The organism is Pseudoalteromonas sp. B62 (assembly GCF_037162565.1).
In the GTDB taxonomy this organism is placed as follows: Bacteria; Pseudomonadota; Gammaproteobacteria; order Enterobacterales; family Alteromonadaceae; genus Pseudoalteromonas; species Pseudoalteromonas fuliginea.
The window spans coordinates 3,632,088-3,689,758 of the sequence record NZ_JARLVB010000002.1 but is presented as its reverse complement, the minus strand read 5'-3'; the positions used below and the strand labels follow the sequence as shown (position 1 = coordinate 3,689,758).

General features: G+C 39.6%; 48 protein-coding genes, 5 tRNA genes and 6 pseudogenes (1 of these 59 only partly in view). 30 read left to right on the top strand and 29 right to left on the bottom strand.

Features of this window, described 5'->3' with window-relative positions:
• The 13 genes and pseudogenes from P4S71_RS21235 to P4S71_RS21175 all read left to right on the top strand — a co-directional run.
• Positions 1 to 818, top strand: the 3' end of a protein-coding gene (locus P4S71_RS21235; protein WP_337151464.1) for a hypothetical protein. The gene continues 1,147 nt to the left of window position 1, outside the view; 818 of the gene's 1,965 nt are visible here — the last part of the coding sequence; its start codon lies beyond the left edge, outside the window; its stop codon occupies positions 816 to 818.
• Between the two features lie 318 nt (positions 819 to 1,136).
• Positions 1,137 to 1,679, top strand: coding sequence for a phytanoyl-CoA dioxygenase family protein (locus P4S71_RS21230; RefSeq protein WP_337120097.1), 543 nt, complete (start codon positions 1,137 to 1,139; stop codon positions 1,677 to 1,679).
• Positions 1,679 to 1,966: a hypothetical protein gene (locus tag P4S71_RS21225; protein ID WP_337120098.1), complete on the top strand. Its 288-nt coding sequence runs from the start codon at positions 1,679 to 1,681 to the stop codon at positions 1,964 to 1,966. The genes P4S71_RS21230 and P4S71_RS21225 overlap by 1 nt, the downstream gene beginning before the upstream one ends.
• A gap of 1 nt (position 1,967) precedes the next feature.
• Complete coding sequence (locus P4S71_RS21220; protein ID WP_337151463.1) at positions 1,968 to 9,968, top strand: RHS repeat domain-containing protein; 8,001 nt, start codon at positions 1,968 to 1,970, stop codon at positions 9,966 to 9,968.
• 150 nt (positions 9,969 to 10,118) lie between these two features.
• Positions 10,119 to 10,553, top strand: a pseudogene (locus tag P4S71_RS21215) (TIGR02466 family protein); the annotation flags it as partial.
• 31 nt (positions 10,554 to 10,584) lie between these two features.
• Positions 10,585 to 10,722 carry a hypothetical protein gene (locus tag P4S71_RS21210; RefSeq protein ID WP_337151462.1) on the top strand — a complete coding sequence of 46 codons (138 nt, stop codon included), beginning with the start codon at positions 10,585 to 10,587 and terminating at the stop codon, positions 10,720 to 10,722.
• The gene (locus tag P4S71_RS21205; RefSeq protein WP_337151461.1) at positions 10,722 to 11,108 is read left to right on the top strand and encodes an isopentenyl-diphosphate Delta-isomerase; all 387 of its coding nucleotides are present in this window, start codon (positions 10,722 to 10,724) and stop codon (positions 11,106 to 11,108) included. Before P4S71_RS21210 ends, P4S71_RS21205 begins: the two co-directional genes overlap by 1 nt.
• Before the next feature lie 146 nt (positions 11,109 to 11,254).
• Positions 11,255 to 11,800, top strand: coding sequence for a hypothetical protein (locus P4S71_RS21200; protein ID WP_337151460.1), 546 nt, complete (start codon positions 11,255 to 11,257; stop codon positions 11,798 to 11,800).
• A 99-nt stretch (positions 11,801 to 11,899) separates the two neighbouring features.
• Positions 11,900 to 12,283: a transposase gene (locus P4S71_RS21195; protein WP_337151459.1), complete on the top strand. Its 384-nt coding sequence runs from the start codon at positions 11,900 to 11,902 to the stop codon at positions 12,281 to 12,283.
• 818 nt (positions 12,284 to 13,101) lie between these two features.
• Positions 13,102 to 13,314 carry an EF-hand domain-containing protein gene (locus tag P4S71_RS21190; protein ID WP_002958507.1) on the top strand — a complete coding sequence of 71 codons (213 nt, stop codon included), beginning with the start codon at positions 13,102 to 13,104 and terminating at the stop codon, positions 13,312 to 13,314.
• A gap of 169 nt (positions 13,315 to 13,483) precedes the next feature.
• Complete coding sequence (locus tag P4S71_RS21185) at positions 13,484 to 13,690, top strand: calmodulin (RefSeq protein ID WP_337151458.1); 207 nt, start codon at positions 13,484 to 13,486, stop codon at positions 13,688 to 13,690.
• A gap of 382 nt (positions 13,691 to 14,072) precedes the next feature.
• A pseudogene (locus P4S71_RS21180) lies at positions 14,073 to 14,267 on the top strand (EF-hand domain-containing protein); the annotation flags it as partial.
• A 232-nt stretch (positions 14,268 to 14,499) separates the two neighbouring features.
• Positions 14,500 to 15,447 (top strand): PDC sensor domain-containing protein, encoded by a 948-nt coding sequence (locus tag P4S71_RS21175; protein WP_033015247.1) that lies wholly within the window; start codon positions 14,500 to 14,502, stop codon positions 15,445 to 15,447.
• A gap of 38 nt (positions 15,448 to 15,485) precedes the next feature.
• On the opposite strand, the pseudogene P4S71_RS21170 reads toward P4S71_RS21175, so the two are convergent.
• Together P4S71_RS21170 and P4S71_RS21165 are read right to left on the bottom strand one after the other, a co-directional pair.
• Positions 15,486 to 17,104, bottom strand: a pseudogene (locus P4S71_RS21170) (M28 family metallopeptidase).
• 163 nt (positions 17,105 to 17,267) lie between these two features.
• Positions 17,268 to 17,507: an RNA recognition motif domain-containing protein gene (locus P4S71_RS21165; RefSeq protein WP_096792739.1), complete on the bottom strand. Its 240-nt coding sequence runs from the start codon at positions 17,505 to 17,507 to the stop codon at positions 17,268 to 17,270.
• A gap of 255 nt (positions 17,508 to 17,762) precedes the next feature.
• On the opposite strand from P4S71_RS21165, the pseudogene P4S71_RS21160 reads away from it, so the two are divergent.
• Positions 17,763 to 19,047 (top strand): annotated as a pseudogene (locus P4S71_RS21160) (VCBS domain-containing protein).
• An 81-nt stretch (positions 19,048 to 19,128) separates the two neighbouring features.
• Here P4S71_RS21160 and lipA read toward each other — a convergent pair.
• The 14 genes and pseudogenes from lipA to leuS form a co-directional block, all read right to left on the bottom strand.
• Entirely contained in the window at positions 19,129 to 20,094 is a 966-nt protein-coding gene (lipA, locus tag P4S71_RS21155; RefSeq protein ID WP_077538444.1) for a lipoyl synthase, read from the bottom strand.
• Positions 20,091 to 20,744: a lipoyl(octanoyl) transferase LipB gene (gene lipB / locus P4S71_RS21150; protein WP_077538442.1), complete on the bottom strand. Its 654-nt coding sequence runs from the start codon at positions 20,742 to 20,744 to the stop codon at positions 20,091 to 20,093. The genes lipA and lipB overlap by 4 nt, the downstream gene beginning before the upstream one ends.
• A gap of 19 nt (positions 20,745 to 20,763) precedes the next feature.
• On the bottom strand, positions 20,764 to 21,042 hold the full coding sequence (gene ybeD / locus P4S71_RS21145) for a DUF493 family protein YbeD (protein WP_002958517.1): 279 nt from the start codon (positions 21,040 to 21,042) through the stop codon (positions 20,764 to 20,766).
• A gap of 388 nt (positions 21,043 to 21,430) precedes the next feature.
• A complete protein-coding gene (locus tag P4S71_RS21140; RefSeq protein WP_007378250.1) occupies positions 21,431 to 22,591 on the bottom strand; it encodes a serine hydrolase in 1,161 nt (386 codons plus the stop codon).
• 198 nt (positions 22,592 to 22,789) lie between these two features.
• Positions 22,790 to 23,968 carry an IS4 family transposase gene (locus tag P4S71_RS21135; RefSeq protein ID WP_050484169.1) on the bottom strand — a complete coding sequence of 393 codons (1,179 nt, stop codon included), beginning with the start codon at positions 23,966 to 23,968 and terminating at the stop codon, positions 22,790 to 22,792.
• Positions 23,969 to 24,190: 222 nt separating this feature from the next.
• Positions 24,191 to 24,952: a septal ring lytic transglycosylase RlpA family protein gene (locus P4S71_RS21130; RefSeq protein ID WP_306725159.1), complete on the bottom strand. Its 762-nt coding sequence runs from the start codon at positions 24,950 to 24,952 to the stop codon at positions 24,191 to 24,193.
• Entirely contained in the window at positions 24,952 to 26,058 is a 1,107-nt protein-coding gene (rodA, locus tag P4S71_RS21125) for a rod shape-determining protein RodA (protein ID WP_033015254.1), read from the bottom strand. Before rodA ends, P4S71_RS21130 begins: the two co-directional genes overlap by 1 nt.
• Positions 26,058 to 27,934, bottom strand: a pseudogene (gene mrdA, locus P4S71_RS21120) (penicillin-binding protein 2). The gene rodA and the pseudogene mrdA overlap by 1 nt, the downstream one beginning before the upstream one ends.
• A gap of 9 nt (positions 27,935 to 27,943) precedes the next feature.
• The gene (rlmH, locus tag P4S71_RS21115; protein WP_002958522.1) at positions 27,944 to 28,414 is read right to left on the bottom strand and encodes a 23S rRNA (pseudouridine(1915)-N(3))-methyltransferase RlmH; all 471 of its coding nucleotides are present in this window, start codon (positions 28,412 to 28,414) and stop codon (positions 27,944 to 27,946) included.
• 37 nt (positions 28,415 to 28,451) lie between these two features.
• On the bottom strand, positions 28,452 to 28,769 hold the full coding sequence (rsfS, locus tag P4S71_RS21110; protein WP_007378254.1) for a ribosome silencing factor: 318 nt from the start codon (positions 28,767 to 28,769) through the stop codon (positions 28,452 to 28,454).
• Between the two features lie 55 nt (positions 28,770 to 28,824).
• Positions 28,825 to 29,460, bottom strand: a complete 636-nt coding sequence (gene nadD, locus P4S71_RS21105) for a nicotinate-nucleotide adenylyltransferase (RefSeq protein WP_096792744.1) — start codon at positions 29,458 to 29,460, stop codon at positions 28,825 to 28,827.
• A gap of 21 nt (positions 29,461 to 29,481) precedes the next feature.
• Positions 29,482 to 30,519 (bottom strand): DNA polymerase III subunit delta, encoded by a 1,038-nt coding sequence (gene holA, locus P4S71_RS21100; protein WP_007378256.1) that lies wholly within the window; start codon positions 30,517 to 30,519, stop codon positions 29,482 to 29,484.
• A complete protein-coding gene (locus tag P4S71_RS21095) occupies positions 30,519 to 31,010 on the bottom strand; it encodes an LPS-assembly lipoprotein LptE (protein WP_033028517.1) in 492 nt (163 codons plus the stop codon). The genes holA and P4S71_RS21095 overlap by 1 nt, the downstream gene beginning before the upstream one ends.
• A 1-nt stretch (position 31,011) precedes the next feature.
• Complete coding sequence (gene leuS, locus P4S71_RS21090) at positions 31,012 to 33,600, bottom strand: leucine--tRNA ligase (protein WP_033028516.1); 2,589 nt, start codon at positions 33,598 to 33,600, stop codon at positions 31,012 to 31,014.
• A gap of 196 nt (positions 33,601 to 33,796) precedes the next feature.
• Here leuS and P4S71_RS21085 point away from each other — a divergent pair, with 196 nt between their 5' ends.
• From P4S71_RS21085 to P4S71_RS21070, 4 genes and pseudogenes are all read left to right on the top strand, one after another.
• The gene (locus P4S71_RS21085; RefSeq protein WP_337151457.1) at positions 33,797 to 34,255 is read left to right on the top strand and encodes a zinc ribbon-containing protein; all 459 of its coding nucleotides are present in this window, start codon (positions 33,797 to 33,799) and stop codon (positions 34,253 to 34,255) included.
• Positions 34,256 to 34,332: 77 nt separating this feature from the next.
• A pseudogene (locus tag P4S71_RS21080) lies at positions 34,333 to 36,755 on the top strand (Lon protease family protein).
• 2 nt (positions 36,756 to 36,757) lie between these two features.
• On the top strand, positions 36,758 to 37,231 hold the full coding sequence (locus P4S71_RS21075) for an FKBP-type peptidyl-prolyl cis-trans isomerase (protein ID WP_096792746.1): 474 nt from the start codon (positions 36,758 to 36,760) through the stop codon (positions 37,229 to 37,231).
• Between the two features lie 144 nt (positions 37,232 to 37,375).
• Positions 37,376 to 37,903: a hypothetical protein gene (locus P4S71_RS21070; protein ID WP_096792747.1), complete on the top strand. Its 528-nt coding sequence runs from the start codon at positions 37,376 to 37,378 to the stop codon at positions 37,901 to 37,903.
• 21 nt (positions 37,904 to 37,924) lie between these two features.
• On the opposite strand, the gene P4S71_RS21065 is transcribed toward P4S71_RS21070, so the two are convergent.
• Complete coding sequence (locus tag P4S71_RS21065) at positions 37,925 to 38,449, bottom strand: CIA30 family protein (RefSeq protein ID WP_337151456.1); 525 nt, start codon at positions 38,447 to 38,449, stop codon at positions 37,925 to 37,927.
• 193 nt (positions 38,450 to 38,642) lie between these two features.
• On the opposite strand from P4S71_RS21065, the gene P4S71_RS21060 reads away from it, so the two are divergent.
• Positions 38,643 to 39,230 (top strand): LysE family translocator, encoded by a 588-nt coding sequence (locus P4S71_RS21060; RefSeq protein ID WP_138584833.1) that lies wholly within the window; start codon positions 38,643 to 38,645, stop codon positions 39,228 to 39,230.
• A gap of 12 nt (positions 39,231 to 39,242) precedes the next feature.
• Here P4S71_RS21060 and P4S71_RS21055 read toward each other — a convergent pair whose 3' ends face one another.
• The gene (locus tag P4S71_RS21055) at positions 39,243 to 40,070 is read right to left on the bottom strand and encodes an AraC family transcriptional regulator (RefSeq protein ID WP_306725153.1); all 828 of its coding nucleotides are present in this window, start codon (positions 40,068 to 40,070) and stop codon (positions 39,243 to 39,245) included.
• 154 nt (positions 40,071 to 40,224) lie between these two features.
• Here P4S71_RS21055 and P4S71_RS21050 point away from each other — a divergent pair, with 154 nt between their 5' ends.
• Positions 40,225 to 41,598: an MATE family efflux transporter gene (locus P4S71_RS21050; RefSeq protein ID WP_337151455.1), complete on the top strand. Its 1,374-nt coding sequence runs from the start codon at positions 40,225 to 40,227 to the stop codon at positions 41,596 to 41,598.
• 61 nt (positions 41,599 to 41,659) lie between these two features.
• Here the strand turns inward: P4S71_RS21050 and P4S71_RS21045 are convergent, their stop codons facing one another.
• Positions 41,660 to 41,971, bottom strand: coding sequence for a hypothetical protein (locus tag P4S71_RS21045; protein ID WP_337151454.1), 312 nt, complete (start codon positions 41,969 to 41,971; stop codon positions 41,660 to 41,662).
• Positions 41,972 to 42,270: 299 nt separating this feature from the next.
• Here P4S71_RS21045 and P4S71_RS21040 point away from each other — a divergent pair, with 299 nt between their 5' ends.
• The 8 genes from P4S71_RS21040 (at position 42,271) to P4S71_RS21005 (ending at position 48,267) form a co-directional block, all read left to right on the top strand.
• On the top strand, positions 42,271 to 43,281 hold the full coding sequence (locus P4S71_RS21040) for an RDD family protein (RefSeq protein ID WP_337151453.1): 1,011 nt from the start codon (positions 42,271 to 42,273) through the stop codon (positions 43,279 to 43,281).
• Positions 43,282 to 43,369: 88 nt separating this feature from the next.
• Complete coding sequence (locus tag P4S71_RS21035) at positions 43,370 to 43,621, top strand: type II toxin-antitoxin system Phd/YefM family antitoxin (RefSeq protein ID WP_033029102.1); 252 nt, start codon at positions 43,370 to 43,372, stop codon at positions 43,619 to 43,621.
• The gene (locus P4S71_RS21030) at positions 43,611 to 43,901 is read left to right on the top strand and encodes a type II toxin-antitoxin system RelE family toxin (RefSeq protein WP_337151452.1); all 291 of its coding nucleotides are present in this window, start codon (positions 43,611 to 43,613) and stop codon (positions 43,899 to 43,901) included. The genes P4S71_RS21035 and P4S71_RS21030 overlap by 11 nt, the downstream gene beginning before the upstream one ends.
• 89 nt (positions 43,902 to 43,990) lie before the next feature.
• Positions 43,991 to 44,842: an alpha/beta hydrolase gene (locus tag P4S71_RS21025; RefSeq protein WP_337151451.1), complete on the top strand. Its 852-nt coding sequence runs from the start codon at positions 43,991 to 43,993 to the stop codon at positions 44,840 to 44,842.
• An 89-nt stretch (positions 44,843 to 44,931) separates the two neighbouring features.
• Entirely contained in the window at positions 44,932 to 45,381 is a 450-nt protein-coding gene (locus P4S71_RS21020; protein WP_337151449.1) for an ATPase, read from the top strand.
• Positions 45,382 to 45,421: 40 nt separating this feature from the next.
• Positions 45,422 to 45,766 (top strand): 2OG-Fe(II) oxygenase, encoded by a 345-nt coding sequence (locus tag P4S71_RS21015; RefSeq protein WP_337151447.1) that lies wholly within the window; start codon positions 45,422 to 45,424, stop codon positions 45,764 to 45,766.
• Positions 45,767 to 45,925: 159 nt separating this feature from the next.
• Positions 45,926 to 46,213, top strand: coding sequence for a hypothetical protein (locus P4S71_RS21010; RefSeq protein ID WP_337151446.1), 288 nt, complete (start codon positions 45,926 to 45,928; stop codon positions 46,211 to 46,213).
• A complete protein-coding gene (locus tag P4S71_RS21005; RefSeq protein WP_337151444.1) occupies positions 46,201 to 48,267 on the top strand; it encodes a P-loop NTPase fold protein in 2,067 nt (688 codons plus the stop codon). The genes P4S71_RS21010 and P4S71_RS21005 overlap by 13 nt, the downstream gene beginning before the upstream one ends.
• A gap of 70 nt (positions 48,268 to 48,337) precedes the next feature.
• On the opposite strand, the gene lnt is transcribed toward P4S71_RS21005, so the two are convergent.
• Genes lnt through miaB form a run of 5 tightly spaced genes read right to left on the bottom strand, consistent with a single transcriptional unit; the run spans position 48,338 to position 53,808 of the window.
• Positions 48,338 to 49,900, bottom strand: a complete 1,563-nt coding sequence (gene lnt, locus P4S71_RS21000; protein ID WP_337151442.1) for an apolipoprotein N-acyltransferase — start codon at positions 49,898 to 49,900, stop codon at positions 48,338 to 48,340.
• Complete coding sequence (corC, locus tag P4S71_RS20995) at positions 49,881 to 50,765, bottom strand: CNNM family magnesium/cobalt transport protein CorC (protein ID WP_002958541.1); 885 nt, start codon at positions 50,763 to 50,765, stop codon at positions 49,881 to 49,883. Before corC ends, lnt begins: the two co-directional genes overlap by 20 nt.
• Positions 50,766 to 50,787: 22 nt before the next feature.
• Positions 50,788 to 51,246 carry an rRNA maturation RNase YbeY gene (ybeY, locus tag P4S71_RS20990; protein ID WP_008138284.1) on the bottom strand — a complete coding sequence of 153 codons (459 nt, stop codon included), beginning with the start codon at positions 51,244 to 51,246 and terminating at the stop codon, positions 50,788 to 50,790.
• 4 nt (positions 51,247 to 51,250) lie between these two features.
• Positions 51,251 to 52,309 (bottom strand): PhoH family protein, encoded by a 1,059-nt coding sequence (locus tag P4S71_RS20985; protein WP_337151441.1) that lies wholly within the window; start codon positions 52,307 to 52,309, stop codon positions 51,251 to 51,253.
• 50 nt (positions 52,310 to 52,359) lie between these two features.
• Positions 52,360 to 53,808: a tRNA (N6-isopentenyl adenosine(37)-C2)-methylthiotransferase MiaB gene (gene miaB / locus P4S71_RS20980; protein WP_337120114.1), complete on the bottom strand. Its 1,449-nt coding sequence runs from the start codon at positions 53,806 to 53,808 to the stop codon at positions 52,360 to 52,362.
• Positions 53,809 to 53,977: 169 nt separating this feature from the next.
• On the opposite strand from miaB, the gene P4S71_RS20975 reads away from it, so the two are divergent.
• Positions 53,978 to 55,234, top strand: coding sequence for an FAD-dependent monooxygenase (locus P4S71_RS20975; RefSeq protein ID WP_337151440.1), 1,257 nt, complete (start codon positions 53,978 to 53,980; stop codon positions 55,232 to 55,234).
• A gap of 193 nt (positions 55,235 to 55,427) precedes the next feature.
• The gene (locus tag P4S71_RS20970) at positions 55,428 to 57,017 is read left to right on the top strand and encodes a putative bifunctional diguanylate cyclase/phosphodiesterase (RefSeq protein WP_337151439.1); all 1,590 of its coding nucleotides are present in this window, start codon (positions 55,428 to 55,430) and stop codon (positions 57,015 to 57,017) included.
• Between the two features lie 5 nt (positions 57,018 to 57,022).
• Here the strand turns inward: P4S71_RS20970 and P4S71_RS20965 are convergent.
• From P4S71_RS20965 to P4S71_RS20945, 5 genes are all read right to left on the bottom strand, one after another.
• Positions 57,023 to 57,097 (bottom strand) — tRNA-Gln (locus P4S71_RS20965).
• A 39-nt stretch (positions 57,098 to 57,136) separates the two neighbouring features.
• Positions 57,137 to 57,221: transfer RNA gene (locus P4S71_RS20960), tRNA-Leu, on the bottom strand.
• A 71-nt stretch (positions 57,222 to 57,292) separates the two neighbouring features.
• Positions 57,293 to 57,367, bottom strand: a tRNA-Gln gene (locus P4S71_RS20955).
• 40 nt (positions 57,368 to 57,407) lie between these two features.
• Positions 57,408 to 57,492 (bottom strand) — tRNA-Leu (locus tag P4S71_RS20950).
• Between the two features lie 71 nt (positions 57,493 to 57,563).
• Positions 57,564 to 57,638: transfer RNA gene (locus tag P4S71_RS20945), tRNA-Gln, on the bottom strand.
• Positions 57,639 to 57,671 lie beyond the last annotated feature (33 nt).

The window sequence follows — 57,671 nt, the reverse complement described above, 5'->3', positions numbered from 1 at the left end:
CGGGTTATGTTGGTCTGGCATTAGCTCGAGCGGGCAATCAGCTAAATCATTCCAAAGCGCTAAAAGCGGCGATAAATGCTGCGCAGTGGCTGATAAAAAAGCGCGCATATCACGCAGGCTGGGGATATAACCATACAACAGGTGCCGATGCAGATTCCAGCGCAATGGCAATGGCGTTACTGCGTGAACTGAAACTGCCAATCGATAAGCAAGATCATGATTTTATAGTTGACCATTGGGACCATGAGCTGGGCTTAGCAACATACAAAGAGGCAAATGCATGGGGAGACGCTCATTGGGATGTTACCCCAGTTGGTTACCTGATACTGCCTGAAAAAGAGCAACTTTCCTTCAAACCAGCTTTTATGCAAGGTTTAAAACATAATCATACGGCGCAAGGGTTTTATCGAAGCTATTGGTGGCGAACGCCGTTTTACAGCACCTTTCAAACACTTGAGGTGCTAGAACAATTAAATTTATTGCACTTAGACACACCGATAACAGAGCAACCAAGCATGGCTGTTGACAACGCATTTGATCTTGCATGTGCACTCGGAATTCATTATTTTCGCTCACAACGTAAAAGCCACAATGCGCAAGCACTGCGTACCTTATTAAATTGGCAACAAGCCACTGGTGTGTGGCAGGGCTGCGCAAATTTACGAGTTACTGAAAACACTTGTTATGAGCCTTGGGATCACCCTGAAGGTAAATATTATACTGATTTGAACGGAACGATAACGACCGCGACGATTATTCGGGTGCTTACTCAATTGTTATCAATATTACCGCCATTAAAAGGAAGTATAGATGGATAATTTTTATGCTAAGGGTGTGCCTCGCTATAAATTGCGCTACTGCCACCAATGTCCCCCTTGCCGGCGGTTGTCCGCCATCGTTGTGTTGTTATCTTTGGGTTGTATTCAGCGATACGCAATTGACTCAAAACAAGCACACCGGTTACCCATTAATATCCCTGATTGGAAAGGTCAGTTAGTACTGATCTCACATGAGAAGTATTGGCTTGCTAATGACGTATTTCGCGCAGTGCCGCGTGCAATTATTACTATCTATTGGCACTACATTAAACGAATACTCAAACCCTTGACCAAAATACGCTTTGTAAGGCCTATACGATGACACATACAATATTTAAAAATAACACAGATAATGATTTATTCAGTAAACAAGGTTTTATTATTAAAAAGTTGTTGTCTGATGAAGATGTTTTGCAGTTAAAAGCACTCTATGACAATGTTGCTGATCATCATGCGTTTCCCTTTACCGCAACGGTACTTATCCAAAATACGCCCTTGAGGGAGTATGTTCACCGAGAGATACGCAGTGTGTTTTCGAGTCGAATTCGACCAATTTTGGAAAACTATCGACTAGTAGTAGGAAGCTTTGCGTCAAAAAAAGCGAACTCAGAGCACAGTAAAGTAGCATTGCACCAAGACATCACCTTTATCGAAAACGAAGGCAAGTATGTCGGCTTAAGCATTTGGTGCCCGCTAGTAAGTGTAAATGCGAATAATGGCTGGTTAGGCGTTGTTCCCGGCAGCCATCATTTCAATACTGATTATCGCGATGCGAGTGTATTTGCATACCCAAACCTCGTTGAAACAATAGAAAATGAGTATATGACATACCTCTCGATGCAGCCGGGGAAGTTCTGCTAATGGACAATAGAATTATTCATGGCTCACCTTCCAACAAGTCGCATCATGATAGAGTGGTTACAGCGGGTGTGGCTGTACCTGTTGAGTCCAATTTAATTTATTGCCACAGAGATTATCAAAATGCGCCTGAGAAAATTGAAATATATGATGTTGAAGAGGATTTTTATATTTCTCACCAATTAGGTTGCAGGCCAAACCATTTAAAACCTAAGTTTATTTTGCCCGTTACAACGCCAACATCCCAGGAAACCCATCATAATTTATTATCCCTTACGGAGAAGGTTTAAAATGAATACACAATCTGTCGCAAATAATCCAGCAGCACAACAACAATCGCAAACCCCTGAAATTCGTTCATTCGAGCTTGATGATAAGGCGATTGGTAACATCAAATCAGGGGTTAATTACTTTCGTGGCAACATTCAACTTCCTATCGATTTTCTGACCTTAACCGGTTATAAGGGCTTAGATATCAAGGTCTCGGCTATGTACGGGAGTAACATTAAAAATAACCTAGATACGTGGAATATCGAAGCGCCGACAGGCGTTCTAGGGCTTGGTTGGGATATGTCGTTTGAGTTTATCTCGGTATACAAAGCAAACAGTCAAAACTCGGGTTCTGATTTATTTTATTTGGTCTCAGGGGGCAGTGCTAACCCGCTTGTAAAAGTGGGCGAACAAGGCGGTATTTGGTTGTTTGAAACGAGAAATTATCAGTTTTGGAAAATTAGTTACGACCCAATAGATGAAAGTTGGCTCATTATAAAAGAAGATGGCACTCAATATCGCTACGGTGGAAACCAAAACGCATGTCAATATGGAGTGCGTTGGGGGAACTGGATTGGTAGCAGTGTTAATGCATCTGAACAAAAACAATATTGCAGCGCATGGAACCTCATTTCAATCGAATCTGCTTGGGGACATAAGGTGCAATATGATTATGAAAACGTAATGCATCGAGTAGGACAAACGGGTCTTGAATTTACACAGGCCTCTTACCTAAAAACGGTGACCGATAGCTTTGGCCGCAAAGTTGAATTTAATTACCAAGAAAAATATGGTGCATTGAATCAAAGTGCGCAAGGGATTGCTGAATATCAAGCCGAAAACGCGCAATCGCCCGAACCAAACGCGTTTCAGAATAAATACGAAACACGTTATCTAGATAGCCTTGATGTAATCAATGCCGATAGCGAACACCTTTACACTATGAAGTATACGTATGACTTCATCAATAACGCATCACCAAGCGACATTGACTATGAACTGCGTTGGAAGCGTGTGCTTAAATCTGTTTTTCAATTTACGCCTGACGGCACATCATTACCTGGCCTGCACTTTGACTATAACGACGGCCAAGCAATATCACCTGGGACACTTAAATCGGTAACCTACCCCACAGGCGGCGTTGCACGGATTACATATAAAGAACTTCAAATTAATTCACCAAAACGCATTGCCATAGATAACCCACTGCCAGGCAGTACTCCCGGAGTTTGGCACGGTGATGATTACGTGGTCTTCACTTTTTGTAATAAAAACAGTGCTGGGTTTAAGGTATTTGTACAGTCATGGCAAGGGCGTTGGGTCGAAGCCGAACTAACATCTTCTGATATGGCTGCTATTACAGCCGATCCACAAAGCGTCCAGGTCGAGGCTCACTCTAGTTACATTTTACTAAGCGTAAGAAATCAGGCCCGTTCATGCGATCAAATCTATGTGTTTATGCGTGACGATAAAAAATTTGGTGAGTGGAATCTTTCTAATGATCAACCATACTTATTTTATGTGCAGGGTGATGCTGGCCCTTCTCTGATCACGTCTGGTAGTGAGTTCTTTGTTGCCCACAACAAAGGTTATACTCAACAGACGTATCAAGTACGCTCATTTCATTGGCAAACAGGCCAGTGGCAAACACCTAATACACTGCCAATTACAGGTGGGGATACGGGCTATGTTGCTGCGCTGCAAAATTACTATGTTAATTGTAATTACACTCATTCAACTCAGTCGCTTAGTTTTGAAATTGTATTTCGAGATTTAGAAGGGAATTGGCAACCAAAACAACAATGGAAAACCAGTGGTATCGAAGTGGTTGAGAATGCAGGGAAGTACCTGTTTTCACTCATCGCTACTCCAACAGGCGTTGCGTTAACCTATATATCAAAAGTCGACGATGCAACAATTTCTTATACCGTCACGTTATACGATTGGGATGAGCACTTTCAAATTCTGAACCCTGCTGGTTCTGTGAGCCAAGATTTAGTTACTCCAGTTGAAAATGGAAAAGCACTGTACGATATTTTTCAAACCATCACTGATGGTACTTTTGTTAACAATAATATTGTTAACCTTCGTAAAGTCGGCACAGGGGCCAATAGTACTTGGTTGTCGAAGCAATTTCTGAATCCAAACAATACAACCGAATTTTCTGTGGCGGCAGCACAAGACACATTTGTTATGTCTTCATCAGACGGTACAATTAACACCAATCAACTACTGACATTCAACCCTAACATCCCTGATAACTCGGCTTGGGAAAAGAAAGATATAACACAAGCTGGAACCTTGCCAACGGTGCAAGCTAATGTTCTCACTATGGGAGCAAGGGTTTACATGCGCGATGTAAATGGTCAATGGCAATCCCAAGCTAACGAAATTATGACCACTGCAGAATCGACCATTCAAAATCGCGCACCTAATTTTATTGCTTATCAAAACAACCTTAATGCCGACGCCAATAGTTACTTAATCACGACCAATAATGGTCAGATAAGTAACCCTGTTGAAATGCCTGGTGGCTCACAAAAAATTACGGTGCCAGAGCACAATGGTGTCTCCTTGGTTGGAAGCAACCTCGTGGGGCCTCGTTTTATCGTGAGTTATACCAGTGCTGAGTTTGACGCAGCTGACCAACTTTTCTTGCTCAATGTCGATGACAAAAGTTTAAGCGATAATATAGTTATACACCCCGTAGCCTATATTGAAATTGAAGACGCACACGATAATGAGGCATCTTTCTACCAGTCTTATTTTTACGCTAATTCAAATGAGTCTCAAATCAGCTACAATAGTGAAATTGGGCTCGCACAATTCCCAATAGTCATTGAGGTAGCAGGCGTTAAATCGACCAATAACACACCACCAGAAACACCTGAAGGGCGAACTGAACGTTATTTCTCCAATGGTCTTTCTGGTCACGCGGGGTTATATCCACAAGCAACATGGGCTTATAACTACGCTAATATTCTCAATGGAATGTTGTTAGCCAAAAAAGAGTTTGACTCGGCTAATCGACTGGTTAGAAGTAAGCTTAATTACTGGGAAATCATCAACAATAGCGATGGAAAGCGGCTGTACGGTGCGTATGTGCGATTAAGACAAACAAATAGTGTGTTAGATGGCGTAAGAACCAACAATTATGTCACCTATGATGACACAACAGGCCTGCCGGTTAACCACGAACAAGAATATTACGCTAATGATGGCACACGTAAATTAATGCGTACTCATACAAAGTATGCGTGGCAAGAGCCTATGTACCAATCGTTATTTCTATCCGCCCACATCCTTAATACCGTTATTGAAGAAACTACCAGTGTCGTCAACAGCGAAGCAAGTACCAGGAACTTCACCAAAAGTACGATAACAACCTATAAAAATTGGTCTGACAATCCAAATGAAATCAAACTTGCCGCACACCAAAAATATGTTTGGACTGCCCCTGGTGCGAGCGCGCCTATTTTCGATTATTCATCAGGGAAAGAAAATGAAAATTGGTTGCTGCTGTCAGAAGTGACAAAGCGCGGTCAGATAGGTGGCGCTATTCACGAACAGCTTAATGTAGACGGTATACCAACGTCTTTTATTTATGATGAAAATGAGCGCTATAACATTGCTAAATTCCCAGGAGCCGCTATTTCACAGCAAGAAGCGAGCTACTATGGATTTGAATCATATGAAAAAAGTGGTATATGGCAGCTAGGCAGCAATAGCACTATTATTCCTAGCGCAGGTAATACCGTGATTGATGCCCATACTGGGGTAAATAGCCTCCAATTAGCACCTAATACGCAAGATAACTCCGGAATAACGGCAACATTTACCCCGCAACTAACGGATCTTAAGTTTATTTTTTCTGCATGGGTCAAAAAGCCAGCCGACTTCAAAAATAACCAAGGTGACGCGGTTTGGTGTATCGAGCTTTCTAGTGGTGACAACCTTCAGCTGGATTTTCCTGAAACGACAGGTGAATGGTTCTATATTCATCAAACATTTGATGTCACCAATGCAAATACGTCAATTTCCATTACCTGTAAAAATAAAAATACCCAAGCACCAGTTTATATTGATAATCTTCGCTTTTCGCCACTTGATAGTACTTATACCGCAAGTGTATATAACAGTAAAAACTGGACTGTAATCGCAGAGTTAGCCGCAAATGGCGAAACGCAGCAATCTACCTACAATGAGCTTGAGCAAGGATCGCTAAGCACCAATGCTGGTGATGTAATGACCGCGGTTAAAAGTCGTTACTATTCATCTCAAGGCAATCAAGGGCAATACTCTACTCAGTCGCCAAATCATGATTTGGCCATTCAAGCTGCCGAGGGTGGAACCCTTTGTAATTTTAAACGCGGTGCACAGTGGCAGAATAGTTGGCAACCAAGTCCCGACGTTTGGCAAGTCGAAGCAGGCAGATTAAGTCAAAAAGCACATAATCAACCGGGTACACTGACCTTATTAAACGCTCCCAATAATAATCGTTATGCGTTAGCTGTGAGGTTTGAAACTGGAGAAGCACTAGATGGTACGCTTGGCATTCAGCTTGATGACAACACTAAAATTCAGTGGAACCCGAGTCTTTTTAATTGGCAACTCATTCAATCAGACTCAACAGAACTTGCAAGCGACCAGTCAATATTTAGTGTACCGAGCATGCCTTATGTAAATGAGCTTAATCAAGGTGAAATCAGTAACAATCTGCTCAATGAGTTTGCTAAATCAGATTACCCGTTAAGCCAAGACGCAAGCGTGGTCACTGGCCCCGTTGACCAAATTAGTTGGACTTTGAACAGTGAGAATACGCGGTACTTATATCAGTTAAACCAAAATGGTGACTCGATTGAGGTTTATCGTCCACAAACAAATTGGGATCTGATTATTGATGACAAAACCCTGTTGTTTTGGGCAAATGGTCAGTTAATATTTAGTTGTCAGTTAGCACATGTGCTAAATAGTGCACCACAATTGTTCTTCAATAACAAAGTTATTATTTCTGAAATTGCTCACCTGATTAGTCCGCAAGCTCAAGTTAAATATAAAGATTCTAGAGGTGTGTTAATTCAAGAGCAAAGCTTGGACGATAAACAAGTTGTGGCACATCAAAAAGTGACCGATAACCTAGGCCGCGCGGCGGTTACATCTAAAAGTGTTTTTGTAAAAAATAGTGAAAACCCACTATTTAAATACGGTTCTAATTTGGCAAGCCTTAATTGGCATACAGGGAAAATGACTGGGCTTGTTGATACTGCCAATCCAGCAGACGGGGGTTACAGCTATACCCGTGAAGTATATGAAACATCGCCACTGGCACGAGTAAATAAAATTGGTAACCCTGGGGCTAAATTTCAGGTAGACGCACATCCGAGTGTTTACCAATATACTAACGTAGACAATAAGTTTTACAAACTTGTCTCTACCGATCCAAACCAAAATGTTTACTATGAAATTAAAAATCAGCGCGATCAGCTTTTAAGTAAAGTGTCGATTAATGGGGAAGGGCAAAACAAAAGTACCACCTTATTTGATGATGCCGGAAACGCAATTAAAATTCAGTCGCCAAACTATTTTTCTCCACCTACAGGCTCCGTTCCTGAAGATTGGGTGATAACTCAAGCGTTTGATTTTAATGGTAATATGATATCGAGCACTCAGCATCAGCAAACAACGAACTATGTTTACGATAAAAGTGGTCGAATTCGCTTCGTACAAGACCAACAGGGGCAACAAAGTGGTAACTACAATTACGTAAAATATAACCGTGTGGGGCGGGATATTGAAAAAGGTTATGTCGTCGGTAGTTGGGATCACACTGCGTTGCAAGCGCATAGCGATGTAAGCCCTAATTGGCCTGCAACGCCTAACACTTGGCGACAAAAACTATGTTACGACGACGCATCTGTCAATGCGATAGGGCGAGCTTATAAAACTGAGTCCAATAATGGTATCGCAGGGCAAACGGACGTTAATGAAACTTTCTCATTTGATGTGTTCGGAAATACAACTTTGCGTACGCTGTCGGTCGCCGATTTTGATGGCAATCAACAACAAAGCGTGCAGTACACGTTTGATAATTTAGGTAATACAGCGAAAACTATCTACCCAGACGGCACTGCAGACGGATACGCTATTTACTTCAATACAAATAGGCAAAACCTCGTTAGCGCGATATCTGACTCCCCGAGTTTTGACAGTCAAATAGCTGGTTTTAGTTATCTGGCAAACGGACAAGTGTATCGAGAGCAAGTGATAACTGAGGCGGGGTTGCAGATAATTCGCGAGTTGAACTACAACTCACCAGAATGGTTAAAAGAAATAAACCAAACTTTGGCTGGTGCAAACAAACCTTTGTTTGAACAAACACTTTCTTATTCTGAGGGCGGATATGAGGGGGCTGAATATTTTGACGGCACCATTGCCTCATCAACCACGGCTATTAACGACAAGCCCACAAGCCAATTTAAATACGCAGTTGATGATGTTGGCGGTATTACCGACGCGAATAGCGAATTAAGCCCAGAGCACACTTTAAAAATAAATGGCAGCCGTGGCTATGACAACAACGGCAATATTAAAAACGTCACCTTTGGCAGTAGTGACTACGTTTATAAATATATTTCTGGCACGCAGCAAGTACAATCCATTACAAACAGCACCAGCAATAATACCGTGTTAGCAGATTATGCGTATGACCTCAATGGCAATGCGACGACAGCGAAATTTAATACTCATTTGTCTTTGCAACCACATGAACTTGGATTGGACTACGATCCCGGTTCCAAAATGACAACACAAATTACCGACACGGGAGGCCCTGAAAGCAATACGTTGCACTTTGCGTATGGGAGAGGTAATCAACGAGTATTAAAAACGGTTCAAGGTGCAAGTGGCGAGTACCAACAAAAATTATATGTCAGGGACTTAAATGGTAAGCCGTTAACCGAGTTCACTAAAATTTCGAGCCAGCAGCACGATGTGGCGACTTCATCTATGATCTACTTTTACGGCCCAACTGGACTAATTGCGTTCAGAAAAGGCAATAAAAATTACAGTGTAGGTAAAGACCATTTAGGCTCGGTACGTACAGTATTTGATGAAAATGCCCAGATAATAGCGCAATACGATTACCTAACATTTGGTGCACTTAGCAAAGCCATAGAGCCTGAACCAGGATTTCTGCCTTATTTGTTCACTGGCCAGGAATTTGATCGCGAAATTGGCATGTACAACTTTGGAGCTCGTTTCTATCATGCGGAATTAGGGCGCTTTATTGCAACCGATCCTGACAAACAGTACTTTAGTCCATACATTTATGCGTCCAATAATCCTGTACTTTACATCGATCCAACAGGTCGTTTTTCAATCTCTAGCCTGTTTAGTGCAATCGCAGGCGCAATTATAGGTGCTGTTGAAATACTGGTCGGAGTAGTCATCGATGTTGTCGCTGGAGTGTTAGAAGTTATCACCGGAGGCCTGTCCACCCCAGCGTCAGCAGCATTAGCCGCAGCTGCAGGGGCTTTTTACGGTGCGGGTGTCTCTGCGATAACTTATTCAGTGTTTAACGCGACCGATTTTAACTGGAAAGAGTACGGTGTTGATATGGGTATTGGTGCGGCCGCTGGCTTTATCACTGGGGGCTTGTCCGTTTTTGCTGGTGAAGCTGCGGGTAGCATTGCGGCGTCGGCTTCTAAAGGCGTAAAAGCATCTACCAGTGAGCTATCCAATGCAGGTAAAGTGCTTAATGGGGCAAAAAAAGGCGTTGTTTGGCTTGGAGAAACCGTTGCCGATACACGTGCTGCTCCGGGTATAAAAGGCTATCTTACCGACGCGACAAAAGCTATTGCTAAAAGTGAAGCAATAGGCATTACCAAAAATACCGCAATGAATCTAGCATCAGGCAATGATTGGGATAGCGGGTTAGGGCAGACTGTGTTTAGTGCAGCACTTTCTGGGGCTGTTTCAGGTGGCAAAGTGAAAAGCCGCGTATCTGGTAATTATTCAGAGTAAATTAGAGATATTTATGCCTTTTGAGTTCTTTTTTCCTAAAACATTTTACTATGAGGATCAGGTATTGTCTGACGAGCAGAATAATCTGCTCGCTCGGGCAGTCATCGCGCTAAAAAAGAATTACCGCACTCCACGCGCGATAACCTTTATACAACTTACCAAACAATTAACAATATTTTGCAACAAGCGCCTTTTGACTTATTACAAGCGCGTTTAAGTGAAAATATAGGTGCCTATTTGGCTCAAATAGAAACCCGTGAAACGGCAAACCCTATTATCACTAATTCGTGGGTAAGCATTTCATCTAAAGGGAATTATGAACGTATGCACTCGCATCCGGGATCATACATTAGTGGGGTATATTACATAAAAGCACCAGATAACAGTGGCGATATTTATTTTGAGAACCTAGAAGACAATATGTGGTTGTCGCAGAGAACCAAACGTGAAAACTTTAACACTGTTAGTTATCCAGCAATTGAGCGTAGGCTTATCTTATTTAACAGCCAAGTACCGCACCATGTTAGCCAAAACGAATCCGAACATGACCGCATCGCATTAAGCTTTAACGTCGCGTTTAGTTAATTAACCAGAGCAACGAGCGTGGAAACCTTATATGTCAGAATTTGAAAACGTTGTTTTAGTGGATGAGCAAGGAAACGAGACAGGACTTATGCCTAAATTAGAAGCGCATCAAAAAGGGTGCTACATCGCGCATTTTCTATCTTTATTTTTAACGCAAATAACCAGTTAATGATCCATCAAAGAAGCGCTAATAAATATCACTCAGCAGGGTTATGGACTAATACATGTTGTAGTCACCCACGTAAAGGTGAGTCTGTTGTTGACGCAGGTCAGCGGCGATTAATGGAAGAGATGGGTTTTACTACCCAGCTTACAGAATTAATTCACTTCACTTATATTTGTAAAATGGAAAACGGGCTATTCGAACATGAGTTTGATCATGTTTTAGTGGGCTATTACGACGGTAGTCCAAAAGTTAATCTTGAAGAAGTATCCGATTGGCGCTGGGAAAACCTAGATGATATTCAATCACAATTAGCGACTAACCCCGAGCATTATACTCGTTGGCTACCCATTGCCCTGCAAAAACTACAGCCATTTCTTGTTGGATATTAGCCTTTTAGGATTGAAATTTATTCAATCTATATCCAAACCTGACGAATTCCCACGAAATGAATTAAAAAAAGATGAGTAAAGGGGATCGACCTTCATGACTAATTGTGATCAAATTACTTCGCTAAAAACAACTTAAAACAATAGCCATGAAGATCACAAATATAATACAGAATGATATCGCTGCTGCCTACCCTGAAATTCACTCTACTCGATTAAACACGTTATTTACCTTCATTGACTCTGGCATGTATGATCAACGTGTGTCTGTAACATATTTAGGTAGAGGCTTGAAAAGCCTATCAAAAACAACAAATAAAAATGATATTAAACGCGCTGACCGCTTAATCGGTAACACGCTCTTACACAGCGAGCGCCTTTTCTTCTATGGCTATATGTCAGCGCAGTTAATTGGAAATAAAAAGTCCCCCATCATATTAGTCGATTGGTTACCTATTAATGGACAAGGGATGTTTCAAGTATTGCGCGCCAGTATTCCAATGAATGGGAGAAGCTTAACGCTCTATGAAAAAATTCATCCTGAGAGCGAACTGAATACCAATAAAGCACATCAAGCATTTTTAGACACGCTCGAACAAATATTACCTGAAGGATGCATGCCAATCATTGTGTCAGATGCTATCTATCATGCCCCATGGTTTAAAATAGTTGAAGAAAAAATTGGTATTGGATAGGGAGAGTAAGAGGGTGAGTATCTCTCTCCCAAGATAAGCAAGAATGGAAAATCAGTTATCAATGGTTTGCCGATGCGCGTATTGGTAAGGCTGATAACCTTGGCTCAATTTACTATGGTAAAACGGCAAAGTTCCCGTGCAATGCAGCAATTTATAAGCGAACGCCAAAAGGCCGACAAGCGAAGAAAAAACGAGGCGGGACGTCACAAAGAACAACAGATAAAGTTCATCAAAAAGATGCGAAAGAGCCGTGGTTACTGGTGTTTAACTTGCTTGAAAGTTTATGAAGAGTGCAAAACAGCAGTGAACCTTTATAGCCAACGTATGCAAATAGAAGAAAATTTTAGAGATACAAAAAATAATAAATTAGGGATAGGCTTGGAGTGCGCTAACTCCCGAAGTGTTAACCGATTTGATAATTTACTGCTTATAGCGGCGCTTATTTTATATTTATTATGGTGTATAGGTGTGCCGCAGTCATGAAAAAGCTCCACTATTCATTGCAAGCGAATACACAAAAAGCGCGAATGGTATTATCAATAATAACGATTGCGCGTGAAATCATTGATGACGATAGGTATTTCATACCATTAGAAGAGTACATTTATGTATTGTCCGAACTCTCAAATTTAACAGTCAATATTGAGGGATTACATGAATAAATATTCGTGGGGATCCCTCAGGTTTAAATCTATATAATTTACCTCCCTCCAATATCGGCACTTTTGCAGATAGCTGGCACACGATGTAGGTTTGCTTAACTCAAGCGAACCTATATTTTACAACGCATTAAATTATGAGTTGAATGCTACAACTTAGCTTTCACATTGCAACTTTCCTAGATAAATTCGCCATTTGGCAACAAAACAGTTAATTTCAAAATATCCTTCCAAAATTTTTATAATAAATCTCAAAAAATAATGTAACTTACTGATTAAAAATAAATTAATTATTTAGTAGCCGAAAATAAATCCTATGTCATTTCCATGTTCATATTCAGTTTATTTTGAAGGCTAACCTAAACGCCCCCTTTATTGGCTTTTTAGCCAAAGTGTGTCTTTTTAATTAAGCTTAACCAATTGATTTATAATGGTTTATTCTTTTTAGTTAAATGGCTGTTGCTAAATAGCAACAATAACACCTCCCCAAATTAAGCTTTCCTCGCTTTATATCATTTAACTCATTGTTTTTAAATAATAAATAAAAAGTGGCACCGAAGTTGTAATACCAAGAGTGTATTAAGCAAAACGTGATGAAAGCCAAAGGCCTTAATCGCAATAACCCAATGAAGGAATACTATTATGAAAACATTTCAATCAACATTAGTACTAATGGCGCTAGCTTCTTCATCAGCGGCTTTTGCAGCAACAGATTTTGATACGCTAGACGTAGATGGTAATGGCGCAATCAGCCAAGCCGAAGCTTCAGTAGATGCTGAGCTTTTAAGCAAGTTTAATGAACTCGATACAAACCAAGATGGTGAGCTATCTGAAGATGAGTTTTCTAAGGCCTAAAATTAAAGCCTTAAACAGTTAATGCTCTGTAATGTTATCTAAATTCTGAGTTGCCAAAGACAACCTAAGTAGGCAAGGGAGCCTACTAAAAAGAATAACCAGGAAGTGACTAGAGAGCACTATAGAGCAAGTTTATTTAGGACACCGCATACTTTTGAAGGATTAAATTATGAAAAAGCTACAATCAACATTTGTACTTATGGCTATTGTTTCTTCGTCAGTAGTATTTGCAAACACAGACTTTGAAACACGCGATGCAGACGACAACGCTTCAATTAGTCGCTCTGAAGAATCGGCGCAAGTGATAGAGCAATTTGACGAGCTGAATGTTCAAAGTAGCGGTGGCCCGACAGGAAATGATTTTTTTGAATATTAATTTATAGACACTTCACTCCTAAAGGATCTTGGAAAAGGACTTCTTACCCCTAATCAGGTCACCCCTAATCAGGCCCAAAGCCTAAGGAAACGATTATGAAAACATTACACAAAACTTTAGGGCGTATTGATCTTTGTGGATTGAAATTTGTTCAATCTAGGGGAGATTAAATCGCGGCGCGAGGTTTGTAACCTAGTGGGCTAAGTAAAAACCGAGCAACAAAGAGTTAATCGTCCCTAGAAAGAACCCAAAGGGCAGCGCATGTTTGGTATTTATGCTGCGTTATCGCCTATTTATGGGGAATAACCACACTACATAGGCTCTGCCTTGCCTAAAAACCAAACATACTGCTGCAAATTCACCCACCAAAGATCAACACGCCCTACCACTTGTAGCCCTAGCTTCTTCTTCAGCGGCGTTTGCTGCGGTAGATTTTGATTCTTTTGATACAGATGGCGACGGCGTAATTAGTAAAACAGAAGCCCAAGTAAACTCGCAACTAGTACAGCTTTTTGATCAATTAGATGCAGATGGAAATGGCGAGTTATCTAAAGAAGAGTTTTCGAAGGTTCAGTAGCAGGCTCTATATTTAAGTTAGCCGCAAAGCCTTACCAGTCATACTCATAAAGCAGCTAAGTAATTAATACTTAGCTGCTTTTTTGTGCATTTAATTTAATATATTACTTTTTAGTCACCAAAGTGGTGCAAAACTTGAGTTGAATATAATCAAGTTACTGATTATTAAGTTATTTTATTGTTGGTTTTAAACTTGCAAATCAATTGATAACTTAGGTTAATGAGTATTTAAAATGGCGCGAATGAGTTATATCAGTAGTGTTGAGCGCTACCACGAATATGAGCATGTAATACACAGTTTACTTGAATCTATTTTAATGAGTATTGAGGACGGATTAACCAAAGAGCGTGATACCCGCTACCTGATTAAGCAGTACCCATTTTTAGAATTACAATATTGTTTAAATGCAGAAGGTTTGCAGCAGGGTAATAATGTCTGCTTTAAACGGGCATATAGCAAAAAACTAGGTGAAAGTGGTAATCAACAAGATTTAAGCGAGCGACCCTATTTTTTGAACGCTAAAGCAAGTGATAAAGTGTGCTTTACTGATCCCTACATTTCTATAGCGACTAACCATTTATGTATATCGGCGATTAAAGAGCTAAAAAAACCAATTAATAATCAGCATTACTTGGTCGTTGATGTGAGCTTAACGCAGCTTATTGAGTTTGTAATGGGTGATACTGCGCGCGCTAATATGTCGCCTTACTTCAAAGCGGGTTACGGTATTATTGTGGTGTGCTTATTTTGCTTAGTATTATTTTTACTAAATATCGTCTTTAGTGATATATACGCGCTATTAACTCATGTAGATACCTCATCAGACCCACTTGAGCCCTTTAGTATCATTATTTACATCACTTTGGCATTAGCAGTGTTTGATTTAGGTAAAACAATACTCGAAGAAGAAATCCTTATGCATAAGGATATTTTTAGGCACTCGTCTACGCGGCGCACTATTACACGGTTTATCTCTACTGTGTTGATTGCTATATCAATTGAGGCGCTGTTAACTATGTTTAAAGCGGCGTTGGGGCAATCGGAATATTTAATGCCTGCCATAGCGATGATGCTGGCAGTGGTAGGGCTTTTAATTGCACTGGCTATTTATGTTTATTTAGGGGCAAAGGCCGAAACGCTATTAATGCGCGCTCGTTTAAAACAAAAATCCTCCAAGTAGGAGGATTTTTATATTACATAACTCTATTTAATAGCTATTTATTGCTTATCTTGCGCGCGCTTGGCTTTAAAGTCAGACTCGCTCGTCCACTTTGGCCAATCGCCATTATTTGCAAGCTGTGTGGCTATATCAACAATAAGATCTATATCTTGCTTAACACCACCTAACGACCAATCAGCTGAGTAGTCGTCTGCTTCTTTATGGTATTTATGCGCAATGTACTCAGGATCGGTATCACCCAGACTCATAAATAATAAACTAGGCACGCCTTGCTTAGAAAGCGAGAAATGATCAGATCTAAAAACAAGCCATTTTGCGGGCGAGGATCCATTTTAACAAAACGGCCTTGTGATTTTGCAGCTTTTGCTAAATAGTTTTCCATTGTCGATAAATCTTTACCGTATTGTAAAATGTAGTCAGTGCCATCAAGCACGTTCATGCCATCAATATTTAATAGACCGACCATTTGTTTTGTAGGTACAACCGCACCCGATGCAAATTCTTCAGAGCCAATTAACCCCGTTTCTTCTGCTGTAAAGTTAGCAAAAATAATTGAGCGTTTAAATGGCTTTTGCTTGTTCTTTTTACTCATTATACGTGCTATTTCAAGCGTGGCTGCAGTTCCTGAAGCGTTATCTACCGCGCCGTTATAAATCTTAGGGCCGGTGTCAGTTTGTTTAGTACCAAAGTGGTCCCAGTGAGCGCTAATAACAACGTATTCGTCAGGCGATTCGCTTCCTGTAATTTGTGCAACTACATTATGTGATTTGGCATGTGACACTTCGTTTTTAAAGGCAAGGTTTGCTTTTAAGTTAAGTGGCGTCGCTTTAAAGTCGTCATTTAATGCTGCTTGTTTTAAATCTTGATAGTTAAGCTTTGCGGCGTTAAACATTTGCTCAGTCGCATCAAGTGTTAGCCAGCCCATAACCGGTAATTTTGATGCGTTTAAGTTGTTATCCATTAACGTGTATTTAGTGCTGGTGTTTGAACTTTCAACTACGCCCCAAGGATATGCCGCAGGTGCGGTTTCATGAACAATAAATACAGCCTTTGCACCTTGGCGAGCGGCTTCTTCATATTTATAAGTCCAACGACCGTAGTAGGTCATTGCATTACCAGTAAAAAGGGCGTCGTTTTGAGTAGCAAAACCTGGATCGTTAACGAGCACAACCACTGTTTTACCCGTTACATCAATATTTTTATAATCATTCCAGTTATATTCTGGTGCATTAATACCATAGCCAACAAATACAATGTCAGAATTGCGTACATCAATTAATGGCTGAAGTTGCTCGGTACGTGCGGTAAAGTCTTTACCTGATTCAAAGCTCAAATCACCTACTTTTAACTGCATATCCTGATTAGCTGTCACCATTGCCATTTTTACAGGCTGTAAGTATTTGCCTTTATAAGCGCCGGTTAACCCCAGCGCTTTGTATTGCTCGCTTAAATAGCCAACGGTTTTCACTTCACCATGCGTGAGAGGGCCACGGCCTTCAAAGTTATCAGAGGCAAGTGTTTTTATATTGTATTTAATATTACTTAGGCTTACACCTGCTGTATTTTCTAATGGGGTGTGTTCGCTTGCAGGCTCTGAGCAGCCAAAGAGTGCAACTAGCAGGCTTAGGCTAGCGCTTTTTAAAAGAGTAGATGCCATAATCTTCATATAGTTATTTAATTAGGCTTTCAATATAAAGGAAGCACCGCAGCGATGTCGAATTTTTATAGAGAACTTTTCATTCAATTGCAGATTAACTATCAGTCATTAGTAAAAAACCAGCGCAAGCTGGTTCTTTTAACTTTAAGTAATAAACTATTACTTAAGCATCTGCTAATTTCACGCGGATCTTACTTTTATCAACAGTAGATTGGTTAAGTGTAGTAATTGCGCTTTTACTTTCAATGTCGTTTGGCATTTCTACAAAAGCAAAACCTTTAGATTGGCCAGTTTCTTTATCAAGTACCAAGTTACAGGTAGTCACTTTACCGTGCTCTGCAAATAAAGTACGAAGCTCATGCTCAGTGGTAGCACGAGACAAGTTACGAACTAATAGTTTCATAATGAACCTAAATAATTATGTCAGTACTAATTATCTCAAGTAACTCAGGTTTAACCTAATTTTATTTTAAAACAAATATAAATAAACACTCGATAGAAATAATTTTTTGTATCACTATGAAAATAATAGATTTTATAATTAAATTTGAAATATCAGTAAATTGGTAATGTTAATTGGTAATTGAATTGTGGTTATTTGTACAATAAATTGGTAAATTCACATTTAATTAACTTGCTATTAACCACAGAACTAATCATGTCTAAATATACCCTTAAACCGTGCAATACAGTTACAGCTATACTTCTATCTTGTTTAGTTACTGGTTGTGGCAGCTCAGGCTCTGATCCTACGGTGCAAAATAATGAAGCGATTTCTTCACAAACGCCTGCAACAATTGCTGGTAACACTCTAGGTGAAGTTATTAGCGATAGTAATGATGCAATAACAGGCTCGTTAACTATTGCGGATCAACAATCAGGTGAAGCTGCTTTTGCAGCACAAGAAAATAGCGCTACAAGCTATGGTTTTTTTAGCTTAAATGCTGGTGGAGATTGGTCATACACACTTGACGATTTAAACGCATCAATAACATCTTTAAGTGAAGGTGAAACACTACAAGATACAATAACAGTAAACTCTGTAGATGGTACTAGCGCACAAATTATCATAACAATTGTAGGTGCACCAATAGCTCAAGCTGATGGCTTTGAAAAAATATCACACGTTTTATTGCGATCAGATGGCGTTAATTCGGGGCTTGACGCATACACACTTATTGAAAATGCCTTCGGCGAAGGGTCAATTGAATCTCCAGACTTATACGCTGGCAATCATGAAAGTGTTGTCCATATTATTGAAGATACCGATACGATAATTGGTAACCATTTTGTCTTTTTAGCTCACCGAGATGATGACCAAGATAAAGACAAAGGCGCAAGTGATAGACAACGTAACGAAATAAAAACCTACGATAAATCACCACAAGAAACACTGGCGTTTGGGGTGAGACATTTCAATATAGCTGGAAATTTAAAGTAAGCAGCGAGCTTGAGCTTACGAGTAAGTTTAGCCATTTTTTTCAAATAAAAGCCCGAAATGACAGCAACGATAATACTAATGGCAACGACGACCAGCCTATTATTACGCTCTCTGGGGCTCAAAAAACAGTACAGGAAATCAGCTGCAAGTGCGATATAGTGCAGGCTTTGATGAAAACGGTAACAGCACAGGGCTTGATAAAAACCTCATTGAAACCGACTGGTCACTCATTACAGATGAATGGGTCGAAGTATTTGTACAAGCTACATTTAGTGAAAATGGCAAGTTTGATATGACGTTAACGCGCTTAAGCGACAACGCAGAGATATTTAATATAAGCGAGCAAAACATAGATATGTGGCGCGGCTTTAGTGATGCTGATTTTGCTCGTCCTAAGTGGGGAATATACCGCTCAACTGTTGAAACCGACAGCCTTCGCGCTGATGAAGAACGTGTTAGGTTTGCTGATTTTTCTATTACAAAAGGTAAGATAGCGCAGTAAGCTATTTTATCAATTAGCATGAAAAAAGCCGTTAATGATTCTGCATCATTAACGGCTTTTTTAATTTTTTGAGAAAAGTGATTATTTCACTTCTTTACCCGCTGCTTGTTGATCAGCATGGTAGCTTGAACGTACAAACGGACCAGAAGCCGCGTGAGTAAAGCCAATTTCGTCTGCATACGCTTTTAAGCCGTCAAACTCTACTGGTGGCACGTAGCGTTTAACTGGTAAGTGATGCTTAGAAGGTTGTAGGTATTGACCCACTGTTAGCATGTCAACGTTGTGCGCACGTAAATCACGAAGTACTTCTTCAATCTCGCTAATTTCTTCACCTAAGCCAACCATTAAGCCTGATTTAGTTTTAACTTCTGGGTGAGCTTCTTTAAAACGACGAAGTAATTCTAACGACCATTTATAATCGGCACCTGGGCGAGCCAGTTTGTATAAACGTGGCGCAGTCTCAAGATTGTGGTTAAACACATCTGGTGGTGTTTCGATTAAAATCTCGAGTGCGCGATCCATACGGCCACGAAAGTCAGGCACTAAAATTTCGATAGTAATTGTTGGGTTGTGCTTGCGGATTTCGCGAATACAATCGGCAAAATGTTGTGCACCACCATCACGTAAATCATCACGGTCAACTGACGTGATCACGACGTAGTTTAGCTTCATATCTTTAATTGTCAGTGCTAGTTTTTCAGGCTCAGCGGCATCAGGTTTTAATGGACGACCGTGGGCAACATCACAAAATGGGCAACGACGAGTACATATTGCACCTAAGATCATAAAGGTGGCTGTACCGTGGTTAAAACATTCAGAGAGGTTAGGGCATGAAGCCTCTTCACATACTGAGTGCAAGCCATGCTTACGTAGCGCTTGTTTTATACCGTCAATACGCTCGGTTGATTTAGGTAAGCGAATTTTTAACCATTCTGGCTTACGCAACATTTCGGTTTTTTCTGTAGGTAAAACTTTAACTGGGATCAACGCCATTTTTGCTGCGTCGCGTAGTTTTACACCTGGTTCCATTTTGACTGGTTTATTCATTCGTTTTCAAACCCTTCAGTATGCTTAACCTGTGTTGCATTAAGCTTATTGATCATGTGTTTTACCAATCCTTCACCCGCACTTTCTAGGTTTTGAGGACCATCTAATTCTTTAGTTTGCACCATATTCATGCCCGCATAACCACACGGATTAATACGTAAAAATGGACTTAGGTCCATGTTAACATTTAATGCTAAACCATGAAACGAGCAGCCACGACGAACTCTAAGTCCAAGTGATGCTATTTTACTGTCGTTGACGTAAACACCCGGTGCGTCAGCTTTAGCGTACGCTTTAATATCGTACTCGGCGAGTGATTCAATAATGCACTCTTCAAGCCACGTAACCAGTTCACGTACGCCAATTTTTAAACGTCGAAGATTAAATAATACATACATCATTTGCTGGCCGGGGCCGTGGTACGTTACTTGTCCGCCACGATCCACTTTAATAACCTCAATGTCGCCTGGGGCAAGTAAGTGCTCGTCTTTACCGGCTTGACCTTGAGTGAATACACTCTCGTGCTCTACAAGCCAAATTTCATCTGGTGTATTTTCATCTCGGGTGTCGGTAAAGTCCTGCATTTTTTGCCAAATAGGCATATAACGCTGGCGACCCAGTTGGCGTACGATTAAGGTGTTTTCGTTCACAACAAATCTCAACTATGGCTTAAAGCATGTGGCGTACGTCATCAATATTACTGATCACGTTATAAATTTCTTCAATGTGTTTGCCACTTGTAACCGTTGCTACAAGGCTTACTGATTCGTAATTGCCTTTGCTGCTTGGTTTTACTTTAGGTGCATAGTCGCCAGGTGCAATAGGTTGTAACTTAGCTAAAATTTGATCAGTTAGGTTTACGTTAGCTAAACCCATAATTCTGAATGTAAATGGGCAAGGGTACTCTAAGTACTCATCAAATTTTGTATCTTTAACAGGTTGAACCACGACGGTGACTCCTCAAACAAATAAAGTATTGGCTCTGAGCATAATGCTAGGCGCTAAACTGACAGGGTGATGACAATCTGAGTTAATGTAATAATCAATCGACATAAGTATTTGGACAATTTAACAAACTAAATCATTCCATAACGACGTTAAAGTTTTCATTTAGAACAATTAGATATAAAAACTTTTGCCTTGTTATAGTGCGATTTTTTATCGTTAAATAAACCTCATATTTAAACAGATTGATATTATTTTGGGAAACCCAAAATAAAAACTCATTATGATTGCTTTATATGGGGCGCATTCTAGCATTTTTCAAGCAAAAAAAACGCCTCATAATGGAGGCGTTTCGTTTAACTTCACAATCGCTGTGAGTTTATTTTTACACTTACATTATTTGTAAACGTAGGTAGTCATAAATTTTACTAAAGAAGCTGCCTTCTTCCACTTCTTCAAGCGTTACTAGTGGGTATTGAGCGATATCTTCCCCTTCTAATTGCAAGAATAAAGTCCCTACTTTAGTACCTTTCGCTAGAGGCGCTTCAAGTGTATTGTCTAGCTCAAAATTGGCTTTAAGGTTTTTATGCTGACCACGTGGAATAGTGATTGGTGTATCTTCTAAAATACCTAACGATACGTTTTCTTTATTACCCATCCAAATACGTTGCTCAGCAAAGCTATCGCCGGCCTTGTACGGGGTAATTGTTTCATAGAAACGAAAACCGTAGTTAAGTAGTTTTTTATTTTCCACTTTACGAGCACGTTCACTTGAAGTGCCCATTACAACGGCAATTAAACGCATACCATTTTTAGTTGCTGAAGTGACTAAACTGTAGCCAGCTTCCGAGGTGTGGCCTGTTTTTATACCGTCTACGTCTAAGCTTTCATCCCATAATAGCGAGTTACGGTTATATTGCTTAATACCGTTATAAGTAAACGACTTTTGTTTATAAAGTGCGTATTCATCCGGTACGTCACGAATAAGTGCTGCGCCTAAGGTTGCCATATCGCGTGGAGTTGTATAATGCTCATTCGTATCAAGGCCGTGGCTATTGATAAAATGGCTGTTACTCATACCTAATTTAGTAGCATGTGCATTCATTAAATCAGCAAATGCGCTTTCACTTCCAGCAATATGTTCAGCCATTGCAACACAGGCATCATTACCAGATTGAATAATAATGCCGTGATTAAGCTGATCAACACTAATTTGCTTACCTACTTCAATAAACATCTTAGACGATTCAGGGAAGTTTTTAGCCCATGCTTTTTCACTCACAGTTACCATATCTGTTGGTGCAATATTGCCGGCTTTAATTTCAGTACCAATTACATAACTAGTCATCATTTTAGTTAAGCTTGCTGGGGCTAGCTGCGTATCAGCTTCACCTTGGGCAATTACTTTACCTGTTGTAAAGTCTACTAAGAAATAACCTTTTGCATTAACTTGAGGTGGTGCCGGGATAATTTGGGCGCTGGCTGAAAATACGGCGGCTGTACAAACTAAGCCGCATACACCTTTGAGGATTTTATGTTTAATAGATTTCATCATACTCATTAATGGTTAAAGTTAAAGATTCGCGTTACGCCATTCTATACCCAAACCCCCCGAGATGCGAGTTTCAGTTGGAGTTAAAAACGATTTAGGCAAGGCATTGATTGCAAATAATAGTTACTCTATTGTTCAAATCAATAACGCAGTATAAATCGTTTTTAAACCAACCCTTAGGGCTGAGGGATCCCCACTTTATCCAGCGGCCTCTTTTTGATAATTAGAAATAAAGTTTTTTAAACTTTTTTCTATATAGCTTTGTGTAATACGTCTCTTACATAGCTTTATGACTTGCTTGGCTAAGGTTAAAAATGAAAGAACTCGGCGATTCTTAACACTATTTGCTTGAAATTTTATATGCCACTTTCTTTTTTCTGCTTCACACCCTATAAACCATAACGCAGTGCTCGCTATTGTGGCTATCAAGCATAATATTCCTATTCTATTTATGCCGGTGCTTTTACTAAAACGCCACGAAAAACCATATCTCAAACTTTTGTCATCGCGGAAATTTTGCTCTATTTGCATTCTTTTACTATATAAACCAACTACTCGCTTACTCGTCATTGTATTGTCTGATGTCGCGAGTAACCATGGCTCTTTCGCTAAGTTTTGATACATTTTTGTATCTTTCGTAAATCTGCTTTTTCCTTTTCTTCCTTTATTTTTTCCATGATATACGTGTAAAAATGCATCGCATGCTGTCGGGCTGGACTGAGTTAGTCTTGCTTGACCTAACGCCTTTGGTATATCGCTGGCACCAGCCCTAAGTTGTTTTAATGTATGCCATTGTGATTGCATGGCTAGTTTACACTTCATTGAGCCTCTTAATCGACCTATCATATGCCAACCAAGTTCGCGTACTTTACTATACCAAGGCGTAAGAAAGCCGCCGTCTGTTACAATATAGACACTAGGATGTCGTCCAAGCACTTCATAAAGTTCATCTAAAAACAGGCTGTTGGTTGCTGGGCTATCAAAATTCTTCTGCTCAACAATCATGTTATAAATCACGATAGAGCGCCCATCCACAAGTAAGCTTGCTCGCAGTAAGTGATAGTCGTGACCACAGGCACCGCTCCAGTCAACGGCAATTGCAAGCATTGGTAAAGAGTCGATAATAGGATGAGCTAATGCTTTATAGATAGCGACCCTTTCATTGTAGAGGTGAGTATTTTTTAAGAAGCGATCAACGCGTTTTATTTTATGTTTTACATCCACAGCGCCAGACAAATTTCTGCCGATTTCAGTTAAGGTAAGTTTATTGCCCGAAATTAATGCATTACTGCAGCTTAGTAATGTTTTTACTCTGGCATTATTGAATGGCGCTAATGCATGTTTAAAGTACTTATGGCAAACTGATGTGTCAGGCATAGCAGTTGTGACTTATGTGGGTTGTGGTGATTTACATAAGATCATAAATTGCTGTGCCTGTCACGTTTTGGGGATTCGTCAGCTCTTAGGGCGTTTCACTGGAGCTTACTCTCTGTGTTGTTACTTTTTAAAAGGGATTACCATTTCTACAAAGTAACGCCTAGATATTAAGCCCCAGTGCAACGCTGAATTCTGCATCCTGGGGTAGTTTGGGTATTAGTCTTACTGAGTGTAAAGCAAGAACGCGTTTTGAAATTGATTTTGTTTTAATTTTTTTAATACTTCGTCTGCATGAGGGGTATCTTTTATTGGCCCTAAATGCAGTCTGTAAATATCGTCTTTTTGCACGATATTTGTTGGTAATTTGTATTGCTCTCGCAATGTGCTGGCAAGCGCTTCAATATTAGCAAGTGTACTACCTGCAGCTACCTGAATATAGGTTTGACGGGCAGTTGCGCCCGCAAGCGTAACGGCTTCTAGCTTAACCCTTGCTGTACCATGGGTGTAATAGCCTAGTTTGTAAGCGGCAGCGTACGAAAGATCAATTATTCTATCGTCATGAAATGGGCCTCGGTCGTTCACGCGCACGATTACCGATTTACCGTTCGCTGTATTGGTTACTTTAACAAAGCTAGGTAACGGCAGTGTTTTGTGCGCAGCAGTCATGGCAAACATATCGTAGGTTTCACCATTAGAAGTGTGATAACCATGAAATTTACGACCATACCAAGAGGCAATGCCTTCCTCAGAGTAGCCTGACTCATCAAGCATTGGCGAATAACTTTTACCAAGCACTGTATATGGACGACTTGCACTGGCGCTTTTAGTAACATCAGTGATTATTGCGTCTTGCATTTCAAGTGCAGTTGGGGCTCTAAGTGGTGCTGAATCATGGCGCATATGGTAGCGGTTACTTGAACTACTACATGCACTTAAGGTGAGTATAAAAAAAACAGTTATTAGAACACGCAAAGTGAATTTCATTATTTTAAAAGCATCCTTTTATCTGTCGCTATTGACATAATAATGCCAAAGCCAGCCATGAGCGTCACCATCGATGTTCCTCCATAACTGATTAGAGGCAAAGGAACTCCTACAACAGGCAATAACCCTGATACCATACCTATGTTTACAAATACATAAACAAAAAATGTCAGAGTGAGTGCACCTGCCAGTAATTTACCAAATGCATCTTGCGCATTAACGGCAATGTACAAGCCTCGGCCAATAATAAATAAGTACAGGCTAAGTAAAACACATACGCCGAATAAGCCAAATTCTTCGCTTAAAACCGAAAATATAAAGTCGGTGTGACGCTCTGGTAAAAATTCTAATTGCGATTGTGTACCAAGCAGCCAGCCTTTGCCTTCAACACCACCAGAGCCTATTGCTATTTTTGACTGAATAATATGGTAACCGGAACCAAGCGGATCGCTTTCGGGGTCTAAAAAAGTAAGTACACGTTGTTTTTGGTAGTCGTGCATACCATAGTGCCAAAATGGCCATGCAGCAAGCGCAACAACAGAACTTAAAAAGCCGATTAAACGCCAGCTTAAACCGGATAAAAACAACACAAATATACCCGAGCTCGCAATAAGTATAGAAGTACCTAAATCGGGCTGTTCTTTAATTAATAATGTCGGAAGCATTACAATCATAAAGCCAATAATTAAATGCAGTGGGCGGGGTGGTAAGTGGTTTCTGCCTATGTACCAAGCCACCATCATTGGGACGGCTAGCTTCATTAGTTCTGATGGTTGAAAGCGAGTGATCCCCAAGTTTAACCAGCGTTGAGCGCCTTTTGAGCTGACCCCAAATAAAAGTACACCCACCAGCATGAGTAAGCCAACACAGTAAAGTGGGATAACTAAACGTTTAAGTGTTGCTGGAGAAAATTGGGCTAGAATAATCATGCCTATAACGGCTCCGCCCATGCGAGTCATATGGCGGATCATCATTGCTGTATCTTGCCCGCTTGCACTATATACAACGGTAATACTGCCAATCATCATGATAAGCAAAGCGATGAGTAATGGTAGGTCTAGATGCATTCGCATCCATATGGATCGTTTATCGTGTAAAATGGTCATTATTTTATATTCCCTGCAAGTTCAACAGGATTAGCTGCAAAATAGTAGTCCATTAATTGACGAGCAATTGGCGCACCTACCGAGCTTCCGCCCCCAGTGTTTTCTACAACGATAGAGAGCACAATTTGTGGGTTGTTATAAGGTGCAAAACCAACATAAATGGCGTTATCACGCTGACGCTCTTTTAATGATTTAGCGTCGTAACGTTCGCCTTGGGCAATGCTAACTACTTGCGCAGTACCTGTTTTACCCGCCGGATCGTAGCTTACACCTTTAAAAGCTTTGTGTGCGGTACCTGTTACTTTTTTTACCGTGTTATGCATTGCATCAATTGCAATACGCCAGTTATCAGGGTTTTTAAGTATTACCGGCGGTTTTTCATCACCGTTAATTTGCGTTACTTGATCTTCTTTTTTTGCAACTTGAGCTAAATGCGGTGGATGATTAATCCCTTTATTAACAAGAATATTCGTTGCGTTAGCAATTTGAATCGGGGTTGCGGTCCAATAGCCTTGTCCAATACCTACAGAAATAGTATCACCTCGCCACCATGATTCTTTAAAGCGGCCTTCTTTCCATTCTTTTGAAGGTAAAATTGCAGTGGTTTCTTCATGAATATCAATACCGGATAAATCACCAAAGCCAAATCGCGCCATAAAATCGCTTATTTTAGTAATACCTAAACGATAAGCTGCATCATAAAAATAAGTATCGCACGACTCTTCAATCGCTTTATATACATCAACATGGCCATGACCCCAGCGTTTCCAATCGCGCCATTTATGTTCCACATTTGGTATTTCAAAAAGCCAGGATCCCAAATAGAAGTGCTTTCACTTACAATATTTTCTTCAAGGGCTAAAATTGCCATGTGAGGTTTAACAGTCGAAGCTGGCGCGTAACGACCTTGTGTTGCTCGGTTAATTAGCGGGCGATCTTGGTTAAGCAATGCTTTGTAGTTTTTGCTACTTATACCATGTACGAATAAATTTGGATCGTAGCTTGGATTTGAATAAAGTGCGAGTACGCCACCATCTTTTGCATCCATAACGACGATAGCGCCGCGCATATCCTTAAGCGCATGTTGTGCTATTTGCTGTAGCCCAATATCAAGCGTAAGTACAATATCACTACCAGGCTTAGGTTGGATCATACTGAGTGTGCGAATAACGCGGCCGCGATTATTTACTTCTACGCGCTGGGAGCCTACTTCACCGTGTAATAATTGTTCATAATATTTTTCTATGCCTAATTTTCCAATATCGTATGTGGCTCGATAATTGGTTGCTTGACCTTCTTGATCTAGTTTTTTAAGTTCTTTTTTATTAAGCTTTGCCACATAACCGAGTGCATGGGTTAGGGTATCGCCAAAGGGGTAGTAGCGGGCTAGGCGTGCTTCAATACTAAAGCCTGGGAATTTATGTTGATTTACAGAAAACTTAGCGACTTCAGTTTCGTTTAAGCGTGCTTTAAGAATTTGCGATTTGAAACGCCGAGTGTGTTTAATATCTTTTAAAAAATCTTCTTTCTCTTGCTCACTAATAGTAATTATTTTACTGACTTGATCGAGCGATTCGGTTAAATCGTTTACATCTTCGGGAATGACTTCAAGATTGTAAACTGGTTTGTTTTCAGCAAGGAGTACACCATTACGGTCGTAAATTAAACCACGGTTGGGTGCAATAGGAATAACTTTAATACGGTTGTCATTAGAGCGGGTTTGGTAATCTTGATGGTTCTCTACTTGAATTTTATATAGGTTTGACAGCAAAATAGCCACCATAGCTAATACAAAAACAAAACCCACAAATGCTCGCCTAGCAAATAAATTTGCTTCTGCGGAGTGGTCACGAATAGTGGGTCTATGTTTTAGCATGGCAAGGCATTACTCGCGATGATAAGGATGGTTGTTATTTAAGCTCCAGCCTCTGTAAAGGCTCTCTGCAACAATAATACGCACCAAGGGGTGCGGCAATGTTAAATTAGATAACGACCATTTTTGCTCAGACGCTGCAATGCACTCTGGAGCAAGCCCTTCAGGTCCGCCAATAAGTAAACTTACATCACGACCATCGAGTTGCCATTTTTCCATATTTTTAGCAAGTTGGTGAGTATCCAGTGCTTTCCCTGTTACCTCTAACGTTACAATACGATTGCCTTTTGGAATAGCCGCTAATGTTTTTTCACCTTCAATGTGTAAAATGCGCTTTATGTCTGCGTTTTTGCCACGTTTACCGGCAGGGATTTCAATTAACTCAAGGGCCATATCTTTAGGGAAACGGCGCTGATATTCTGCAAATCCCGTTTCTACCCATGCTGGCATTTTTGTACCAACAGCAATCATTTGTATTTTCACGTATTACTTCCAAGCATTGTCTAAAATGAGTGCGTGTTTAGCCCCATAGTTTTTCTAGATCGTAATAGCTACGTGCTTCGTTTTGCATCACGTGTACAACTACATCACCTAAATCAACCAGTGCCCATTCGCCATCGCCTTCACCTTCATAACCTAATGGTTCTGAATCTGCGTGACGCGCTTCTTTTGCTAAGTGATCGGCAATTGACTGCACGTGACGTTTAGAAGTACCAGAACAAATTACCATGTAATCTGTAATATCTGATGTCTTTGTTACGTCAATATGAACGATGTCACGTGCTTTCATATCGTCAATTTTATCCATTGCAAAGGCGAGTAGTTGTTTTGAATCCAAGGTTTTGTCTCAATTTAAAAATTTAATGGCGCGCATTTTAACACGCTAGGCGTTTTTAAGCATCAATTTGATAGAGCTGATGCTGTTCTATGTAATGACTCACTGCAGCGGGTAATAGTTCATTCTTTTTATTGCTTTTTTTCAGTTGTTCGCGAATTGTACTCGAAGCAGCATCGAGCATTTTACCCGGTAAAAAATAAAGTTTACCAGCAAGTGAGTGCTCAAGTAAGGTTGCTTCGTCTACATTCGCATCTTGCATATAGCCTTTTAGTTCACCACTTGCAGTACAATGTTGAGCAGGGCGCTGATATACCACAATATGACAAAGCTGCGTAATTGCCTTCCACTCAAACCATTTATCGAGATTGTTAAATGAGTCCATACCAATTAAAAATAAGATAGGTGTAGTAGGGTGCTCTTTACGAAGTTCTTGCAAGCTAAGTAACGAATACGATGGGCCGGCTCGGTTAAGTTCTCTTAAATCGAGTTTAAAATGAGGGTAGGGCACAATAGCCGCGTTTAGCATATTAATACGGTGCTGCGTACTAATACCAGGCGCTGCTTTATGCGCCGGTAATGCACAAGGCATAAAATAAAGCGTGTTTAAATTAAACGCATTAACACATTGCTGCGCCATATTTATATGGCCTAAATGGACAGGGTCGAAAGTGCCACCAAAAATTGCGATCATTTAACACCTATTAGCTATTTATTAATTAACCGCGTGGCACGGCATAGGAATGTTGAGCGGCTGGCAAAATTTAATACAAATATGAGCAAGCGCTTGGTAAGGGGCAATTAAATTACCTTGCTTATAACTGGCATCAAACAAAGCTACATCACTATTTATTTGTTCAAGTGTGTGTATGTTTAAGCGGTTAATTGCGTTTTGAACTGGCCCTTGCTGGTTTTTCCAAATAGCATTTTGTTTAAATAAATTAGCGATTGGTTCGCCATTTAATAAACCAAGTTGCACATTTATTAGCGTATTAAGCTCTTTGGTTATAGCCCATAAAATACTCACCACTTCGGTGTTATCGCTGGCAAGTTTGTTTAATACTTTTATAGCTTGTTTAGCGTGGCCATTTAATAGTGCATCGCTTAAATCAAAAATATCAAACTTGGCTTGGTTTAACAGCCCTTGCATTACTAATTGCTGAGTAATTAATGCATTGCCGTGCAGTAGTGAGAGCTTTTCAAGCTCTTGGAAGCACGCTAATAAGTTACCTTCTGTGGCATTTATTAAACTCAGTTTGGCATCGTTTTGCATGTTGAGCGATAAGCGTTGGCACTGTTCATCAAGCCATCGTTTTACATGCGTGCCGGTAAGCGGGTAGCAAGGTACAAATACGCCTTGCTTATCAAGGGCTTTAAACCATGCACCGCGTTGTACTTCTTGGCTGGCTTTAGCGCCTTTAACAATTAAAATAGTATCTGGATTAACCAGCTCAATTACTTTTTTAAAGGTGTTGCTGCCAATAACGCCTGGTTTTTGTTGGTTTAAATCAAGCTCAATAATAGTGCGCGCGCTAAATAGTGACATGCTTTGATATTGAGCTATGATTTCTTGCCAATCGAATCCTTGCATTAAAGTAAACTTAATTACTTCGTCAAAGCCTTGTGCTTTAGCACTGTCGCGAATTTGTTGTACGCACTGTGCTTCTTGAAAAGGCTCTTCCCCAAACACTAAATAAAAGGGCTTTAGCCCTTTATTTAATTCACTCGGTAGTTGATTAGCATAACAGCGCATTATAGTTGCGACAGCTCTCTAACAATACGACGACTGGCTTGCTCACGGATCTCGCTAATGAGTAGCTCAAGCTCTTTTGCTTTAGCTAGCGCATGATCTGGATCGTCTTGGTAATTACGGTAAAGCTCAAAGCGCTTTTCAATGGCTTTTTCGCCAGGGCGTTTAACTACATACGATACGCCATAAGCGAGTTCGTATTCAGCTACTTGACCATTTTGAAATAACGATAGTGTTTGACGTTCAATACTTTCTTTATACAAATATAATTGGGCTTTATCTTTAGCTGCTGATATTAGCTCTACATTACTCGCTCTTAGCTCGTTTTTAAGGCTTTCAAATAAGGCTGACTTTTCATCATCACCTACAAGAGTTAGCTGTTTTAGGTTATCAGGCATGCTAGAGGCTTTTTTTAGATGAAACCCGCAGCTAGTTATCAAAAAACAGACTAGCACTAAGGCTAGTCCGTTTTTAATGGCGTTAAATGCAGCCATATTAGTTAGCTACCACGTTAAGTAGCTTGCCTGGTACGTAAATGATTTTACGAATGGTTGAGCCATCAGTAAATTTAGTTACATTAGATTCTGCAAACGCAAGGGTTTCTACTTGCTCTTGCGTTGCATCAGCTGCAACGGTTAACTTAGCGCGGAGCTTGCCGTTTACTTGTACGATGATTAGTTTTTCATCTTCAACAAGTGCCGACTCATCAACTTTTGGCCATGCAGCATCCAAAATCTCACCTTCTTTACCTAACTCTTTCCAAAGCTCGTGCGATAAATGTGGCGTAATAGGTGCAAGCATAATAATAAGCGCTTCTAATGCTTCGTTTGCAATTGCTATATCTTGGGTATCTATTAAAGGTGCTTTTAATAATTTATTAGAAAGCTCCATAATAGCTGCAATGGCGGTATTAAAGGTTTGACGACGTTCAACATCATCAGTCACTTTAGCAATCGCTTTGTGTAAGTCGCGACGTAATACTTTTTGTGGGTTTGTTAGCGCTGATTTATCAAGTGCTTGGTAACCTACTGTTTTAACGTCTACCGCGTATTTCCATACACGTTTTAAGAAGCGATGCGCGCCTTCAACACCTGAGTCTGACCATTCAAGCGTTTGCTCTGGTGGTGCTGTAAACATCATGAATAAACGCACAGTATCTGCACCATATTGGGCAATTACATGTTGCGGGTCTATACCGTTGTTTTTAGACTTGGACATTTTGCTCATGCCTGATGAGAAAACTGGCTCACCGTCCTCTTTATGCCATGCTTTAGTCACGCGGCCTTTATCGTCGGTTTCAGTGTTTACATCACTTGGCGAGATCCAAATATCGCCGCCTTTTTCATCTTTACGATAAAATGTTTCAGCAAGCACCATACCTTGACAAAGTAAGCGGTCAAACGGCTCGTCTGAGTTTACTAAACCAAAGTCACGTAATAATTTATGGAAAAAGCGCGAGTACAATAAATGTAAAATAGCGTGCTCAATACCACCAATGTATTGGTTTACTGGCAACCAGTAGTTAGCAGCCGCGGGATCTAGCATGCCTTCGTTGTAGCGTGGGCTACAGTAGCGTGCGTAGTACCAAGACGATTCCATAAAGGTGTCAAACGTATCAGTTTCGTGAAACGCAGGTGCGCCATTAACTGTTGTTTTAGCCCACTCTGGGTCTGCTTTAAGTGGTGAAGTTACACCGTTCATTACCACATCTTCAGGTAAGCGAACGGGTAGCATATCTTCTGTTGCTGCAAGCTCTTTACCATCTTCGTCGCTAAGCATTGGGATTGGTGAACCCCAATAACGTTGACGGCTCACACCCCAGTCACGCAGGCGGAAGTTTACTTTGCGCTCACCAACACCGAGAGCTTCTAATTTATCCGCAATGGCTTTAAAACCAGCGTCAAAATCAAGGCCGTTAAACTCACCTGAATTTACAAGTACGCCTTTATCAGTAAACGCTGATTCTTTAAGGTTTACTTCAAGGTCTGAACCTTCAACCGGTGCAATGACTTGTTTTATATCAAGACCGTAAGCGGTTGCAAACTCAAAGTCGCGTTGATCGTGTGCAGGTACTGCCATTACAGCGCCTGAGCCGTAATGCATTAATACAAAGTTAGCAACCCAAATTGGTACTTGCTCGCCCGTTAATGGGTGAGTGGCGTAAAAGCCTGTTGCAATGCCTTTTTTCTCCATTGTTGCCATGTCTGCTTCGGCAACTTTGGTGTTTTTGCATTCTTCAACAAACATTGCAATAGCATCGCTATTTTTAGCCGCTTCTTGCGCAATAGGGTGACCACCGGCAACAGCAACATACGTAACACCCATAAAGGTATCTGGACGAGTTGTGTATACGCTAAATGTTTCGTCGTTATCGGTGCGTTTAAATTCAATATCACAGCCTTCAGAGCGGCCAATCCAGTTGCGCTGCATTGTTTTAACTTGCTCTGGCCAATCTTCCAACTGATCTAAGTCGTCTAGTAGCTCTTGTGCATAATCAGTAATTTTAATAAACCACTGTGGAATTTCTTTTTGCTCAACCACAGCGCCTGAACGCCAACCGCGACCGTCAATAACTTGCTCGTTAGCTAATACTGTTTGATCCACTGGATCCCAGTTAACTGTCGACATTTTTTTATACACTAGGCCTTTTTCGTAAAGCTTAGTGAAAAACCACTGCTCCCACTTGTAGTATTCTGGATGACACGTCGCAATTTCGCGATCCCAGTCATAACCAAAACCTAATTGTTTAAGCTGTGTACGCATGTAATCAATGTTTTCGTATGTCCACTTAGCTGGTGCTGTTTTGTTTTTAATAGCGGCGTTTTCTGCAGGTAAACCAAACGCATCCCAACCCATAGGTTGCATTACGTTTTTGCCTTGCAGGCGCTGGAAACGAGAAACAACATCACCGATGGTGTAGTTACGTACATGACCCATATGCAGTCGACCACTCGGATAAGGAAACATAGAAAGGCAGTAATACTTTTCTTTGCTCTCATCTTCAGTGACTTTAAATACCTGGTTTTCTTCCCAGTAGCTTTGTACTTTTGACTCTATATCTTGCGGGTTATATTGCTCTTGCATCTATGGTTCCAGACTTCTTGCAAACTAATAAAAAATTGCCGTTAGGATACCCCAAATAAAACACTATTCACAGCGTCAAAAACATGCTTTTATTAAATTGTAACTTTCAGTGCAGGTTAACCTGCTTTTTTATAATGTAGTTAGCTAAATACATAAGTTACAGACTGATTTAACAGCAATTTTGAAGGAGTAAAAAATGACTGATTACAAAGCATGGCTTAGCAGTTTTACCCATTGGCTAAAAGAGGTGAAAGAGCATGGTGTAAAAGACGTGATTTCTGGGTTTGTTGGATCTGAGCAGGCACTAAAAGATTTAAGTCAAGAAAGGTATGAACTTTATAAAAGTTACTTAAAGCATGATATTGAACACATTATTGAGCACGAAGCTTATTACAATTCGCTTGCATGGCAAGAACTTAAAGAATCTTTATGGTTTGAACTCTCGCACATAGAAGATAAAACACAACTAGAGTGGCAATCTTTAAGCCAAGATTTTAAGCACAATGGGGTGTATCACGCAGGCGAATGGATAGCCATGGGCACATTAGTATGTAAGAATTGCAACCATAGCCACGACATTTATCACGCAACGCAAATAATACCTTGCACGCAATGTGATGGAATCTACTTTAGTCGTAAGGCGCTGAACCCTTAAATATTGGTATTAGGTGGCTGCGTGCCACTTAATACGCCCAAAAGCCAGTGAATATGCTGGTAAACAAAGAAGTTAGAATGACGAAAAAATTGCTGCCACTATCTGTTTCAAAGCTCGCACCGAGTATTTCTAGTAATCATGTACATACATGCATGAGTAACCCGTACCCAGAGCAACTTACTTTTATAGGCCAACAACGTGCCCAAAGTGCGCTCGACTTTTCATTAGGTATGGATTTACCTGGCTATAATGTTTATGTAATGGGCGAAGCGGCTCATGGACGTTATACGCTAGTCAAAGATAAACTTAAGCAACACGCAAAAGACAGAGCAACGCCTAATGAATGGTTGTACGTAAATAATTACGCCGATCACCGTGAGCCTATCGCACTTTTTATGCAAGCAGGGCAAAGTAAGCAACTTAGCGACGACATAGACTCATTCTTAGATGAAGTGCTCGACACTTTTCCAGCGGCATTTGATAATCCAGCGTACCAACGCAAGAAAAAATCAATCGATCGCGAGTTTAACGACGCTTACGACAGCGCAATTACCGCAGTTGAAATCGCAGCACTTGAGCAAAGTGTTGCTCTAGTAGAAGAAAAAGCTCAGTGGGTTTTGCACCACTTGTTGATGGAAAACAATTGAGCGACAGTGAATTTGGTGAGCTTGAAGAAACATTGCGCGAAGAGTTTTTTGAAAAAATCGAAAAGCTAGAAGATGCATTAATAGAAGCGTTAATAGAGCTACCACGGTGGAAACGCGAATCAAAAGAAAAACTTCGTAATCTTAAAAAATCGACCGCAGAGCAAGCCACTAAACCACTTTTAAAAGACTTAGAACATAAGTACGCGACACACATTGGCGTACTGCGTTATTTAAAAGATATTCGCGTTGAAATTATCGACGCGGTACTTGAATGGCTAGATGACGAAGACGAAAGCGAAGAAAGCAAAGAAGACTTTGACCGCAAAGGTATGCTTACCGACTTTTTTGCACCTAACATTTTAGTTGAATTTAAAGAAGACGACGCAGCGCCAGTCGTTTATGAGCCAAACCCAACCTTTGGTAATATATTTGGTAAAATTGAATACGCTACATCCCAAGGTACATTGATTACGAGTTATCGCTCAATTCAGCCCGGTGCATTGCATCGTGCCAATGGTGGTTACTTAATAATGGATGCCGAAAAAATAATGGCTAATCCACAAGTGTGGGATGGTTTAAAGCTGTGTTTAAAAACACATCAAATAAAAAATGATTTACCCTATCAAGACAGCACAGTCGGGACAAGTTTTACGCTTCGCCCGCAACTTATTCCACTTGATGTGAAGATTATTTTATTGGGCTCGCGCGAGTTGTACTACACCATAGGTGAATACGACGAAGAATTTGCTGAGCTATTTAGAGTACTTGCCGATTTTGATTACTACTTACCAAGTAGCGATAAATTACAGTACCAGTTTATTACCAAAGTGACTGAGTATTGCGAGCAAACATTAAAATGCACCGCTACAGAGGCTGCTATGGTACGGTTACTTAAATTTAGTTACCGCCAAGCTGAGCATCATAATAAACTCTCGGCGCGCTTTGCTGATGTGCTTGAATTAGTTGCTGAAGCGAGTTATTACGCGAAACAAGATAACTTAACGGTTATTGATGCATACCATATTGACGAAGCCATTGAAGGCAAACAATATCGTACCGGTCAGATCAGCGAAAACATGCTTAGCGATATAAAAGAAGGCCATACACTTATTGCAACCGATGGCCAAGCTATAGGTAAAGTAAATGGTTTAACAGTACTACACATTGGCGATACCTCGTTTGGTACACCTGCGCGTATTACGGCAACTGTTTATGCAGGAGCCGATGGCGTAATAGACGTTGAACGCGAAGCCGAACTAGGTAAAGCTATCCACTCAAAAGGCGTGATGTTGCTTACCGGCTATTTAGGCAATAAGTACGCACAGCAGTTTAGCTTAACGCTTAGTGCTAATATTGCCATAGAGCAAAGTTATGGTTACATAGATGGCGATAGTGCATCTTTAGCAGAGCTTTGTGCGCTTATTTCATCTATTACAAGCCTCCCTATTAGCCAATCTATCGCGCTGACAGGCTCTATTAACCAACATGGTGATGTACAAGCTATTGGTGGCGTAAACGAAAAAATAGAAGGCTTTTTTAAACTGTGTAAAATGCGTGGTTTAACCGGTTCGCAAGGCGTTATTATTCCTAAATCAAACCAAGTTAACTTAGTACTTGATGACGAGATCCTCAACGCGGTAGAGGCGGGTAAATTTAATATTTACGCAGTTGAAACCGTAGATCAAGCGCTTAACTTATTAATGGATATAGAAGCAGGCGATATTATTGATGACCAGTATCCAGAAAACTCAGTAAACGGTATTGCGCTTGCGCGTCTAAAAGAGATTGCCGACATTGTAAATGGCGATAATGACGACGAAAAAGACGAAGAACTAGATAACGAAAAAGGTTAATAATGATCAATATAATTTTGGCGGTGGTTATCGCCATTTTTTGTTTTTTAATATTTAAAAATAGTAAAAAAGCAAAACAACAAGCAGGCGTAAATGCGCAAATAGGGGCAGATTACTTAGCCGCTAATTCAAAAGTAGAAGGTATAGTAGAAACAGCTTCTGGCTTGCAGTACAAAGTAATGCATAAAGGTGAGAGTGAAAACACACCAAGCTCAACAAGTATGGTTAACGTGCATTATCATGGCACGCTAATCGACGGCACAGTGTTTGACAGCTCAGTAGAGCGTAAAACACCGATTAGTTTTGGTTTGCACCAAGTGATTAAAGGTTGGACCGAAGGCCTACAGTTGATGAGCCCAGGCGATAAATACACGTTTTATGTACCGCATCAATTAGCGTATGGCGAAAAACGTGTAGGCAGTATTCCACCTGCCTCAGTACTTATTTTTGAAGTAGAGTTACTGGCAATTGAATAGTAATTTTATTTGAAGTAATAAACTACTAAGCCCTACTTTAATAAAGTGGGGCTTTTTGTTTTTAGCTAACAATAAAATTTACTCAAGGATTTTAATACGAGGTCGATACCTATAAAAGAGGCAAGCTATTTTAGGGACAAAATAATGAAGATTTCAGCGGCTCCCATTCCATACCAAGTACATAGCTCAAATACTCAACCTTTAGCGCAATCAGATAAACTAGCTGTTGAAAAAGGAAGTGAGGAAGAGAATGAGGAAGAGCCAAAATATGTGTTATCAAAGTTTTTAGATACCAAAGCGCAAAAATACAGTGAAGATAACGCAACATTTGGCGATCAGTATAAAAATCTCGAAAAAGTATATAAACACTTCACTGGGCGAGTTATTGCGTTGCAAGAGCAAATTAATAAACTTAAACAAAGCCCCGTACAACGTAGTTTAACTATAAATACTTCTGTAAGTGAGCTAGATGAAAGTGATGCGAGTTTAACTTTAGACGCTGAGCACCTAGGTTCTAAAAAATATAAAAACACGCAACAGCAAGAGCAAATAGATATGTTAGAGCTGCAATTAGGGGAGTTAAAATCAGAGCAAGCGGCAATAAAGCAACAAATGGTTGAGCTGGTTATTAGTGAAATGAAAAGGCGGGGCGATCACGACTATACTGTATAGCGCCACTAACATGCTGGTGGGTTAGCTTTTAAATTCGATTTTACTCACTTCAAGTTTAAATTTACCTTCTTGCTTACCTGCAATCATAAAGCCTAGCTGTTTTATATCATTAAAATCAATAATAGGCTGTTGCTCAAGCACTCGTCCGCGATACGTTAAAGTAAAATCACTCGGGGTAAAGTTGATTTCTACCCATTCGCTTTTTATTGTTTTAAATGAGTGGATGTACGCTGCGCCATCAAGGTAAGTAGTTGTTCTGAGCCTAAGCTGATAGATTTGCCCATCGCCCTTAACACGCAGCGCTATAGTTTTTGAGTTTTGACCTTGCGTGTCAATTTCGGTACGTATTGATGCAAAACCGCCGTTATTATCAAGCGAAACATTGCCTGTAAACAGCAAGCTATCTTGTGTTTTTGTTACTTGGCTATTAGATACGCCGCCCATTACAGAGTCGCTAATAACATACCATTGCTGATTTGCATTGGCCTCGCTTGTCGCTAAGACTAAGTTAAATACAAACAGTGACGAAAGCTGTTTAGTGGTCATGGTCGATCCTAATGAATTAACACTTTATTGATACGACTAAAAATATTAATAGTTCACAATGCTGAAAATCAAAAACTAGTATTGATATGCGCGAAATAACTTACTTTTATTTGATTAAGTCAATTTTGTTCAATACCAGCCTCTATTTAATGTAGATACTCACCATCAGTTTGAATTAATTAGAAAGTGAACCATGACTTTATCTTTAATTATGTCAATGTCGTTATTTGCATTAGCTGCGTCTTTATCGCCAGGGCCAGTTAATTTAGTTTCATTGAGCAGCGCACGGTATGGGCTAAGAAATGGCTTAATATTTATAACCGGTGCAACACTTGGGTTTATTTTTTTGTTTTTAGTTATTGGATGGGGTTTAAACTATCTTCTTGATAAATTGCAATGGATCACTGAAGTATTGCAATGGGCTGGTATTACTTTTTTACTTTATTTAAGTTATCAATTATTTGTAGATAATGGTGAATTAAACTCAGACAGTAATAAAAGTTCACCTACCTTTATTACTGGGGTAATCATGCAATGGCTAAACCCAAAAGCATGGTTAGCATCACTATCGGGAATTGCGACTTACATCCCTAATGCAGAGCTATTTGAAGTGTTTACGTTTGCCAGTGTGTATTTACCAATTTGCTGGTTGTCGCTGAGCGTGTGGGTATGGATAGGTATAGTGCTAGGGCAGTACTTTCAAAGTCCTGCAAAAATACGTTTTATGAATAAAGCATTGGCAGTGTTACTTGCCGGGAGTTGCTTTTTTATTATAAGCTAATGTGTTTTTATTCTAAATACAGCGTCGATATTGTGCTGGTGTTGCAGCAACCCGCTGTTTAAATACACGTTGAAAATGAGCTTGATCACTAAATCCTGCATTTTGAGCCACCGTTGAAATGGCATCGCCTTGCTTAAGCGCTTGTTGACTTAGTTGTATACGCAGATTTATCCGATAAGCATGTGGACTCATATTGAAGTGGCGTTTAAATGTACGTATCAAGTAGCTAGTATTAAAGCCAAATTTTTTGCTAATAACCTTAATTGGTTCGTCATCCTGACAATAAAGGGCGAGGTAGTTTGCAACTTTATACAGCCTATTAGGAGGTAGGCACGTATTTTCTTTAATATCAGTGCTATCGATGTATTCAAATAACGTAATCAAATACTGGCTAAGCAAAGACTCTTTTTCTAAAGAAGACAGCTTATTCGACATAAGGTTTCGGCAAACTAAAACAAACTGCTGGTAAAATACAGGGGTCGTTAATGTATCAGGTTGGCTATTATACCAGTGGTTACTTGCCCTTATATTAAACTTAACAAGCAATTGAGCTAACCAACTTTTATCTACATGCATCATATAATAAGCCCAGGGCGAGTTTTGGTTGGGGTTGCATGCGTGTACAGCATCGGGGTTCATTAGCACTAAAGTGCCTTTATCTATTTGGTAAAGTTTGTCTTCACAAATAAATTCACTTTGGCCCTCTAAAATAGCACCAATTGACCACTGAGCATGAGAATGGGCGGCGTAAGTTACTTTTCGACCATCCAAAACTTGCCTTAGTTCTACATAAGGTAGGGCGTTATCTCGCCAAAAAAGAGGGTATGTTGAAGGAATCATAATGAATCATTTAATGAAGACTTACGGCCAGTATAGCAAAGTTGTAGTATGAAATTCACGCTATATAAAACACCTTTCCATAACTATTAAAAGTATGCTTAATTGCACGCAACTTGTTATGATAACTATTCTTATTAATGGTTAAGATAATAATATGCATGATCTAACTCGTGGCTCCATACCGAAGCATTTAATCAAAATGGCTATTCCTATGATGATAGGAATGATAATTCAAACATTGTATTTTTTAGTTGATTTATATTTTGTAGGTAATTTAGGTGGAAATGCTTTAGCAGGACTCAGCTTAGCGGGTAATGCAATGTTTTTAATTTTTGCACTCACGCAAATTCTTAATGTGGGAACAACCGCGTTGATTTCTCATGCAGCGGGTCGAAAAGATGCCAAAGATGCAAATGCAGTGTTTAATCAAAGTATGATGCTGGCTAGCTTAATGGCCTTGGTTGTCATGTTTTTAGGTTATTTAGGGTCTGATACATACTTAACTAGCATTTCAACAGACCTTGCAACAATTGAAGCGGGACAACGTTATTTGCATTGGTTTTTGCCGGGTATGGCATTGCAGTTTCCTTTAGTTGCAGTTAGTGCTGCGTTAAGAGGAGCCGGTATTGTTAAGCCAACTATGTTGATTCAAACCTTGTCTATTATCGTCAATATTATTTTATCTCCTATTTTAATTATAGGTTGGGGAACTGACTTTCCAATGGGTATAGCCGGAGCTGGGTTGGCAAGTACTATTTCGGTAGTTGTTGCGGTAGTAATGCTATGCGTATACTTTGTTAAGGCTGAAAAGTTCGTTACCTTTAAAGTCAGTTTATGGCGCGTAGATAGCGCTATTATAAAGCGCTTATTAGGGATTGGATTACCCGCAGGAGGTGAATTCTTTTTAATGTTTGCATATATGGGGTTAATTTATTGGTTAATTCAACATTTTGGACCTGAAGCCCAAGCTGGCTTTGGTTTAGGTTCTCGCATAATGCAGTCATTGTTTTTACCTGCAATGGCAATTGCGTTTGCTGCACCAGCCGTCGCGGGTCAAAATTTTGGTGCAAAGCAATTTGACCGTGTCCGAGAAACCTTTTTTTGGTCAGCCCTAATGACATGTAGTTTAATGGCAGTGTTAAGCGTAGTTTGCTTTTTTATTCCAGAATTACTAGTGCAAGGGTTCTCTGATGATCAAAATGTTATTTTAGTTGCAGCTACATTTTTACAAATTATTTGTATTAACTTTATTCCTACGGGCATAGTGTTTACGTGTTCGGGGCTATTTCAGTCTCTCGGTAACACACTCCCTTCACTTTATAGTACTACACTGCGGATTATTTTATTTGTTTTACCAGCTCTTTTATTAAGCCAAATGGATGGCTTTAATTTAACGCAGTTATGGTATTTATCGGCAAGCACAGTTGTTGTTCAGGCAGTTATTAGTTTTATGTTATTACGCAGAGAGTTTAGGCATCGCTTACCTAAAAGTGAGCCTATTGATGAGCGCTTAGTAATTTTAAAGTAAACAAATTTATGTAATATAAAAAAGGAGCTGTATGAAATCATAAAGCTCCTTTTTAGTTTATTTACTTTATTGAAGCTATAAATTCTTCATCAGCGTATAGATTCGTAAGCAATTTTTGAACTAATTCTACATAACTTCGCTGCCCGTTTGGTATTGCAATTGCTCCGAGAAAAGAAGAGTCGAAAGTGTGTTCGGCAGATATTACCTTATCAAATAAAGTAATATCGCCACCTGATACAGTAAATTTAACTTTTATAAACGCACTGCCTTCAGAGAAACCTGTTACATCAATGTCTTGCTCAATTACTTTTCCCGAGACTTGCTTTGTTACAACGCCAGACCATAGTTTTGCTAGTTTTAATTCTTGTATCAAAGCGCTCTCAATATATTCACCGTAGCTGTTGCCTACTGATGAAACAAGAGGAGAGCCTCGAAGCGATATCTTATTTAATTTTTTTCAGATTCAATTTTAAGGATGAAAGGAATTCGAGCATTAATATATGTTCAATAGGTACATTTATAAATTAAAGTTTGTAATTTGAGGCTTATATTTCCTTTTATCCCATTGGCCGAGACGATACTTTTAGTAAATTGGGGTAAAAGTTAATGTTGAGCAACAAATAAAAAACGCGTAACTTAATGCGGCTACCTAATTTAATAATAAGAATACAAATGAAAGCCAAAGAGATAGAACAATTAGAATTATCAAATTCTGAAACCCGAGAAGTTGTTACCCCCTACGCCTTTAAAATTGACAGTGCTTTATTGGGCTTGCCTTTAGCTACACCTATTCAGCGTGCACTAGCGATTATTATTGATGTTGCACTGATATTTTTAGCGGCCAAGCTTAGCGCGGCTTTAATAGCGTTTGTCGCTGCAATGGCCTTTTATAAAGGCACGGCACAGCAATACCTTCCAAAAATGTCGAATGTGTGGCGAAGAATATTAAAAATAACGGCAGCAAGTATTTTATTTGTAAGCGCACTTACTGTGCTTTCAATTGGCATTGATTACCTAGAAGACGGTAACACTGATCAAGGTTTAGCTGTTCAGGGCGTAAAAATACAAGATGAAATACAGCTTACCGCCACAGAAAAACAACGGGTAAATACTTATTTAGCGCAAACAGCCGATGAAAGCTGTGAGCAACCTTGCCAACAAAACGCGTTTGATAATTTAATAGGGCAAGTTCCCAAATTAGCAGAAATGGACGACCTACAAAGCCCACAACTTGCTACCGTACTTTTACAACTATTAGTGGTCAGTGAAAATAACGAAATAAAGCCTGCACAGTTAATAGAAGAAAAACCTGCACAAACAAGCACAAATAGTATTTTGCAGTGGAGCAAAGGCATTATTCAAGACCTAGGTTTAGGGTTTGGCTGGGCTGCTGTTTACTTTACGTTGTTCTCGTTACTTTGGCGCGGCCAAACACCGGGTAAAAAGGTTTGTAATATCCGTGTTGTCGCCCTAAGCGGTGAGCCATTAGGTTTATTAGATTGTTTTGGTCGCTACGGCGGCTACGGTGCAGGCTTTGCCACAGGGCTACTAGGGTTCCTGCAGATATATTGGGATCCAAACAGGCAAGCTATTCAAGATAAAATATCAGCGACTGTGGTTATTAAAGGTAACTTGAATCAAGTTGTGGATGTTGAAACAGTTATAGATGCAGTGAAAGAGTAATAAAAACTAACAAGATTATAAAAAAGAATAGCTATAAATAAAAAAAGGTCTAAAATTAGGACTTAATTTAGTTCTTTTTAGGTGTTTTATGAGACAAGTTTTAGCTGATTGTTCGGCAAGTATTTCAGAACTTAAAAAAAATCCAACAGCGCTTTTAAATGAAGCAGATGGTGCTGCAATAGCCATATTAAATCATAACAAGCCCGCTGCTTACTTAGTACCTGCACCAATGTATGAGCTAATTATGGAACAACTGGATGATTATGAACTAACTAAAGTTGTTGAGAGCCGCAGAGGCGATTTATCTCAAGCGGTTGAAGTCAGTATAGATGACTTATAAGTTAAAGTTTTTGCCTGCGGCGTTAAAGGAATGGGGAAAGCTAGCGCCCCCACTTAAAAGTCAGTTTAAAAAGAAGCTCATTGAACGCTTAGATAACCCACATGTGCCTGCATCCAAGTTGCGAGGCTTTGATAATGTTTACAAAATAAAATTGCGCACGGCAGGGTATCGCCTAGCTTACGAGGTTATTGATAACGAAATTGTGGTCTATGTACTTGCAATTGGTAAGCGCGATAAAGATGCGATATATAAAAAGTTAACGTCACGAATTAAGGAATAGCTTGGCTGCTTAGCAATAAAAGCGGTGTTTTGATTGTTGAAAGAAGGCCAGACGTTCCTTCTTGGTTTGTTATTAATACAAGGATATGTATGAAAGTCTTATCAATAATATTTTTATATTTATTTTTTACAGTAAATGTAAATGCCTCAGAGTCTATTATTTTAGCCAAAACCTATCAGCTAAAATCTAGTATTTTAAATGAACAGCGTAATTATAGTGTTTATTTACCGCTAAGCTACAGTAAAAACCCGAATCAAGTATATCCTGTGATTTACTTGCTTGATGGTGACCCAACCCATTTAAAAGCAGTTGCTGGGCTAGTAGAGGCACTTAGTACAGAACGGCTAGAGCAGCAAATACAAGAAGCTATTATTGTTGCTATTCCTAACAGTAAAAATGCGATAAGAGAGCGCGACTTTACCCCTACCAATGTCGATTGGACTTTTAACGGTAAGCTACTCGAAAAGTTTGAAAATATTGGCAACGCTGCAAACTACAGCGCCTTTTTTGAAAATGAACTTATTCCACTGATTAATAAAAATTACCGCACATCAACTAAACGCGTATTAATTGGCGAGTCTTTTGGTGGCTTGTTCGCAAGCTATGTATTGCTTACCAACCATGCGCTATTTACAGATTACTTAATTATTGATGCAACTTACCTGTGGGATAATAACTACCTAAACCGTTATTTTGATGAGAAGCAACTAATAAATAAGCTGCTTAAAGGCAATGTGTATTTTACCTTTGCAGATAACGGCGAAGCGTTTGGCGAAATTGGTAAAACAAATTACCGATGGGGTTTAGCATTTGTTGAAAAGTTAAAAGCACACTCAAGCGATAATCTAATTATAAATCAACGTTACTTTGAAGATGAAACTCATGGCACAGCCGCCGCACTTAGTTGGTATTATGGGTTAAAAAGCTTATTAAAACGGTAAACTTTAACCTGTAAACTTGGTAAGAGAAAAGGAGTTACTTTGGGTATAGTATTTACGAAATTCAGTGGTAAAAATTAAAAGGGAATTAAATGAATAATAATTTCAATGACATTATAAAAGGCTTTTTTTGGGGAGTAGGGTTTGTAATTGCAACTCTAGGTGGTATTAGTGTGTACGCGCTAACAATAGCCGCTGAAGTGGATAGTGGATTTAAAGAGCTGGTTTCTAATAAAGTATTAGATAGCACGTCTGATTTAAGTAATGATTACAAACTTACTCTTTCTGATATTTTTAAAGAAAATGGGCGTGTAAGAATAACTGCAGAGCTAAAAAATATAACCAACGAAAGCATATATGCTGGTGGAGTTATTGCTTCTACATTTGATGAGAACGGCAAATTTGTTGGTAATTGTTTAGGTAAAAGCGATGACATATTTATAGAACCAAATAAGAGTAGCTATATTGATATTCACTGCAATCTATTAAGACCGCAGGCGAGCAGAGTACACTCTGCAGAATTAAAGTTTAAGTGGTTTTAACATTTTAAAAAGGATTTTTAGAACGAGTGAAAGTGTAGTTATGGCAAGAAAATTATTTAGTTGGCAGCAAGGGCGACAAGAGTCGGGCTACGATAAAATGTTATTGTGCCGCATACTATTCCCTTTAAAATTTGATGTATACTTAATTAAATTCCCACAAGGGAGTGAAATAAAACCGCATATCGATGAAGTAAAAACTGGCAGACATTTTAGGCTCAATATTGTGTTGAAGCATGCCGCAAAAGGTGGTGAGTTTATTTGTGGAAATCCAATTATAAATTACAGCCGAGTTAAACTTTTCAGGCCCGATATTGAGCAGCATCAAGTATTAAAAATAGAACAAGGTACTCGTTATATTTTAAGTATAGGCTGGATTAAAAAGTAAATTGACGTAGGTTGGGAAGAGCGAAGCGAAACCCAACAAACAACTTGTAGTTCCTATCAACTAGCTTGCATTGAGACATAAAGTAGCTCAGACTATTTTTCTGTTTATATTAGGGCGTGTTAGCATATAAAAAAGTAAATATTGAGTACATGGATGAATATGGTAACTTTTTCTCGCTATACGACATTAATTTTATATGGTGTTATTACATATATTTTGTTTTTAATTATGTCTTCAGTAACGATTAATCAAGGATTGTGGCTTGCTTGGACTAACCTTCTTCAAAAAGCATTTAATACTTCAAATTTCACATCCACGTATGGTTACGCTGCATTATTATTTTTAGCAGGCTTAGCCGTAGACAAAATTGCAGATAGCTTTTCTATCTATAATTTAAAAGATATTGGCAATTTAATTGGCGGTATCCTTCTCTCATGCTATCAGTAACATGGACTATTGCTATTTGGTTGTTTTTTGAATCTAGAGCAACCGGTTCTTTGATTAGTTTAGAGTTAGTACTTTTATATTTACCTCTTATAGCTGGGTTAGTATTTTTACCTGCACTTGAGTTTTTAAAAGTTCGTATTACGCAAAAAATAACCCCTCTATGTATTGATGACCCAAAAAACAACGATTCAACGCGGCATATCGCTAAACAAATTGAAAAAACTTTATGCGATGAGAAAAATCAAGCAAAGAGTATACGCATTTTAATATGTGGACCGTTTGGTGTCGGGAAAACAACGGCAATAAATTTAGCAGTTGATAAACTAAAAAATAAAAAAGAACTACCTAAATTAGTTCACTGTAATATTGATCTGTGGGGGATTGAAGCTGAATCTATTATCCAATATGTATTAGATGAAGTGCTAATAGCACTAAGCACTGAGATTGATATGTGTAAATTCCGCTCTTTACCGTCGCACTATATTTCAGCTATGAATGCAGGTAATACGTCTTCTAAAATATTTGCAGCGTTTATGCATAAACCTACATCTCCAGATGCACTTTTAAAAAGCTTAAGTGATGTAATTAATGCCGCAAATTTAAGGTTATTAGTAACAATTCAAGATCTCGATCGAAATCAAAAGGCGCTAGACAGTCTCCATGTGCTTGCTGGCCTGCTAGATAGATTAGAAGGACTGCGAGGTATAGATTATATTTTTGCAGGTGAAAACCGCCCAGAGTTTTCAGATGCTTTACTGCGTATTTGCCCAATCCGATTTGATTTTTCAAAATCAAATTTTATTAATGAAATTAAAGAGTTAGAAAATAATTTAATTGATAATAATATACAAGAGTATTATCAAAAAGTTCTTTTAGATCAATATGTACTTGGATGCCCACAACTCATTAATCAATTATTATCTTCATTTAGAGCATTACACACTCTTGAAGAGCAAATTAAATCTGCTTGGCTGGAGCTGCGTGGTGAAGTGTTATTTTACGACCTTGTTTTACTTCAGGCATTGAAAAATAATAGTCCAGTTATTTACGATGTACTAATAGTGTTATTAAATAAAAAGTCCTTTAAAAGCCAACCATTAACTAAATTTATTGCCGGTAACTTCTCTCCCGACGATAATTTAGATAAAGAACTTATAAAAGCTTGCCTAGAGCACTTTGGCTTAATTGATATTTTTATTGAGGAGAAAAGTAACGAAATATGCATTTCAAAAGATAACCCACCAAATCATGTTTTATCATTTTATAAATACGAGCATATAAGTAGCTCGTTAATAGAAGGCAGGCTTACAACGAAAAAGCTTAAACAAAGGCACGTTTTTGAAACGTTAAATAAAATAGCGAGTGGTGGCAACGCTACTATAACAAACCAAGCAGTTACTGACTTATGCGCTGCTGTGGAAAATGATGAGACTTCTAGCTTTTGGCTTGAGTCAATCAAGCATTATGGTTGGCATATTCTTTACAATGAAATTAAAGATGAAACGACCGTTAAACAATTATTTGAAAAAGCGATTAATGTTCGGTCATCAAGGAAATCTCTAGAATTTCTAACATCGTTTATTGTAAAAAGTGAGCAATTTGATCCAGAAAGTGTATTTATGAAATACCTTTTTTCAGAAAGAATAATAAACGACTTATTTGAGCAACGTACCTCTTTTACACGTGGAACTTTGTTTGCGCTATTAAAAATTTATAAGGGCTTTAGCCCTCGCATGGGCTTTAGCAGTGAACAGAGAGATTATAAAATCCCTATGAATAACCTTATTTTACAATTTATTGATGGCAAGGATCCTGTCAGCAAAGCTAATTTGCTGTATTTATTCTTAAACTGTGACGACGATATTCCTGATTTAGTCAGTGCTTTAGATAAAGCAACTCTAAATAAAGTACACGCTTTGATCACAAATATTAAATCAAAAAACACCCGTGTGATTTATAGTCAAATAGTTGCTAGACCAGAAGTAAGCGACAGTAAATTTGAAGGTTTAAAAAATGAGGCACTGCAGTTTATATCGCGAATGTTAAAACTTTAGTTTCAATTAATTTAGGCTGCTATTTTGGCTTGAAATTAAAGCGCGATAATTATCTTACCACGCTTTAATTTTAAATATTTCTTTTATCTTTTAGTTTTAGCCCAAACCCAACAACACCCAGCAAGAACACAAATCCCCACACAAACATGTTGCCGTATTGGCTGTATACGCTGTCGCCTTGTATAAGCTTAATGTTGGCTTTCAATGTAGTAGCTTCAAACTGTGGCATGGTTTGTTGTGTGTGGCTTATGGGGTCGTATACGGCGCTTACCCCATTGTTGGTAACACGTACTAGAGGGCGTTGTAGTTCGAGCGCGCGCATACGGGCTATTTGCATATGTTGCAATGGCCCAATGGAGTCGCCAAACCAGGCATCGTTACTTACCGTAAAGAGTAGGTCGGAATCGCTTTTGTAATTTCCGCGTACTAAGTCGGCAAAAACAATTTCGTAGCAAATAGCGGGGAGTAAGTTGTAGCCGTTGGCGCGCAAGTTATTTTGCACTTTGTCGCCACGCGTAAACGACGACATAGGTAAATCAAACAAAGGCGCGATTGGGCGCAAAAAGTCTTGAAACGGTACAAATTCTCCAATAGGTAATAGCTGGTGTTTTTGATAACGGTTTTTATCAAGGTAATGGTAATGCCCGTGCTCGTCGCCGCGTTCTTTATTACCAACCACAATAAGCGTATTGAATATGTTTTTAGTGTCTCGCTGGTAGTCAACAATACCGGTTACAAGGGCGGTTTTATTAAACGAAGCGGCACTGTCTAAATTGGCTAGGTAGGAATCAGCAAGCATTTCTATTTCAGGCACTGCGGCTTCGGGCCATACTATTAAGTCTGCATCCCAATGTGGGCGTGTCAGGTCTTGGTATTTGCTCATTGTGGTCCAAAACTCACTTGGCTCAAAGCGCAGGTGTTGCTGTATGTTGCCTTGTACGAGCAATACTGACATGTTTTTATCTGTGTAATGAATACTGCCTGTGGTGTTTGCACCTGCAAAAATAAGCGCAACAGCTGTAGCCGTAACCGCCGGGGTTTTAAAATCTTTTTGGATAAGTCTATACAGTGCAAAGCCAATAGCGACACAGGTAAGAGTTAAGCCAAACTCGCCAATATAAGGGGCAAGCAGCCTTAAAGGTCCGTCGGTTTGTGTGTAGCCAAAACTTAACCACGGGAAACCGGTAAGTACGGTGCCACGTAAATACTCACTAATTGCAAAGCAGGCAATTAGTAATGCGCCAAAGCTTTTAGGGCCTGTGGCAAAACGAGTAGTTGCCCAAAAGGCAAGTGCGGGAAATAACGCTAAGTATGAACACAGTAAGGCCATTAACGAGAGCGACGCAATAAGCGGCATGCCGCCAAATGTGGCAATAGAGACATGTACCCAGCTTATACCTGCACCAAACCAGCCCAGGCCAAATATAAAGCCATATTTAGCAGCAGTTTTTGCGTGTGCTTTACCGGTATTATTGGGATTACTGCAAAAAATTATGGCGCCAAGACTAATAAATACGATGGGCCAAATTTCAAAAGGGGCATAGCCAAAAGTTAAAACAAGGCCCGCAACGAGTGCGAGCCATGCTTTTTTATCTTTTGCTAATAGGGTAAGTCTAGTTAGCAGTTTCTTCACTGTCGTTATCATCAGCCTTAGGAACGGTGACTTGCAGTTGCAAAATACGACGATTGTCGGCGTTGGTTACTTTAAATTGGTAACCTTCTATGTCAATCGTTTCACCACGGCTTGGCATATGGCCAAATGCGTGCAGTACAGTTCCGCCAATAGTATCGGCTTCGTCTGTGCTGTAGCCTGTTTTAAAATGCTCGTTAAAGTCATCTACAGGAGTGAGTGCTTGCACTACGTGGACATGTTTAGCAAGTTGACGAATATCTTGATGTTCTTCTTCTTCGTCGTGCTCATCTTCGATTTCGCCAACAATTATTTCAAGAATATCTTCAATCGTTACTAAGCCAGATACGCCGCCGTATTCGTCAATAACAACAGCCATATGGTAGCGTTGCTGACGGAATTCGTTTAGCAATGTATCAACACGTTTGCTTTCAGGTACTACCATTGCTGGGCGTAAATAATCGCGTATTGATGGTAAATGCTCGTCTTTATTTAAGATAAGCGGTAGCAAATCTTTAGCGAGTAAAAAACCTTCTACATGGTCTTTGTCTTCAATCACCACTGGAAAACGTGAGTGAGTTGAATCGACCATCATTGGAATTAGCTCTTCAAGCGGGCTGTCGATCTCAAGAGTGATCATTTGTGAGCGCGGAACCATTATGTCTCGCACCTTAAGCTCAGACACGCCAAGCACACCTTCTATCATTTCTTTTGTTTCTGGATCGATTACGTCTCGTTCTTGCGCATCGGCAATAACTTCGACCAGCTCTTCTCTATTCTGGGGTTCCCCTTGCAACATTTGGGCTATTCTACCCAACCACGTTTTGCCAGAAGAACCCTGGCTAGATTGCGAGTTACCGTCGCTCATTGCGTCTAATTGCTCCGTTAATTTAAATTTCGTCCCGGTATGGGTCTGCTATGTTTAGCTCTGCAAGTAATTGCTTTTCTATGCTTTCCATCTCAAAAGCATCTTCACTCTTTATATGGTCAAATCCAAGCAAATGCAAGCATCCGTGAATAACCATGTGAGCAAAGTGGTCATGAAATGACTTTTCTTGCTCAATTGCTTCAGCTAATACAATGGCTGGGCAAATAATTAAATCACCAACCAAAGGAATATCTATTCCGGGTGGTGCTTCAAATTCGAACGACAGTACGTTGGTCGGTTTATTTTTACCGCGATAGTCGTTATTAAGTTGTTGCGATTGCGCTTCGTCGCTAATAACGATACTGAGTTCGGACTCGTCACGGTATTGGCTAAGGGCTTTGTCGGCCCATAGTGCAAATTGTTCTTCGCTTGGGAGGTTGTCAAACTCACAGGCTATTTGTAAATCAAGTTCGGTTGTCAAAGTATTACTCTTTAGTAGTAGGCTGTTGAAGAGCAGCGAGTGCGTCTTTTGCATTTTGCTTTTCAATGCGCTTAAGTCGCTCGCTTTCGTCGTTACGCTCGTAGGCTTCAACTATGCGTGCTACAACAGGGTGGCGTACTACGTCTTGGGCTTTGAAGTAGTTAAAGCTAATTTCGTTTACGCCATCAAGCACTTCAATTGCATGGCGAAGGCCTGAGCGTGTGCCACGAGGTAAATCGACCTGTGTAATATCGCCTGTAATCACCGCTTTTGAGTTAAACCCTATACGGGTTAAAAACATTTTCATTTGCTCGGCGGTGGTATTTTGGCTTTCATCTAAAATAATAAAGGCATCGTTTAAAGTACGTCCGCGCATGTAAGCAAGCGGTGCGACTTCGATGATATTTTTTTCGATGAGCTTTTCTACTCTTTCAAAACCTAGCATTTCAAAAAGCGCATCGTAAAGAGGGCGCAGGTATGGGTCTATTTTTTGACTTAAATCGCCTGGTAAAAAGCCAAGCTTTTCGCCCGCTTCTACAGCAGGACGCGTTAATAATATGCGGCGTATTTCTTGGCGCTCAAGGGCGTCAACGGCGGCAGCAACTGCAAGGTAAGTTTTACCAGTACCAGCAGGGCCAATACCAAAGGTAATGTCGTGGTTTAAAATATTAGCCACATAAACACCTTGGTTGTCGTTACGTGGTTTAATAACACCACGGCGGGTTTTAATCACCATTTCTTTGCCATAAGCGCTGCTTGATGCATCTTGCTCTAAGGCTTTTGATTCGGTAATAGCTAAATGAACGGCGTCGGGTTCTATTTCGCCTAAAACACCACGAACTGGCTGAGTATCAACATAAAGGTTTTTTAAGATTTCTACAGCGCCGGCGCAGTTGTGTAGTTTACCGGTTACTTTAAAAAAGTTGTCGCGGTGAATTATTTCAACAGCCAGGTGGCGTTCAATTTGTTTGACGTTTTCGTCAAACGGGCCACATAAAGAAGAAAGGCGTTTGTTATCGGCAGGTTCTAAATAAATCTCTAACGTTTTTAACTGATTACTCAAAATTGCTTCCTATCGTACTGCGCCAGCGTTAACTGGCGCTAATTGTGTGACTAAGGAACGAAAGTAGCTACGCCAATTTCGTTAACAGTGTCTGGTTTTGGCTCTGCAGCTGCAGCTTTAGTTAAAATAGCTGAAGGAGCGATTTCGCGTCGTAAGTTCATTTCTGATTCTGTACGAATTAAGTCACCACGTAAAGAGTTTGGTAATGCCTCGGTAATACGTACATCAACAAACTGTCCGATCACAGTGTGTGGGCCAACAAAGTTAACTACACGGTTGTTTTCGGTACGGCCACGTAATTCCATTGGGTTCTTCTTAGAAGGACCCTCAACAAGTATACGTTGCTCTGTATCGAACATTTGACGGCTAATTTGCTGCGCCATTTGTGTAATACGGTTTTGTAGTAAGTATAAGCGTTCTTTTTTCTCTTGCTCTGTTACGTCATCTGGCAAATCTGCCGCTGGCGTACCTGGGCGCGCACTGTAAATAAAGCTAAAGCTCATATCAAAACCAATGTCGCTGATAAGCTTCATGGTTGCTTCAAAGTCTTCTTTACTTTCGCCTGGAAAACCAATAATGAAATCTGACGACATGCTTAAGTTAGGGCGAATTTTACGTAACTTACGAATTGTCGATTTGTATTCAATTGCCGTATGGCCACGTTTCATTAGATTTAATATACGGTCTGAACCACTTTGTACTGGTAGGTGTAAGTGATCTACAAGCTCTGGTACATCGGCGTAAACCTCAATGATGTCTGGCGTAAATTCTACCGGATGCGATGTGGTGTAACGAATACGGTCAATACCATCAATAGCAGCAATAAGACGAATTAAATCTGAGAAGTAACAAATTTCGCCATCGTGCGTGTCTCCGCGGTATGCATTTACGTTTTGGCCTAATAGGTTAACTTCACGTACGTTTTGCTCAGCAAGCTGTGCAATTTCAAGTAATACGTCATCGACTGGGCGACTAACTTCTTCGCCGCGAGTATAAGGTACAACACAAAAAGTACAGTATTTAGAACAGCCTTCCATAATTGATACAAATGCAGATGGGCCATCAGCTTTTGGCTCTGGCAGGCGGTCAAATTTTTCAATCTCTGGGAATGAAATATCAACAACCGATGAGCCTTTGTCGCCTTGCACTTGTTTAATCATTTCTGGTAAACGATGTAGTGTTTGCGGACCAAAAATAACATCTACAAATGGCGCACGTTGGCGAATAGAATCACCTTCTTGTGAGGCAACACACCCACCTACACCAATTATTAAATCTGGCTTGTCGTCTTTTAATAACTTCCAGCGTCCTAATTGGTGAAATACTTTTTCTTGTGCTTTTTCACGAATTGAACAGGTGTTGAGTAAGATTACGTCGGCATCTGTTGCATCTTCAGTTAGCTGGTAGCCGTTAGTGGCATCTAAAAGTTCAGCCATTTTCTGAGAGTCGTATTCGTTCATCTGACAACCCCAGGTTTTAATATGCAGCTTTTTGCTCATTGAAATATAGCCTCGTGTTCAATTCGATAGTGGCACAAAAATGTGCTTGAAACAGGATTAAGGAGCAAGCATGCTCACTTAAAGGACGCGTATTTTAGCTGGATACCCGCCCAGATCCAAGTATAGTTTTCATGTTTGTGATCTCAAATCAATACGAGGCCAGTTTAATGTGCTGTTAGGGATATCCTCTGGTATAAAACAAATTAATTTTGATACAATCAAAACAGACTCAAGTAATAATAAAATGATGAAAAACATGACTAAAAATAATGTGATAGTGGTTGGTGGGGGCATGGTTGGCGCGGCTATGGCGATAAAGCTTGCTCAGCAAGGCTTTGGCGTTCGCATAATCGAAAAACACCTAATAGACCCATCACAGCTTCTTAGTAGTGATAAGGTGGATATTAGAGTGTCGGCTATTAATCGTTTTTCAGAAAATTTGCTTGATGAATTAGGTGCCATGCCGCTTTTAAGACAAAACCGCATAGCGCCTTATCAACAATTAGAGGCTTTTGAACGCGGTGGTGACAATTTGTTATTTGATTGCGCCGATATAAACACCACGCATTTAGGTCATTTGATTGAAAATAATTTAATTCAAGCCTGTTTATGGCAGCAATTTGATCATTATAAGATTGAGGTTATTGAGCAAGCCACACCGATTACTAAAATAGAGCAAACCAGTGATTTAATTACGCTTGTGTATGGAGCTCAAACCTATACCGCTGATTTAGTAATTGCAGCCGATGGTGGGCAGTCGCAATTGCGTGATAAGGCGAATATTGGTATTACGGGGTGGCAGTACCAGCAGCATTGCATGGGGGTGTTAATTAAACTCGATGCGCCGCAACAAATTAAAACCTGGCAGCAGTTTACGCCAAGTGGGCCACTCGCATTTTTGCCAATGCAGGCACCGTACGCTAATTTAATTTGGTACGACGATGCAAATACACTGCAAGCATTTAAAGGGCTAAGCCCAACTCAGTTAAAAACGCACATACTTAATAAATTTCCAGAGCTTGCTGGAGACTTTGAAGTACAAACCCATGCGATATTTCCGCTTACTCGCCAACATGCTAACAATTATTCGCAAGGGCGTTTGGTTTTAGTGGGCGACGCTGCACATACAATTAATCCGCTTGCAGGGCAGGGTGTAAATTTAGGTTTTCAGGACGTAGTGGCACTTGCTGAGGTTTTAGACAATGCAGGGGATATAGGGTGCCCGCTAAAACTTAAAGAATATGAGCGAGCTCGCCGTAAGGCTAATTTGTTAATGATGAGCATGATGGATGCCTGTTACTTTGGCTTTTCTAACCAAGTAGCGCCGCTTAAATGGGCACGTAGCCAGTTTTTAAAAATGGCTAATAATACAGGGCCAATAAAAAACTGGGTGTTAAAATATGCCATTAGCGGAGAGCTAAGTTAGTTTCTAAAAAGATTACCCCCTAATAAAGCGATTAACAATACTGTTAATCGCGCCCTTAAAAGTTATAACCTCTTCATAAAACAACAATCATATTTGGTAAGTGGGCTACCCTGAGCTTTTTAATGTATTTTATTTCGTTATTAGATTTATTAGCCATACTAAATGTATAACAAATTGCATTTAAAGAGTGTCTGTGGATAGGCCATTTATTTTTATGATTATAATAGGGATATTACTGTTAACTGTAAGTATCAAACCAACAATACAAGTATGCAAAAAAACGAATCGGTTTGCATGGAGCTTATTGCTTATTTTAATTGTGCTGTTTATTTTTGGCTACTGTTGGGTACTTTATTATTTTATTTTTTATGGTAGTGAACCGTTTGTAACAACTAGTGTTTCATTTATTTTAGTTGGTGGCGGCACATTTGTTTATTTAGTTGTTAGGTTAAGCCTCAAAAGTATCTTAGAGCTAGAGCGCTCAGCTCAACACCAACAATTTCTAGCTGAACACGATAGTTTAACTAACCTACCTAAACGTAAAAAATTCTTTAATGTACTCAATGAGAACATAGAATATAACCAACCTTTCATTTTGTTTTTAATAGATTTAAATAACTTTAAACGTGTAAACGATACTTATGGAAATAATTTTGGGGATTTGTTGTTGTGTGCATTTTCCAAAGCATTAAGCCAACACTTATCCGAGATTGCTAAGTTATATAGGATTGGGGGAGACGAATTTGCATTGCTTTTAAACTCAGCCACTCAGGATAAGTATGATTTATGTATTCAATTAATAAATAAGGCAGTACAAAAACCTTTTTTAATTTATGAACAAACTATACGCGTTAAGCTAAGAATTGGAGTGAGCTATTACCCCAAACATAGTATGCAAAATAACGAACTATTCAAACAGGCTGATTTAGCGCTGCATGAAGCAAAAAAGACACAGCAACAGATTGTTATTTATTTTAAGGATTTGAGCATTAGGGCGGATAATTTATTTGATATGTCCTTACTTATAAAGCAAGCATTGAAAAATAAAGAGTTTGAGCTTTATTTACAACCAATATTTTCTTCTAACCTTAATGAAATGCATGGAGCTGAAGCATTAATACGCTGGCCACAAAGTGATGGTTCATTTATTAGCCCTGAGGTGTTTATTAAAACAGCTGAGCAAATGGGGTTAATTTTAAATATTTCCAAGTGGGTGGTGTTAGAAACTATAAATCATTTAAAGTCGTTAAAAGCTTTGGGGTTTATCGGGGCTATTCACGTAAATTTATCAACAAGGGATTTAGAAAGCCAAGATTTTTATGAGCTTATTGAGCAATTAATCAGTGTCGATCCGACGTTGAGTGACTCAATAATTTTTGAAATCACAGAGGGTGCTATGATGACAAATATAGAAGCCGCTCGCACTATGATGTACAAGCTTAACGACCGCGGTTTTGAGTTTAGTGTAGATGATTTTGGGACTGGATTTTCTTCGTTATCATTACTAAGAGAGTTACCAATCAACCAAATAAAAATAGACCGGTCATTTATTAAAGATATGCTAACACAACCCGCTGACTATGCGATTGTAGAATCAACGTTATTTTTAGCTAGCAGACTTAATTGTAAAGTAGTGGCAGAGGGCATTGAAAATAAAGCGCTTAGAAATACACTCACAGCAATGAAATGTGATTATTTACAAGGGTATTATTATAGCAAACCTATTAAAATTAATGATTTTATACTGAAGTACTTAAATGAAGAAATAGGTGGGGTAGTTTAACAAATTGGCTGGGATACCAGGATTTGAACCTGGGAATGCCAGGATCAAAACCTGGTGCCTTACCGCTTGGCGATATCCCAACTATAAATTTGCATTAGTTTTAGTTCTTAATAAGAACATGGTGCGGAAGGAGAGACTTGAACTCTCACAACCTAAGTTACTGGAACCTAAATCCAGCGCGTCTACCAATTCCGCCACTCCCGCATCACTAATTTGCTCATTTAAACTCTAAGCGAGAGCTATTCTTTTATCCAACTTTCCTTGGTAGAAGAAGTTGGCTGGGATACCAGGATTTGAACCTGGGAATGCCAGGATCAAAACCTGGTGCCTTACCGCTTGGCGATATCCCAACAAAGAATTATTTGATAGGTTTAGTTCGTATCAAGAACATGGTGCGGAAAGAGAGACTTGAACTCTCACAACCTAAGTTACTGGAACCTAAATCCAGCGCGTCTACCAATTCCGCCACTCCCGCATCAACAATTTGCTCATTTAAACTCTAAGCAGAGCTATTCTTTATGTCCAACTTTACTTGGTAGAAGAAGTTGGCTGGGATACCAGGATTTGAACCTGGGAATGCCAGGATCAAAACCTGGTGCCTTACCGCTTGGCGATATCCCAACAAAGAATTAATTGATAATTTTATTTCTTATC

Bases quoted from the DNA above. Each gene is read 5' to 3' on its own strand.
- P4S71_RS21230 (WP_337120097.1), top strand. From the start codon at position 1,137: ATGACACATACAATATTTAAAAATAACACAGATAATGATTTATTCAGT.
- P4S71_RS21225 (WP_337120098.1), top strand. From the start codon at position 1,679: ATGGACAATAGAATTATTCATGGCTCACCTTCCAACAAGTCGCATCAT.
- P4S71_RS21220 (WP_337151463.1), top strand. From the start codon at position 1,968: ATGAATACACAATCTGTCGCAAATAATCCAGCAGCACAACAACAATCG.
- P4S71_RS21210 (WP_337151462.1), top strand. From the start codon at position 10,585: ATGTCAGAATTTGAAAACGTTGTTTTAGTGGATGAGCAAGGAAACGAG.
- P4S71_RS21205 (WP_337151461.1), top strand. From the start codon at position 10,722: ATGATCCATCAAAGAAGCGCTAATAAATATCACTCAGCAGGGTTATGG.
- P4S71_RS21200 (WP_337151460.1), top strand. From the start codon at position 11,255: ATGAAGATCACAAATATAATACAGAATGATATCGCTGCTGCCTACCCT.
- P4S71_RS21190 (WP_002958507.1), top strand. From the start codon at position 13,102: ATGAAAACATTTCAATCAACATTAGTACTAATGGCGCTAGCTTCTTCA.
- P4S71_RS21185 (WP_337151458.1), top strand. From the start codon at position 13,484: ATGAAAAAGCTACAATCAACATTTGTACTTATGGCTATTGTTTCTTCG.
- P4S71_RS21175 (WP_033015247.1), top strand. From the start codon at position 14,500: ATGGCGCGAATGAGTTATATCAGTAGTGTTGAGCGCTACCACGAATAT.
- P4S71_RS21165 (WP_096792739.1), bottom strand. From the start codon at position 17,507: ATGAAACTATTAGTTCGTAACTTGTCTCGTGCTACCACTGAGCATGAG.
- lipA (WP_077538444.1), bottom strand. From the start codon at position 20,094: ATGAATAAACCAGTCAAAATGGAACCAGGTGTAAAACTACGCGACGCA.
- P4S71_RS21140 (WP_007378250.1), bottom strand. From the start codon at position 22,591: ATGAAATCTATTAAACATAAAATCCTCAAAGGTGTATGCGGCTTAGTT.
- P4S71_RS21135 (WP_050484169.1), bottom strand. From the start codon at position 23,968: ATGCCTGACACATCAGTTTGCCATAAGTACTTTAAACATGCATTAGCG.
- P4S71_RS21130 (WP_306725159.1), bottom strand. From the start codon at position 24,952: ATGAAATTCACTTTGCGTGTTCTAATAACTGTTTTTTTTATACTCACC.
- rodA (WP_033015254.1), bottom strand. From the start codon at position 26,058: ATGACCATTTTACACGATAAACGATCCATATGGATGCGAATGCATCTA.
- nadD (WP_096792744.1), bottom strand. From the start codon at position 29,460: ATGATCGCAATTTTTGGTGGCACTTTCGACCCTGTCCATTTAGGCCAT.
- holA (WP_007378256.1), bottom strand. From the start codon at position 30,519: ATGCGCTGTTATGCTAATCAACTACCGAGTGAATTAAATAAAGGGCTA.
- P4S71_RS21095 (WP_033028517.1), bottom strand. From the start codon at position 31,010: ATGGCTGCATTTAACGCCATTAAAAACGGACTAGCCTTAGTGCTAGTC.
- leuS (WP_033028516.1), bottom strand. From the start codon at position 33,600: ATGCAAGAGCAATATAACCCGCAAGATATAGAGTCAAAAGTACAAAGC.
- P4S71_RS21085 (WP_337151457.1), top strand. From the start codon at position 33,797: ATGACTGATTACAAAGCATGGCTTAGCAGTTTTACCCATTGGCTAAAA.
- P4S71_RS21075 (WP_096792746.1), top strand. From the start codon at position 36,758: ATGATCAATATAATTTTGGCGGTGGTTATCGCCATTTTTTGTTTTTTA.
- P4S71_RS21070 (WP_096792747.1), top strand. From the start codon at position 37,376: ATGAAGATTTCAGCGGCTCCCATTCCATACCAAGTACATAGCTCAAAT.
- P4S71_RS21065 (WP_337151456.1), bottom strand. From the start codon at position 38,449: ATGACCACTAAACAGCTTTCGTCACTGTTTGTATTTAACTTAGTCTTA.
- P4S71_RS21060 (WP_138584833.1), top strand. From the start codon at position 38,643: ATGACTTTATCTTTAATTATGTCAATGTCGTTATTTGCATTAGCTGCG.
- P4S71_RS21055 (WP_306725153.1), bottom strand. From the start codon at position 40,070: ATGATTCCTTCAACATACCCTCTTTTTTGGCGAGATAACGCCCTACCT.
- P4S71_RS21050 (WP_337151455.1), top strand. From the start codon at position 40,225: ATGCATGATCTAACTCGTGGCTCCATACCGAAGCATTTAATCAAAATG.
- P4S71_RS21040 (WP_337151453.1), top strand. From the start codon at position 42,271: ATGAAAGCCAAAGAGATAGAACAATTAGAATTATCAAATTCTGAAACC.
- P4S71_RS21035 (WP_033029102.1), top strand. From the start codon at position 43,370: ATGAGACAAGTTTTAGCTGATTGTTCGGCAAGTATTTCAGAACTTAAA.
- P4S71_RS21030 (WP_337151452.1), top strand. From the start codon at position 43,611: ATGACTTATAAGTTAAAGTTTTTGCCTGCGGCGTTAAAGGAATGGGGA.
- P4S71_RS21025 (WP_337151451.1), top strand. From the start codon at position 43,991: ATGAAAGTCTTATCAATAATATTTTTATATTTATTTTTTACAGTAAAT.
- P4S71_RS21020 (WP_337151449.1), top strand. From the start codon at position 44,932: ATGAATAATAATTTCAATGACATTATAAAAGGCTTTTTTTGGGGAGTA.
- P4S71_RS21015 (WP_337151447.1), top strand. From the start codon at position 45,422: ATGGCAAGAAAATTATTTAGTTGGCAGCAAGGGCGACAAGAGTCGGGC.
- P4S71_RS21010 (WP_337151446.1), top strand. From the start codon at position 45,926: ATGGTAACTTTTTCTCGCTATACGACATTAATTTTATATGGTGTTATT.
- P4S71_RS21005 (WP_337151444.1), top strand. From the start codon at position 46,201: ATGCTATCAGTAACATGGACTATTGCTATTTGGTTGTTTTTTGAATCT.
- corC (WP_002958541.1), bottom strand. From the start codon at position 50,765: ATGAGCGACGGTAACTCGCAATCTAGCCAGGGTTCTTCTGGCAAAACG.
- miaB (WP_337120114.1), bottom strand. From the start codon at position 53,808: ATGAGCAAAAAGCTGCATATTAAAACCTGGGGTTGTCAGATGAACGAA.